The organism is Levilactobacillus lanxiensis (assembly GCF_016861655.1).
Lineage (GTDB): Bacteria > Bacillota > Bacilli > Lactobacillales > Lactobacillaceae > Levilactobacillus > Levilactobacillus lanxiensis.
This window is the reverse complement of the sequence record NZ_BOLN01000004.1, coordinates 1-56194: the sequence shown is the minus strand read 5'-3', so window position 1 is coordinate 56194 and position 56194 is coordinate 1. Positions and strand designations below refer to the sequence as shown.

Below are 56194 nucleotides of genomic sequence, written 5' to 3'. Positions count from 1 at the left end.
TGTCCGCAACTTTAAAGTTACTGCCTCGCTCATATAATACTTCACCTTCAGATAGATTAAAAGCACCTAAATTACGACCACTAGTTGCGTGCTTAATGACAATTTGCACCTTTGCGTTGCCATTATAAAGACTCGATGCCTTTGTAAAAGCCAGATACTCTGACGGAACATAATTGGATCCCGGTTCAAATTTCCATAAATAATTTGAAAGCTCCTTGCCGCTTAGTTCTACTGAACGCCACAATTCACCCTCAAACTTTGGCAATTTCGCTAGACCTGTATCTAATTCATCCATCGTCGTCTTCAACAATCCTGTTGGCTTCTGACTGCTGTACAGAGCCGAATTCAATTTATACGAGTCACCGCTCACCCAACGCAATAATCCGGCCTGTTCTTCAGCTGTTAAGCCTAGGGTTTTGGCTGCTAGTTGTCGTTTATCCATAACGGAAAGATGCGGCATTTTTATACATCGGCAATTAGGATGCGTGTCTCTAGGAATTAATGGTGCCTCATCAAGACTATATGGACTATCACCGGCAATTGCTTGGCACTTAATACATGCTCCAGGTTCCGTAATCCAATCAACCTCTTTAACGCCATTCATCTGATACGTAGTCATGTTCACTTCATCGATTAGCCGCGCCGATTCTGTCCGAACAATTCTACGTGTATTAAATTCCATTTGCTTGATTCGATCTGCTACCGATTGACTAGGCTTGAATTGGCTCATATTTGCGTGTTCATCAAGGATACTCGTCAAATCATTAAGCGACATTCCGTGTTTAAGGTGTCGATTGACTAAAAACTGTACATCCCCAGCAAGCTTATCGCTGTCCACCCATAGATTTCGGCTCCAAATCTTTCGAGTCTCTGGCTGGGTAATGATACTTGTCACACGTTTCTTTTGTTTACTGGTAAGCTTGAACGCCTGAAGCATTCTCTTAACCTCATACTTGCCATCAGTATTTACCCTACTTGCGATATGCCGTTGTTGCCTAACTGTTAGGGCAATTATACCTAAAATTAAAATAGCTCCTAATAAGTGGCCTTTATCGATTCCTGCAGCGTAGGTCTGTTCCTTAACTCGGTTAACAGCTTCCTGAGGCCAACTGCTAATATCTCCTAATCCGCTGAGTGCTTGCTTCCACTCGGCCAAATCCCACTTAGATATTCGAGTAGCCGCTTGGCTCAGAGTTAATCCATTTTCGTCAGCATATTTTTGGTAAAAGGCTGTTAAATGTTCTCTAACGTAGGCCAAATATTCGCTATAATACGCGCTACCGTCCTGATCACTTTGATTATCAAGCTCAATTAGTTGCTGAATTCTTTGCCGTTCCTGCTGAATTGTCAGTGGCATCCCCTACACCGCCCTTCTTCTGCTGGTCGGTTAGGTATTGTTGTGTGAGTTGAGCAACCTGTTGTTGCCCTTCGGCAGCTTCCTTCTTAATTTGTTCTTGTTCCTTGTCGGGATCATCGATGAATGGCATCTGCTTAAATAGCGTATTGTTGCTAAGCTTGCCATAAAAGTTATCGAACGCTTGCGATAACTCCAGCAAATTTTGTGGCACTGACTGAGTGAACCTAAACTGCAGGTCTTGCCAAGCAGCATCATCAATTCCCTGCACAACAGAGAAAACACATTTAAAGACGTCTCGCAGCGAACGCTTAAACTTGATTGCTTTAACATCAGCCATATCCTTCATTGGTTGATACTTCAGCTTGAGCGTAACGCCCGATGGATTGCCCGAGAAAGCCTCATCGTTCATGTTAGTAACGTTGGCAATCTGGTAAATGTAATCAACCAACCGATTTACTAAGTTCTCTTGAGTAGTGTCAGCGTTAGGCTTTTGCATAAACTCAACTTGGGTTTCACCTTCATCCGATTTTCCACCATTAACAACTATCGAACGCTCATCTCGTAGATGCTGCTGAAATTTTTCAACCTCGTCATCATCAAAGTACGCATTAATTATTTTTAAGTAGGCATCAGCGAAGTAGTCCACATCATTGGCCTTTTCACTCATCGCCTTATCTAGCGCATCAATCAATGAAACAATGTCATGGCAAAGCGAAAGCCTTTCTTCATTCTCTACGGCCTCAATAATTGGAACAATTGGGTATGGCAAAGCATATATAGCAACCTGGTCCATGTAGCTTCCTGACAACCCATTTACGATAAATTCACGCTGTCGGCCAACGCTCAGCAACGAAACAACTAATTGTCCCTGCGTATTATAGCGGTAGTGAACGCCATATTTGACCTTTCTAGCCAGCGTGTCATCATAGACAATGAACGTATCAATTGGACTTGCAGGAACTACACATGGAACACCTGACTCGTCTTGGTAGACGTAGTAATAGGAGCGTCCATACATAGACGTCTCTTTGGCAACTTCTGCATTAACGTCCTCAAAACTATTCGCATTGGACCACTTTGTAATAAATTCATCAGCATCTTTGTCCTTGCTGTCAATCTTAACTGGTGTCCCAATAAAGAAACCGTTAAATGATGTAATAGCTTTTCGTGGAAAATTAATGACCAGCCGATTGTCAGGCTTGTAGTTTGGCTTAGGATAGCGGTAATTGATATCATGATCACCCTCGTAGTACTTACGGTCTCTTAGATAATTAGGCCGAATGTGCAGACGATGGTAATCAACTAGTGCAAGTAGGTCTCCCATGCTAATCTCTTCATCCGCCGGGAAAAGGAACATGTTATTGTGCGTAATCTGGACATGATCTAAAATCTTATTCTCCAAATCGGGTGCTTCAACTTCTAATGGCAATCTATCACCTCCTACAAACGAAAAGTTTGAATTCTTGGTCGTTCACCAAAGGTATCCATTACGAAATACCGCATAGCATCTAACGCGTGGTCATGCTGCTTAACTACCTTGTCTTCGCCGTGTTCTGCGGCCTTATCATCCCAAACATAACTGGAGAACTCTTTAAACAAGTTATCCAATCCTGGTGCAAATTTAATTTCCCCTGTATTCATAACAGTCTGTGTTAGCCTGATGCCATCAAGAACATCGTTATTGGCCTTAATCACTCGACGTCCTTGTTGACGCCGTTCAGTAATAAATGAAGCAGCAGACGGATCAACAATTTCAGCTGGTCGAATACTTCCCTCAAAAGCATCAAGGTCATTCGAATACTCTTTATCAGTCTTCTGACGGCTATGGTGACGACCATCATAGTAATACTCTTTCATCGCGTACCACGTTCCATTAAAAAGGCCCCACAGCAAGAATGCCGTAGGGTTCTTAGTCCCGTAATCACACGATACCTTATACTTTGACGCAACTGTGCTCGGTGGCTCCTCAACCATCTGACTCTTACTAAAATTGTCATACACGATACCATCGCTAAGAACCCACAGTCCTAAGATGTAGCGCTCATAGAAAACTCCGGAGTACATCCGTTCATAACGGTCTATCGTCTCTACAGACAAAGAAGGATTATCATTCATCGTAAAGTGAATGTGAATCGCTTTGTGCTTATCAAGCTGATCCAGCCACTCTAACTTAAACCAGTGATACGGCCCGCTGGGATTACAATTGAACCAAAATTTCGCACCGTCAACTGAACCCCGAGCCGTAGCCTGATTCACAAAAGATTGCGGCATCAACGCAACTTCATCAAAAAAGAAGCCGGCAACCGTAATCCCTTGGACTAGGTCTTGGCTCCCTTCATCCTTTCCACCAAACAGAAAGAAATAATTAGTATTGCTCCCATAAGTGATGGTTAGCAAATTTTCTGAACGTGAATCCTTAACGCGATATTGTCGTGCCTCTAGCATCCGTTTAAGCGGTCGCACAACGTTTCTCCGAAGGGAACCTATAGTTTTACCTGCAATGCCAAACTGTTGTCCCTGGTAGTTAGTCATGGCCCACAGGACATACGACATCGACATGATCATCGTCTTACCAGCACGAACGGACCCATCGCAGATAATTGCTTCCTTGTCACGACGGTTTAGCCACTCAGGATGCTCATCCATTGTTTCCTGCGGATTATCAGCGTCCTTTATATGAGGGTCAATCCACCAGTCCAGCACATCTAGCTGCTTGTCTGAAAACGGTGCGTATTCAACTTGAGTTGTCTGCATTAGTAGTCACCACACTTTAGGGGTTATTTCTAGGTAATAGACCCTTTAAAACGTTGAAATATCAGCATCGGTGTTTTATAATCGTTATATAAGGGGTATTAAGTTAGAAATATATATAAATAGCCCCTAAAAAGAGGCGTAACCATGGAAAATAATGTATTGCCAATCAAAGATACCAACGTACTAAAAAACGTCCAAGATACCCTACTCAACAATTTTAAGGTTGGCCGCCGCAATTACACCATCTTCCAAGTCGGGAAAGCAACGCTATTAAGAATCAGCGATGTTATGCGGCTGAAGTATGATGATGTGTTTGACGATAGCGGCAACGTTAAGGCAAATGCCTTCATTCACGATAAAAAGACCGGCAAGCCGAACACATTGTACTTGCGGCCAGTGTCTAAAGACTTGGTAACTTACCGTGAATGGTTTGAGAACAAAGGTTACCCTAAGCAATGGCTCTTCCCGTCGGATAGAAATCCAAACCGACACATCACCGAAAAACAGTTTTATAAAGTGATGGCCAAGGCTGGCGACCTTCTGGGAATTGGTTATCTTGGTACACACACCATGCGTAAGACCGGCGCCTACCGCGTCTACGTTCAGAGTAACTACAATATCGGGTTGGTCATGAAACTGTTAAACCATTCGACAGAGGCTATGACGCTTGAATATCTTGGATTAGAACAAGCGAGCCGCGAAAACATTCTAGATACAATTGACTTTGGGTAGCTACGGCTACTCTTTTTTCTTGCCGTCAGCCTCATCACTTTTTTTCGAACGGTTAACAATTGCTCCTAAGAATCCATCACGAACACCGTCACCATGTTTAGCTTCAGGCAGCCGATCAATTAATTCACGCATGGCCTTCTGCTTATCGTAAAGCTTAACAACGAGTCCCTCACGTCCGCGATGAATCTCCTGAACTAGTGACCAGTCAATCTCTTCACTTGGCTTCAAGTAAATGTCTGCAATATGACGGCTAATCGGATTGTCATCTGTATCAAGCTCAACGTTACCCTCGTTGTCGGTAACGAGCTCTTTCTGAACGTTATAATCCAGTACGTCTCCCATGCTGGAGAACGCCTGCTTGGCATAACCGGCAAGAATATCATCGGCCGTTAAATACAGGTCAACCTGTTGTCGCTTCTTCAGTTCCGCCAAAACTTTTTTAACGTTAGTGTTAGTGAGTAAGCGACTTCCGTTAGTGCGCGCCGTATCATAGTCACAACCATAAACTTTCTGATATGCCCAACTAGCGTTGTATCTCTGCAGATAGTAAAGACAAAATAGCTTTTGTCTATCATTCAAGTCACTAGACTCAACCATATCAGCAGCTGCAACGGCATTGCGTTGCAGTGCAACACTTTCGTTGCGAGTTGCAACGTTGCGCTTCTTTTTCGCTGCGGGAGGTGAATCCCCTGAACGCTGCCAATGTTCGCGACTCTTACGGCTACGTAAGGTAGTTACCTTAACGCCATACTTTTCGGCAAGCTCCTTCGGCGTTGCAACGGACGTCTCGAAGTCCTCTCTGATTTTATCCCATAACTCCATTACATATCACGCACCAAACTAGTCTTGAGCGTAGGGGGCTTCAATCTCGATTCCCGCCATCTTGCAAGCCATGAAGAACGATTGATTATCATTGAATCCTGCCTTTAAGCTTTGATCAAGCGTATATCTCATAACCGTAACTGCGTTGTTCACCGTCGCATCCATGGTTCCATCCTTGATTTCCTGCTCAAGCGTTGCGGCCCGAACAGAATCCTGATTAGCTACTTCTTTAATCTTGTCGTCAAACAAGGCTAAAAATTTCTCTTTATCCATATTGGCATCTCCTTCTTAAAAACAAGTTCTCCTTCACATCACCATAAAAACAATGTCACCATACTGCGTGTTTTTACTGATATACACAGTTGGAGCATTCTTTTGAAAAACGCCATGTTCCCTTGCATAGGCATTACACTCATCACGCAGGTTAAGATAGTCCATTGATGCCTTAACAAAAATGCTATACCACTGATTATCTGAAGAAACCGTAAGCTTAGTCGGTGTTCCATCCTGACATTGACAACAAATATCACTAATCGCTTCTCTGTACTGCTCTCGGAATTCGTCCTTCATTTCTTTCGTGCTTGGGTACCACATCATGACCACCAGACCTCCCCTCACGCTTTACCTCACTCAACCAATGTTCTAGGTCTCTAAAACACTTATCCTCAGCTGGGCTTACATAGCCATACTCTGTGTGCTTCATGGTAATAGCCCAATTAGAACAACTGTCAGGACCATCAAAAACAATAGCGCACAATTGCCATATTCATACTTCTTCATTGCAATCATTCCATTTCTGACTGCTTAACGTGTTCCTTTGGTACTTTGTTCATTGCATAATAATCGATAACGTATCGTCCAAAGTAAGCCGCCTGTTTTTAGCTCCGACTTGGACCAACACTTAATTCTTAAATGTATTTTACCGGTCGATAAGCTCAAGTGTATGTTTCCCCAGCTTCCACCATAAATGACACCGTCCACAACAGTTGGATAAATCATATGATGCATGTCCATCCCTCCTGTGCCCGCTTAATTCTCATAAACACCTCTGAGCGCCTTAGTTATACAAAAATAGACCCGGAATCATCCGAGCCTAGAATCAGCGTTAAGCAATAGTATTTTATTTTTCCTGATTCTACATGACTGGAAGGACTCGAACCTTCAACATACTGACTACTCTTTTAAGTAGCTAGTTGCCCTACCAATTGGACTGCAGTCACACTAACAATCTAAGCCTTAATTCTCGTCGTCACGGTATTTCTGGTTCATAGGGCGTCCCCAGACCTTCTCAACTTGAATTGCTAATACCGCCTATGGGAATCGAACCCACAACCAAGCACCAGCGACGGTAGCCAGAAAGGAAGAATACAGATCAGAATCAAGTTTGCTGACTACAGCAACATTACGGGTAAGGATTTGCACCTTACATACTCTATCCGAAGAAAAGTTACATGGTGACTCAGGTGAGTCAATAGAGCAACTCCGCCATAGTCTGCTTTACTTCAGTACGTCTACCTATTCCGCCACCGTAATATAGATAATAACCTATGACTGTTTTAACAATTCCATTCGCAATGCTAGTGAGTATACATAGATTAGCATCGCAGTACGTTGGAGCTTCATCGCTTCAAGCTGTGGCTTTTTAATCTCATCACCATGCTTGTCGATAAATTCATCTAATCGGTTGTACTTATCATTCACGTTTTTCTTCTCAGACTCCAACTCACTAATCAAAACACTTTCGTCTCGCATTGTAGCCTCCCATAACGCAAATTAATGGATTCTGCTGGAATTGAACCAGCGACTCCCTGATTAAAAGTCAGGTGCTCTACCCTACTGAGCTAAGAATCCAACATAAACATTCCGCATTGGTTTGCGTAGATCACTTTAGTTTCAGACATTTTGTGCAACCGAACGAGCGTTAACGCCTACGTGTAGGAGCGACCCACACGCTGTCAACGCTTTTAATGGTCCGAGCCGGAATGATACCGGCAACTTTCAGGGAATATAGGCATTTTCAAATAGTCTGCATATTTTGTAACGTAGATTACCCCTACTTGTACTTGACTGAATTCTTATACCCGGTGTTGCCAGTTCAACTACCAATGCTCTTATTAGTTCTTCTCCGTGGTTCCAATAGTTACTACACTATCGTTGACTGAAGATGAGGTATTGTGAGCACGAATCCGTCAATGCATTTGTCTTCCAACTTGTTACCTACGTGACATGCGAAGCCCTTTCTTTCAGGCCAGCCACTGGGGCTTAACAATCCACCAGGTATCCCTAGCAGACGGCTTATCGTCCATCTTACAGCCACGCAACTGGGCGGGAGTATCAGTCCCTTATACACCAGCTTAAATGTTTAATTGCGGAGAGTGGAATTGAACCACTACTATCTAGGATATGACCCTAGCAAGCGACCACCGCTTTGCCCCGCCATAAAACGCACACCGCTAGAGCATGCGCAATTGAAAGGAGACACTTATGGAAATGCAAGAATTATCCTCTTGACCACACTACTAGAATACACCGTTTTGACTGTAAAAAAGTACGGTAAAAGTATGGTCATTCATACCGTTTACAAATAACTGCTAAATTTCAAATCATGAATCGTAATTCCACGACTACTCAACTGACCAACAAACGCATAGTAAAATTCCTCTAGTGCTGCGTTCTTTCGTTCGATGTATCTTGCATGCTGGTAATGGATTTGTCTCCGTACCTGACCTTCCAACTCATGCTGGACCAGTGAATGCCAAATAATATAACAGCTAACACCAGTGATCATTCGAAGGGCCTTCAAGGTGCAATCAAAGATAACCTGCTGATCAGCTTGTTCAGATATATCATCGTCAAAATTCTTCGTAACTCCTGGTGCCTTAGGCATGCCGTCATACTGCGGTGATTGTAAGGCTGAAATCTGTGTTCCCGATAGAAGGGCTAATCGCTCAAAGTCCTGACTAAAGTACCGCTTGACTGACTTTCTGATTTCCTTTCGATGAATCTTCTCACTGACTGACAATTGTTCCTCCACGAATTCATCCCCTCCTATCACAATATCACTACTTATCTGTGAAACTACTAATCAAAGTTACGATTGGGTTTAGTGCTGAGTACAAGCTGTCTCCTGCCGCTGCCATAGCCAACACCGTAGCTGCAGTAACCAGTCCTCCGGCAAAAGCAAACCCTGGCATATCCCAAATGCTTGGCTTGCCGAAATTATCATAGCCTCGGTGCTGCCATTTCACAACATTTTCAGTATAAGTGACAAATCCTTTTTTAATCACAGCAAATGCAACCATCGCTAATCCAACACCAACCAATAGCCAAATTGCAGCCAATACATAATGACTCACAATCCATTGATGCAAAACTTCCTTCGCCAGCCGTGGCAAGGTGCTAACTTGACCATTCAACGTGTCAATTAATTGTGAAATTGCTTTATCCATTCGATCACCTTCCCTTTTTATTTTTTACTAGGAGCCCCAACAGCCGTAATAAAGCAGCATTCAATCCATCATCCCTCAATACGTCGTACTGCCTGAATAATGGTTCATCGCGGTAAGTGGTGACCCGGAAGCCAAGCCCCTGATATCCAAATTTCAGCAAATTCAACATTGTCTTTTGGCTGTTTAGTCCCATTGGGAGCCCTAAATACTCATGACTAACCGTAAGCCATTCCTTCTCGTAACTGAACTCAGTCACCGATACCATCCACGCTCTAATTGGTGGATGGTCAAGCGACCTTGTGAATACCCCAACTGGGACCTCTTGCAATCCAATATCAAGCATGTTTATGCCCCCAGGGTAACAATTCTCTGACGCGTTTCGCCCAACGCCGAATCTTCCCCATTGCCGGATGTTCTTCAAATTCATAACACTCCTTATTGACTTCATCTTGTCTCGCTAGTGCCTCGCCTAGCTTAACCATATTTGCTGAAATACTTTGATTCTTATTCGCTGCTTCTGGCAACTGATCAATTAGCACCTGTGTCCGTTTACTGAGATTCCCAGCGTACTCTTGACGCCGCTTACTATGCTCGTGATACTGTTGTTGCGTTTTCAAACGCGCCACCCGTCGCCATCGATTATTCATTTCTGCCCCTCCTTCACTTCGCCAATCATCCAAGTAACCGTAACTTCAACATGGCTATGTGGATACTTAATATTGTCGTTTGAGGGAAAAACATCACTTTCTGTATAACTGATTTTAATCTTACGTTTGATTAACTCAGGAAATTCCACTAGCATTTGTCTGACTATAAGACCTGCCACTTGTGCAACACTATCAACAAAGAGATACAAGGATCCATCATAATCAAAACCTTTGCTTAATCCTATTTCAGAGCCTTCCTGAATAGCATCAAGAATCCGTTCATGTTGTCCCATTATTTACCTTCCTCAACTTGATATCCGTCTAGCCACGCACGAGCAAATATCTCAGAATGAAATTCAATCCATTCACCACACCACTTACTACAATCAGCATAAGGTGAAAAAACAAAGGTTGACCGCAAGTCATGTGGATTATTATGCTTTCGCTTCTCAATCCAATCAGCGACTGACTTAGGAATCGTTGGCAGTTCGGCATATGTCTTTTTGAAAATATCATCAGCAATGGGCCAGTGCTCACCATCAACGCCAGTGGCAATCCAATCACCATAATGGGCAACCACTGTTCCCTCCAGTGTGTCAATCATGCCCGATTCAGTGGCCCGCGGCATCATCCGAATACCATACTTCTTTGCAAGCTCTCGGCTACCGTCTAACTGCTCAGCTTGAATGGTCGCCGTCTTGTGATACATCTTAATCACTTGGCCTCGCCTCCTGCCAAGATATTGCCAAACTTGTCAAAATCGATTTTTACCAACAATTTTTCTCCATTTATGGAAACCATTGACCATCCGGGATTATTCTCGGATACGTAATCAATCATCTTGAGGTTTATCCAAACGTGATTACCGTTACTATCGTCTACCATGACCCAACTGGGCTCACTGCTGTAGCTGTACATTACCTTTTGCCCCTTTCGTTCGTTCCACTATCTGATCATTTACTTACTGATTAGGAGTCATCGAGCTGATTCCACTGAGTCTCTCGTATTTCGTTGTACTGTTCAATATGGTCACTAATCCAACGACTAGCCTCAGACTTGCTAAGATGCATTGGCTCGTAAACTCTGAGTTCCAGCGCAATCGTACGAATAAACGACTCTTGTTCCTCCGTTGCCGATGCCAACTCGGTTCATCTCCAATCCATGTGTGCATCCAGCTCCGCATCCGATATCAGCGGCCTAATTGGCTTAGTTTCGTCAATAATCACTAATGCATAGGGCATTTCCACCCTAGGATGAAGCCTAATCCAGCGTGCGTTCTGTAATCGCCAGCGACGATAATGCTGAAGTCGCCAACGATTACACTCCGCTCGGTTTTTGCCTTTGAAGACCACAGCACCAGTCTTCTCATTGAGTAACAGCATCCAACCCTCTCCTCTATTCTTCTGTCGAAATAATTTCTTCGCCACGTTCCGAACGCCAATTGCCTAGTCGTAACATCTCGGCAATCTCTTGCGTTACCCGGACACCTTTCAACTGATTCTGTTGCATAAACGTTGCAATACCGATGCGGTGTTGTTCCTGATGGTGTTCTCTACACAACGCCATAACGTTGTTGCCGACATGACTAATCTTGTTACGGTTACGGCCGATGCCCACCGCGTGAACGTGGGCAATGTCTGCATGCCGGCCACAAATCATGCAACGGTGATACTTGAGGCATTGCAGGTCCCAGCCGTATTGCTCCCGAATAACATCAACCGTCTTACTAGCAAACGGCACATCGTTAGCAAAGCAAAAGGCCAATAAGTACTCAATGAAACGACTAGCCATTGTAATGCTGCAATCACTAAGAGAGAAATCTTCGTACAGACCCTTGTCAACGGCATACATTCGCTTCATCTGCGACTTTGTTAGGTCTGGGATATAGTTACCACACCAGCTGTCAATCTCCCCCAGCATCGCGTAGATCTTACGACGTTGGTCCCTTGTGATATGCCGACCATCATCAAAGCGGACTTCTACCAATTGGTTGGCGTTTTCCTCAATTAACCGCCGATCTGGCGGATCGACGTCATTTAAATCAATAATCAGGTAGTGATTAAACAGCTTACGAATATTTCCAAAGATTTGCATTAGCCCAATACCACGAAGATATCGTCTTCAATATCCAGATTCTCAACAAAATAATCCTTGATGTTGGAGATTGCTTTATTCTTCCAAGCACCGCCATCAGCTTCAAACAAGGCGCTAGTCATATGGTCCCTCATCCGGAAAATGAATTGGCTTTCTGGTTGCTCAACTTCAGCAAATGTCCGATATGGTGCCAGCAGCACGGGGTTAGGAACCTTGACGTTGCCAACACTAGCTGCACCAGTACGAACCGAAGCAACTTGGGTAACACCATCATCAGTTGCAACTTGCTCAGTCGACTCCTTGTAGTTCCCAATAAACTTCAGTAGCGTAGCCTGGTCAGCATTAGAAACGAACTGCGATTGCAGAGCAATATTCATTTGTTCCCGGTCAGTCCAACGTCCAAATTCAAACGGATCGTTTGAAACCCGAGCTACCATTAATTGCTTTCGACGACCATATTTATCGAGTGCTGACTCTAATACAACCCGACTAGGACTAACGACTTCCACTAACAGTTGCGTGTTCTTGCCTACTGCTGCATCGGCCGCTTCCGTCATGAAATCAACGACACTGCTTAAAGTGCTGACCTTTAACGTTTCTGGTTGGTCATCAGGGATAAATTCACGAACCTCTCCACCGATTGTAAATGTGTGTCCTTCTTTATCAGTTGCCACGCTCTTCCCTGCTGCAACGGTTGCTTGATTTGCTAGAAATTCAAATGCATCTTTTTCCATGATTAGTTAGCCTCTTTCTGTTGTTTTTGTAAGTCGATAATCTTTGAAGACGTCTTAGCCTCAACCTTGTCAATCTCTTGGCCTTTGTCGTCCTTAAGCTTGGCATCATCAGGATCAAAGTAGGTTTGCCCTTTGGCGCCGCTCTTAAGTTCATTAGCCTCAACAGCACCATCACCATTCACTCCAACCAACAGAGTAGCTGTAGCTGAGTTCTCTGGTGTCAGTGTTGCCTTAACTTGGGCGTCCACTGTGACGGTATCCCGATTCTCACTCGGCGTCATCGTCAAGTTGATGGTCACCTTACGTTTCTTCTTTGCCTCGGTGTTGGGATTCATCACGTTTTCTAGAACCTCTTCCATGACATGATCAAGCTTTTCTTGAACTGCCCCTTCAGCCAGTTCTTTCAAATCGACATTGATTAACTTTTTAGACATGGTCTTATCTCCCTTTATCTTATTTTGATGTGAGCATCAACTTTGACTTCATCGTCGTGCCCCCATTCGTATAACTCAGCTAGTGTGTCTCTCCTAACCTCTACTTCACTGGTCTGAATGTTTAATAACGCATACTTGTTGAAAATCTTTATCACCAGATACCATTCGGGATAGTTGCTCGGGTATAGCAGCACATCCCCAAGTTGATACTTATCGGGTCCCTGAATTTCCAATGGTTTGGCCCCCATTCAGTAGGAGCTGCTTAAACTCTTCATGCCGCTTCTCCTTCAAAGCTTCATTGCAGTTAGGGCAGGGTTCCGCCACAACAACCCCTGGCATTACGGCCGTATGAATAATGTGAGTTCCATGACATAAATTACACATTTACGAATCCCCCTTGATGACTAATTCTGCATAAACAGCGACTTCATTCTTGTGATCCGTGGCGTCAAAAAGTTCTTCTAGAGAGCTATACAAATCTGTCTCTGCCAATCCAGTTGACAAATCAATCAGTGCATATTTGTCATCAATTCTACTGCCCATCACCATGTAGTAAGTCCCACATTCATCTATCACGTCACCAATCTCATAGATGTGAGCCTTCTTTTTGTTTATGATTTTCATTTGTCATTAGTCTCCCTTACTAGAACTCGATTCCACGCCGATCAGGGGTCTTATCAGTAAACTTGATGATATGGTCCTTGATTCCTTTGTAGATTCGAGAAATAAGTTTCGGATTGTAGATAGCTGACAACTCAACGCTATTGAGGTTTGTTGTGACGATAGTTCGGTTACGGTGATTCAAAATACCGAACAGAACGTTCTGAACGAACTCGCTGGCCTCGCGATTTTCTCGCTTAAACGAGGACTCTGAGCCTAGGTCATCCAGCACTAGCAAATCCACATTACCAAGCAAATCAATCATATTTTTCTCGCTATATCGACTGTCACCGCTGTAATTGAAGCTGTCTTTAATCAGTCTCATCAGCTCATTGACACTAACGAACAGACATGACATCGGTTGCTTGGCATTTTCATTAACAGCCTTCAGCATCGACAAAGCTAGGTGTGACTTGCCACGGCCCGGAAGCCCCGTGAACAGTGTGTTAAAATGAGTATCAGCTTCCAAATATTGGTAAGCTATTTCGCGTGCTGCATTCCAGTTATCTTTGGCCTCCTGCCCGGGTGCCTCAAAGTTCTGGAATGTAGCTTTTTTCAAATCAGAATCATCAAAGATTGAATCCCGGTTTAAAACATCAGTAGTCTTTCGCTTCTGCCAATACAATTCCGCATCTAGAACGGTCTTTTTCTCCCGCTCAGCAATTTTCTGCTTCTGGCACTCAGTACAGAAAGCCGGTTGACCAGGCATTCTGATTTTAGGAATCCCATGGATGGGACAGATATCTGTCGTCTTCTGGACTCGCTTTAGAAGTTCAAACTTATCGTTAGAAGTCAATGCCTCCATATGACACACCTCCTTGAACTGAGTCAGCTGGAATCGAGTAATCATCTTCGAAACGTCCATTGAACCAGGTGGACCCGTTCATTGGATGCTTCCAGGAATTAGCCGCTAAGTCCGCCTTGTACAGACGTAGACGCTCTAGCAAATACCCATTGATATGCTTGACGCTCTTCTTACGCCAAGCTTTGTAATGATTGAACGCCTGTTTTTTCCCTTGCTTATTGGGGTACTCTTTCCAGACCACATCAAACTCATCTTCGAATGACACGGACGGTTCGGCGACAGCCGGACTATGTTCTGTACCTTCAGTACTTAGTTCAGGTAAGTCCTTAGTACCGTTAGTACTTAGTAGTGTCGGATTTGCCGGCGCCGGGTTTTCCGTAGCCGGTTTTCCCGGCGCCGGATAATCCGTTCCTGGTGAAAACGTTGGTGTATCAACAAGTAGCAGGTCTTGCGAGTCAAATTGGCCAGATTCACTACGTTTTTTTTGCCGTTTAAGATAGCCGCAATCTTCGAGCTCTTTCAGACCAACTCGAACTGAGTCGCGTCCATCCTTATCACTATGCTTAACCAATTCTCTGGTATAGAACTTCCAGTCATCAGGCATTGACAGCATGTAAGCCATCAATCCTCGTGCCTTAAAAGATAGCCGCTGATCACGCAGCCCATCGTTCAAGAGGACTGTGTAATTCTTTTCTCGTCGGCTTCTGATAATTGCCATCTAGCTCACCTCCTAAAAAGGTAAATCCTTATCAGAAATTTGAATGCCACCGGTTCCGTTATCAGTGTTGCTGTATCCCTGATTTTGTTGGCCGTATTGTCCTTGCTGTGGTGGTTGAGGTTGCTGATAATTTTGCGGACGGCCTTGCTGTCCCTGAGTCCGTGGCTGGTATCCGTTCTGTTGCTGATTGTTACGGTTCATTGGTTCCAAGAACGAGAAATCCTCAACGACTACTTCAGTGACGTAGACACGTTGGCCCTGCTGATTTTCGTAGTTCCGTGTCTGGATACGCCCTTCGATTCCAACTAGGGAACCCTTGTGGAAATAGTTTGCAAAGGTTTCCGCTGACTTACGCCAGATTACACAGCTAACGAAGTCTGCTTCACGCTCGCCGGTTTGCCCCTTATAACGTCGGTCTACAGCTAGGTTAAAGGTAGCCGCTGCCACCCCACTTTGCGTATACCGTAAGTCTGGGTCCTTAGTGAGTCGGCCCGTTAGTACCACTCGATTGATCATTCGTATTTCCTCCCATGTTTGTCAGCTTCCCAATTACCCGCTCAGTCAATTGACTAGCTTCGGTATGATTAAGCTGTTTTAGATTGTTGATTTGCAATTGATTAAAGTAGCCATTCTGAACTGTTGGAAGGTCCTTGCCGCTAACTTTTGCGATTGCTTGAAACAATGAAACTAATGTTGCAATTTGCTTGTCTGTAATTGCTTCATTTCCCTGTTGACTCTGGTTACTGCCATATTGATTTGGCCGGCCTTGTCGCGGGTCACCTTGCTGTTGCTGTCCTCTATTCTGCTGGTTACCTTGATATTGGTTGTTCTGGCCATTTTGCGGTTGCGGTTGAACGCCGTCATCATCGTTATCGCTAACAATCCCAAAGATAGCCGATAACTGATATCGTTTAGCATAGGTGATGGTGGAACCACCCTCCTGCGCTGCAGACATCCGCTTATTTTTGTCTACGTTGATCATGTAAGGCCCATAGTCAATGAACTCACCACTGATGTGCATGAGCAGCGTGCCACAACCAATTTGTCCACCACTCGACACCGGGTACTGTGTTACTGCAATCCCGTTCTTACTGGTCACCGGAAGTAACGCCTTGTTGATAGAATCAAGGTTTGCATACTTGCTATGAGTAATCGGATTGGTAATATCTTTTGGTACAGCTGGTAGCTCTTTCTGAACTTGAGCAATGGCCGCCGCAATTTCCTTAATGGATTCGCTCATGTTCATAGCAGGCTCTCCTTTGTTGACTTGATTGTTAGTGACTCTGTCGCTTCCTTAGGCGACGCGCCAAGCAATACTTGACCATCATCGTTGACATACCGGTTACCGACAAAGTGGAACTGCTTGGTAATTTCTTTTTTCTCCGGTTCCTTCTTAACCCGAATCAAATCAGTAAGTCCTTGGTCTTCGAGGCTTTTGACAACCGCCTCATCCGACCAAATGACCCCGGATTGGCTCTTTCTAGTGGATACTGTCCCATACGGCGTCTTGATGCGGGCCTTAGGATCATCAACTCGCAGCTTAGCGAGATAATCAGCCAGCTTTTCTTCGAAGAAGGCCTTGCTATCTGCATTAGCCTGTAGCTGATCATCAAGCCATTTTTGAATGGCATCGATTTGTTCTTTGGCAACTTGTTTCAGTTCGCCATCATTAGCTTCGAGCGCCCGATACTTACGCATTACCCAGGTTGCTGAACTTAAGTCGTTAACCTCAAACTTTGGTTTCTCAACCTCACTGCTATTTTCTAAATCGAACTTTTCCAGTGCGTCCATTACAGTTCCCCCAATTCTTTTAGTTTTGCCTTAGTTCTAAGCAACTGTAGGTAATCACGTTCTAGTTGCTTAGGACTAGCCTGTGGGGCTTGCATTCGGTGGCGTAAGTGAACAGCCATTGTCTTGTAGGCCGCTACCAGTGCACTATGCTTAACTGAATCTAGATACGCGTCCCCAAAAGGATCCTTAATGTTTGCAGTCTGTTGCCGACCGAACAGCCGGTCATACTCTGCTGATGTTCCACCTAGACTCATTGCAACCACCACCGTTTCGGGGTAGAATTAGTGTCAACGATATGCATAAGGAAGTTAAGTCTTCCACCCTTCAGCTCCGGCGGCCAGGCCAGAGCTGTTTTTTTATGCCAGAATTTCAATGTAACCATCCTTTCTATTCAAACCATTCATCAGGATTATCCTTGATGGTCTTAGCCAACCAGCCAATTCCAAATCCAATTAGCCAAAAGAGAATCCAACCAACGACGTTCCAAAACTCAAGCCAATTCATATGCATTTTCCTTTCATTCAACCTTCAACTACTACATCGCCCTCGCACGGGATTTAGATTTCACTGTCTAAGTAGTAGTCGTCAATTGCTTTCTTAGAAATACGTTCAATTCCACCTTTGATGGATACTCGTAATCCATCTTTGATGAACTTCTTCAGGGTGTTGGGAGACACATTGGCATATTCTGCCGCCTCGCTCTTTTTCATCCAGAAGGGTAACGCTTCTCTCTTGGATGCAAGCTCATACGCTTGTGTAGCACTCTGCAGCATTTTCTTGTATACCTGATTCATCACTTCCTCTGGGAGCTCAAACTGAATCATTTTGATTTCCCTCCTTTTACGGGATTACGGTATAATTTAAGTAATCCAACTAATCGAGGTGAATTATTATGAACATGGCCCAAATGGAAGCTTTTCAATGGATTTTAAACGATATTAAGGCCACAACTGAGTTCGAACCCATTGAAACCCTTGATTACCAATTAGTATTTTCCTACCAGAAAAAGTTACTTGTCGGTAATTTCTATAAGCTCCTACCTAACTCGCCCATGGTTTCATTTTTAAAGGAAACCATTAATGATCAAGGTTTTCATTCATTCAAGGAAACTCCTGTTCGTGAAAAACATCTTCTTTATAAATTTGAAAATGAAGAAGAACTGTCTGACTTTCACAACAAGTTTCTGGGTGTTGCCAATATGCAACGACCGGAATTAATATTTCAATTAATTAGCGGCTTTGTTTCGGATCTGAACACGGGTATTGCTACGTCACCCTTTATTTACGATGTAAGGAACCTAGATAGTGGAACTACACTACCATTCATCGAGACTTCAGCTGATGAACCAATCACACCGGTGTCACTGATAACTAGATCTTCAAAAAGTTAGACTCAAACTTTAGAAGGTTATAAGCATATTGAAGACTTGCGTACGCCTCATCGTATGACAAGTCTTCTTTTTTCATGATGTTGACCAAATTCTCTCCAACTTTCTTCGATAATTGTGGGAATCCCATTCTCTCAGGGTTATTCTCACGCCTGAAATTATTTAGATACATTTGTTTATCCGTATCCTCATGACTGATATTGCCACTCATATTGCCACTTCCTTATCACTATTTTTGTTAGAACACAGCTTGCTATTTTCTGATTCTCCCGAAGTTAAGCTCTGGTACAATTGGGTAGAAAGGAGGGAGATATATGCTTCCTGAAACCACTCGCAGTGAGCGTAAAGAATTAAGAAGTTTAATGCACCTCTGCCAACATGATCCCAATAATCAATTAAAGATTAAAAATTCATCTGATATGGAAAACAACTATTATTGGAAAAAGTTGTACTCTGATGGGTTGATTACAGCTTACGCATACGCCAACGAATACGATGGTATGGGTGAACCAGTTGCATACGGTATTGCAATAACCGATGAAGGCCATCACTTTTTTGAGGAATATCATGAGCAACAAATACACTGGCTGTTCAAAAGTGCTTTAATTCCTCTCATAGTTTCGATATTAGCCAACACACCAAATTGGTGGCCAATGATACTAAGACTACTAAGAATATTGAAATAGTCTTTTCGTGGTGTCGACAAAACATTTCAATCCTATCTGATTTGCTCGGACCACTATTTTTACTGTGATTTTTTTGAATTCCTTTTATAATCATCACCCTCTTTCTTCTGAACACTTAAGGTATAATTAGGTAATTCAACTAATCGAGGTGATACACGATGACCGGGAAGAATCAATGGGTGACGCCACACGATGACAAGTGGGCCGTTAAAGGCGCTGGCAATTCGAAAGCAACTAAGCTTTTTAGCAAAAAGTCGGAAGCTATGGACTTTGGTAAACAAATTGCTAAAAACCAACATTCTGAATTAATTGGCCAAGATAAGCATGGACGAATTAATTTGAAGAACAGCTACGGTAATGATCCGTTCCCTCCAAAGGACAAGGATTAATCATCGTATTTAGGTGTCAATCTCACCCGAAAGCCCTTAGCAACATCGAAATTATTTGCAGTAATTTCGGCAACTACTTTCGGGTGTTTTTCTGTAGTTTCAACAACTACTTTCGTCCATTCCCGCATATCTAGTGGGTGTCCATTTTTATCACTTGCCATTCCCAATCCCCCTTAACTCAATTTTTAAAAACTCAACTGTTCAACCATTGGAAGAATGTCATGCTGCTTTAAGAAATCGTACAAGAACTTGACCCCACGTTGAGTCCACTTCATGACATTTCTAATCTGCTTCCGCGAGCTTCCATACTGGTAGCCATAAACTTCAATATGCGTATATCCTTTATTTTGATACTGGGAATATAACAACCAGGTTTGGCCTTGCTTATACTGGATACCAAGTTCATGTAGCAATCGATTAAAGCTGACAGCTGAGTACCCATAATTTTTAGCAATCATGGATGTCGTTTCCAATCCTGGATTGGCGAGCATTGTATCTGTGTAGTCTGCTTTAGGCTTCATCTTCTGATTCAAGTCATGTAGTCGCTGATTTTCTTTGATCTCTCGTTTGTAACGTTGAAGAACGTCAATCATTACATCCGGATTATTAAGCCAATCACTAGCTGTCTGTGCGGTTAAATATGCGCCGTCTTTACGAATCGATGGCAGAACTTCATGAGTTACCCAGCGATTAAATCGTTTAGCCTCTGGCTTACGGCTTGCACCAATGAGCTTGTAAAGCCCGGGCTCACTGATAAAATTAGTATTTCCTGATAAGCCCCCTAAGTTAAACTTAGTCACCTCATCATCATCCAATGCTCTAACTGAAACAGTTGAATTAGAGAGGTTCAGTGATTTGGATACGTCCGGCATTGCGAACCAGATGTCTCCCTCGTTATTAATCGTTCGTACCGCATTCCCATCAAAATTAAATGGCGTAATCGTGTTCATCGGTTAGTCCTCCTATTCCACACCTACATAGCTAAGAATCTTTTTAAGATGTTCTCGCCCACTGGGTCCCAATTTGTTTCCTCGTAGTAAATCCCCAATATATGTCGGTGACTTTTCCATATATTGGGCAAGATCTCGCTGACTTGCAGGTTTAATACCAGCACGCCGGTTACGGCCCAATTGAATCGTTACACGTTCCAGTGTTGTTAAAGTGTCTGACATAACTATTCTCCTTTCCAATAATTATGGCTAATTTCATTGACACTAAATAGTTTTTAGACTATTATAAAGGCATAGTTTAAAGCCTACACGTAAACCCCTATCCCCTCGCAAAGGATATATTAAAGGCCTTTATTCTAGGCTTGTATAAACAAGTTGCTGATAACCTTGTGTTTATGAATTAGCTTACAAGAACACTATAATAGCCATTTGGCTATTTGTCAATAGTCTTTAGACTATTCTTTCTTGTTAATGCTGGAAAGAGGACAACATGAATCTTTATACTCAAATAAAACAACTCGCTGATGAGAACCACATCACTATTGCCGAGCTGGAAAGAGCTACGGGTATATCAAATGGGCAAATCAGAAAATGGAATTCTCGTTCGCCTAAAGTTGAAAACCTACAAAAAATTGCCGACTACTTTAATGTTTCGGTAGACTTTTTACTGGGACGTACTAAAACTAGATCCTTTACAGCAGCTGACGAACTAGACATTCAGGCTACTGTGAAGAACATGATTGCTGGATTATCAAATAAGGGTGCACTGGCATTTATGAAAAACGGTGGTGAAGAAATGGATGAAACTGAAGCCGAACTACTTAGGTCCTCACTCGAAGTTGTTGCCAGAGAATCTCTGATTCTATCTAGACAACGTGCTGAAAAAAATAACGAGTGAGCCGGTGACCTTTTGAAAAGAGAATTAATTAGAAAAACAGCATGGTCGCTAGTTAAAAAATTCAATACTAACGATCCGATAAAACTATGTAAATACCTTGATATTCCCGTTTACTATCACGAACTGGGTGACAATATTTTAGGTTTTAGGACAAACCTTTATGGTGTCTCATCTATTGTTCTAAACTCTGCAAGCGATAGTCAAACTCAGCGCATTACTTGTGGTCATGAACTTGGTCACGACCGCTGTAACCACGATGACAACACTGATTTTCTTCAGCGATCATCCCTATATACTCGTGTTTATGGTACGGAATATGAGGCAAACTGCTTTATGGTTGAGTTAATGCTCGCCAGAAATGACATCGATGAATCCGTAGATACTCAAGAAGGCATCCTGCGCTCTGTATCAATTCCCACTTGGGCTGCCAACTATGTAGATTGGCCCTATGTAAAAAAGCTGCTAGTCAATCAGACCAGCAGCAATATTTAGGCATGAAAAAGAACATACATTCTGTTGAAAGGACGCAATTACTATGTTTGACCAAATTGGGAAGGATTCCGACTTCATGACCTACCAAGAATTCATTGAACGTTTACGCGTAGACTTAAATGATCCTGATATGACCATTTACGATGGCGCAGCCCCACAGAACGAAGATGAGTATCAGGTCATGCTTGGACTGTTAGGAGGAACTCTAAAGTGAAAGACTCACGCGACAGCGACTACATGACTTTTTATGAATACTTGAACCGATTGCGCAAGGATTTGAACGCCCCTGATTTTTCAGCTATGGAGGGAAAGGCTCCTGATTCTGAAGAGGAATATCTGAATAACTTAAAAATTCTTAAACAGATATTTAAGGAAAACGAATAGTTGCCTCCGGTTGGACATATACTTTTAGCCACTATTAGCAGTATTCTATTATTGGATGAATTATTTATCAAATAGAAGAATACATACTGGAGGAACTTCAAATGTCTACTTTCTTTATCATTATTTTTGAAATATTGGTCAGATTATTAATATTAGCTCTATGCCTTGTAGGAGCCTACTATCTCTTTAGAGGTATGAAAAGCTCCCATCCAATTCTTGGAACGTTAATTGGTATCTTGGCAATTGCTGTGACTGTTAATATATTTATTCCTTCCAGTTATACGCCGGCCAGCCGATTAACCTTCAAGCATCATTTAACTGCCGACCAAAAAGCTGCAGCACACAGCCATAGCACAGAAAAGGCAAAAGAAGCTGAAACGAAATCTCTTGAAGAAGCCCGTGAGTCATCACGTCAAGCACATCAGCGAAAACAAGAACTAAAGAAACAAAAGACCGGCCTATACGGTTTGAAGTACCAGGTCAACAAGGCCATGAAGGGTAATGCCATCTTGACGTACAAAGTAAAAGTTATGGGTGTCGATTCCAGTAAGCCTTACACAGCAAATATCTTTCTGCAGGATAAAGATGCCGCTGGTTTTAAGTATGGCTACGCAAAGTCAGATGCTGTGACCATTATGAAGGGTATTAAAAAAGCTAACTATCAGGATTTCTCTAAAATTGGAATAATCTTCACTGGAGATACTGTTGATAAAACGGGGAACAAAAATTCGAATACGCCACTCGTAAAGTATCGTTTTACAAGTAAACGCATCAGCGAAATCAATCCTGATAATATGCAGAGCTTAACTTCAGTTGCAAATTACTACTGGAAAAGCGATATTTCAGAATAGAATTAATGCAAGAAAATATTGAACAATAGCAAATGGCGTTGTAACCAATTAAGCTTTCAAGCGTTAAATATTTCAAAATGAGGCGAGAATATGAGCGATAACGATTCCATTCAAATAACTGATATCAATGACATTATTACGGCACTGCCAAACGTAGACGAAAATGCCACCTTTTGGATGATTAGAACAAACCAAGGAGATTATTACACAGATTTCATCACCGGACAATACGTTGGTATTGGTTATGATGAAATTTCACTGAAAGAAACTCAAGAGAAAACAAATGACCAACTTTCAGCCTTGTTTCATGATAGTAAACCAGAAGACAAGGACCATCGTAAAATTCCCGATGCAACCTACACAACATGGGTTGGACAACTAAAACGATTTGGAAACGAAATCAAAGCTGGCGATTATGTCTTAATACCAGGAACCTCTTCAAACCGCTTTTCCTTAGGTGTTGTTTTGGGACTTCCATATGAACTATCAGCCAAAGAACTCGAAGAAATAAATTCGGAAAAGATTGAAGGCCGAACCAGATCTCCGTACAAGAAGCGCCTTAAGGTACAGTTTTTAAAGAGCTTTAATCGTTCTGAAGCAGACCCTGCGCTATACAAAATGATTTATACGCAAACGACAGTTAGTAAGATAGATAAGTATGCTCCCTACATTCTGCGGGCTGTGTTTGACGCCTATATCTCTGGAAACAAGATGTACTTGACTTTCCCTGTAACAGAAAAAAAGGATATTAAGGCGTTACCATACACCTCTTTCACGTATCACCTTGCGGAATCATATGCTGCAATCGATGAAAATTCGGAAGCAATCATCAAGAGTAACGTACAGTCGGCAGGAATAGTACAGTTAATATTAACCGTATCAGTTGCTGCAGGAATGTTTGGATTGGCCTGGGTATTGTTTAAGTCCAAGACAGGATTTCAAATTGATGTTAATCTTCTAAAGGGTAAATTCAAATTAAAGAAAGAGGACGAACGAATCGTAGTTCAAAGGATCAAGGATGCTCAGAGTGCTCGAGACCTTAAAGAGCAATCTGCACAATTAGACATGGATATAAAGAAACAAGAGGCTAATGATGCTCATCTTAAAAGGATGGCAAAGATGGCTGAAATCATAAGTGACTCTGGAGATTCCATGGAAAAAATTAAGGCAGAGGTTCCTTCAGAACTAAGAGAGGCCATAAAAAAAGCTACTCTTCCCACTGATCATGATGACCAGGAAGAGTAACTCTACTCATAATGTATTTTGAATGTTTTACGAACCAATAAAATGTCAAGTATTGTGGAAAGTACCAACAGCTCAATTGAACCTGGGTGTAACTGGACAAAGGCACTAAATCCTGCTAACAGATAGTAAAGCGGAGCAAGTAGCAAAAGCGTAATACTAATATACGCCACTACAACATCTATCCTCTTACGCATGTACACCACCCCTTCCTATTCATCTGTTAGTCTAACACAACTTGCGAATAAACTTCATGAGAAAAGCGTATCCCCTCACCGACCAAAGTAAAGTGGGATACGCTAACCGCTCAAAGGGATAACTCTACCCCTTTTTACATAGACCATTATAAATGAAAGGTGGTGGTGCCACAACCTCTAACAAAAATCGTCCTCGCACGGGTTGAATTTGTTAGGAGGAATTATCAATGAAGATTACATCTAGAAAAACTAAAGGAAAGACTGTTTTTGACCTGGTCGGTTACCTTGGAACCTATACCGATGTTTACGGTCAAGAACAAAGTAAGACATTTCACCGTCGTGGCTTCGAGAGTCGTAAGGAGGCCTTACTCGCCTTCTCCCATGCCCAATCCGCGTTCGATAGAGACAAGAAGAAGGGCATTCAGGTTAAGGAACGGCCTAAGTTTACCGACGTCTACACTATGTGGTTCGAAACGTACCGCTTAGGCGTCAAGGAGAGTACTTTGAATCGAGTCGAAGGTATCTTTAAGCACCATATCCTACCATCGCTCGGGAACAAGTATATGGACGAAATCACGTGGCAAATGTGCCAGAAGGCAGTACTTGATTGGCGAAACGTCGTTAAACAGTTCAATAAGCTAGCCCAGTACGCTGCTCTCGTTTTTCGAACAGCCCAAAAGATGGGCGTCATTGTGTCTAATCCAATGAAACTGGTCGATGTTCCTGAACCAGTTAATTCTCTTGCCAATGACGATGAACCTCTTAATTATTGGAGTTCAAGTGAGCTAGCCACTTTTCTACGCAAAGTGGACCGTAACGATCAGAAAGAAGCTCGTTTTGATAGAGGTGCGCTCTTCTACCTTATCGCCACTACTGGTATGCGTAAGGGTGAGGCTCTGGCCCTTACATGGGGTGATTTGAATCTAAGAGAAGGCTTCGTAACTATCGATAAGACGACCACTCGAACTGAACATGGTACTCAAACCATTGGCACGCCTAAGACACGCAATGCCTACAGAACTCTTGCTCTCGACCCGGTTACTATCAATCACCTCAAGAAGTACCGTAGCAGCTTAGCAGTCATTCCCTTAGCCAGTCACCGAATTTTTCTGAGCAGCCGCACTGGAAAAGCTATGTCGCTAATGACACCCAATCACTGGATGGACCGAATCATCGAACAAATCAACAGTGAACGGTCTAAGACGCATGAGACGCCACTAAGACGAATCACTGTCCATGGTCTCCGCCATACTTTCGCATCCATTCAGGTTCAGCATCAAATCAATGTCAAAGCACTCCAGCTGCAGCTCGGTCATAGCGACATTAAGATCACCCTCAACATTTACGCTCACATGTCAGCGCATAAAATTGCAGAAAATGTATACCGGATTTCCGATATCATTTAGTAAGTGGTTAGAAAGTGGTTAGAAATATATGACGTTCTATGACACTCAATGACAATTAGGAAAAACAAAAAGGCCGTCATATCAAGGCTTTTGCCCATCAATGACGACCGATGATAACTCAATATGCGGCCAAGAAGATTCGAACTTCCACCCGGATTACCCGGACAAGATCCTTAATCTTGCGCGTCTGCCAATTCCGCCATGGCCGCATTAACTCACAAGAAATAGTATAACAAATGATTCCGCACCTGACAATATTTTTTGCAAGTTAATTCAAAAAAAATTTATTTATGCATCGGTTAAGACGGTCGCACCGTCCTGATCAAGGTCGATAATCCGCAAGCTACCGGCCATATCGAGCTTTGCCAGCTTCGCCCGCAAAATTGTTAATTGTGGTGAAGTTCCGAAGGTCACAACGGTTGGACCGGCCCCACTGAGGTAGGTCCCGGTAATATTTAACTCATGAGCGGCTTCCCGAATCTGATTAAGCTCCGGCACCAGTTGGGAACGTGCTTGTTCGTGGAACTCATCACGTTCAATCATGGTTGAGGCCAGGTTCCAGTCGCCCTTGAGTAAGGCGGCAACCAACACATTGGCCACACTGCTGGCATGAACCGCCGTCTGCAGGGGCAACTTTTCCGGTAAGACCGCGCGACTCTTGCGGGCCAACAGCTTTTGTCCTGGAATGAAGACCAGCACCTGCAAGTCAGGCAATGGCAGCTTAATGGCGTGGGCCTCATCGCCCTCCGCCGTGGCAACCGTGGCTTGGCCCATCAAAGCGGGTGCCACGTTATCCAGTGTCCCACCTAATTTGACGGCCCAGTTCAACTGTTGGGGAATCGTCAATTTCATATCGCCCAATTCATTGGCAATCTTAATCCCGGCGATAATGGCACTGGTCGAGCTCCCCAACCCCCGTGAGACGGGAATATCGGACATCACCGTTAACTGGTGCGCTGGCAAATCCGGGTTGACCTTCAAGGCCGTTTCCACCATCAGGTTGTGCTCATCACGGGGAATCTCGGTGCCCAACGCATGGTTGACCCGCCAAGCTTCCGTTTTTTCTTCAATGATAACCGTTAAATATAAATGTAATGCCGCCCCAATCGAATCGATTCCGGGGCCCAGGTTAGCCGCCGTAGCGGGAACCCGAATAATGGTTTTACCCATCAGTGATGACCTCCTTACGTTATTGTGGTCGCTCCTCGGCAATCACGGTCTTTTGCCAACGCAAATGCCCATGACACCGTCCGCAAACCATCTTGGAAACATCAATACGTCGTGCCCGGTAATACCGCTGGTGACACTGAACACATTCATACAGCATCCAGCGGCGCATCCGGGGTTGGCGGTGTAGCGGTGCCGGCGCGAACCGGAGACCACCCACCTGTTGTAATAATTTTTTAAATGCCACGGTCCGGTGCTGCCCGGATTGGCCCGCCAAGTGCAAGTGATAGTGACACAACTCATGCTTGATCACGCCAATCAGAACGGCCTCGCCGTGTTCCGTCAACATTTTGGGGTTGATTTCAATATCATGATCCGTCAGTCGGTAGCGCCCCCCTGTCGTCCGTAGCCGCGCGTTAAACGTGGCGTGGTGCCGAAAGGGTTTGCCGAAACTGGCCAGCGAAATCTGTTCAACCAACCGTTGCAAGTCGTCATTAGTCATGATTGTCAGCTCGCATCGTCAGTTGAATCCGTTGCCGGTTCTCATCGACGCTCAGCACCCAGACCGTGACCACATCCCCAATCGTCACGACCGTGCTGGGATCACTCACGTAATGGTCGGCCAACTGGGAAATGTGGACCAACCCATCCTGCTTGACCCCAATATCTACGAACGCCCCGAAGTCGACCACGTTGCGGACGGTGCCTTGCAGCTCCATCCCCGGTTTCAAATCTGCCATGGTCAACACATCTTGGCGTAGCAGTGGCGCTGGCATACTATCCCGCAGGTCCCGACCAGGTTTCCGTAGGCTGGCAACGATGTCACTCAGGGTTGCCGCGCCAACGTCTAACTTGTCTGCCCACTGGGTTTGATTGAGTTGGGCCAACTGTTGTTGCAACTTCGGCTGACCAATGGCTTGGTCCGTGCCCATTTCCTGTAACAATTGTCGGGCCACTGGATAACTTTCCGGGTGAATATCCGTGTTGTCCAGTGGTTCGCGACCATCAATGATTCGCAGGAAGCCAACCGCCTGTTGGTAGGCTTTCGGCCCTAGCCGTGGGACCTTCTTCAACTCTTGTCGGGCCGCAAAGCTCCCGTTGTCATTGCGATAGGTCACAATGTTTTGCGCGGTGGTCGCCGTCAGCCCAGAAATATGGGTCAACAACTCCGGACTCGCCGTATTCACGTTGACCCCGACCTGGTTGACCGCCGTTTCGACGACCCGGTCCAGTTGTTCATCCAAGGACTTCTCGGGCACATCGTGTTGGTACTGGCCAACCCCGACTGCCTTGGGGTCAATTTTGATCAATTCGGCCAGAGGGTCCTGCAGGCGCCGGCCAATGCTGACGGCCGACCGTTCCTCGACGTGAAAGTCCGCAAACTCTGCGCGGGCATTGGCACTGGCCGAGTAGACCGATGCACCGGCCTCGTTGACCAGCACATAGTAGACCGGATGATCCAGCGTCTTTAAGATGCCACTCACAAACTCTTCGGATTCCCGGCTGGCAGTCCCATTCCCGATGGCAATCATTTCAACGTGATAGTCCTCGAGCAATTTCTTAAACGCGGGACCCGCGGCTGCCCGGTCCTTGGCCTTCGCTGGCTTGTGCGGATAAATCACTTGCTTGGCGAGAAAACGCCCGTTGGGATCCATGATGGCCAGCTTGCAGCCCGTCCGGTACGCGGGATCAAAGCCCATGACGACCTTCCCCTTCAGTGGGGCCTGCATCAACAAGTGATACAGGTTATTGCCAAAGACCTGAATGGCATGTTCATCCGCCTTGTCCGTCAATTGCCGGCGGAGTTCCCGCTCAATGGCCGGACCCAAGAATCGCTTGTAGGCGTCCGCAAAGGCGTCCTTAACCTTGGCCACGGCTGGACCCTGGTGCTGGCCAACCAGGCGAAAATGCCCGTACTGCAAGATGGACGCTGGGTCGATTGAGATGCCAACGGACAAGATTTTCTCCCGTTCGCCCCGGTTGATGGCCAAAACCCGGTATGGTGGCAATTGCTTCAAGCTCTGACTGAAGTCATAGTAGGTGGCGTAAACCTGCTGTTCATCGTCGTCAGCCGCGCCCCGCTTGAGCTTGCTGGTCAATTCACCATGTTGCCAAGTATACTTGCGAATCCATTCCCGAAACGCCGCCTGCTCACTAAACGTTTCGGCCAATATTTCGTGAACCCCGGCCCAAACGGCTGCGACATCCGGCAATTCCTTGGTGGGCGCCACAAACTGTTGGGCCTTAGCGGTTAAGCCAGACGCCGGAAAGGTCAATAGCCATTGTGCTAACGGCGCCAACCCGGCCTCCCGGGCAACCGTGGCCTTGGTCCGACGCTTCTGCTTGTAAGGCAGGTAAAGATCCTCAACCTGTTGCAGAACCGTGGCGTGGGCCAGATTTTGTTTCAGTGCAGGCGTCAATTTTCCTTGCTCAGCAATAATCTTTAAAACTTCTTGCCGCCGCTGATTCAACTTCAGCAGGCGGTGTGCTTCGTCTTCAATGTCGCGAATGGCCACTTCATCCAGTGAGCCCGTCCGTTCCTTCCGATACCGCGCAATGAAGGGCACCGTATTGCCCTCGTCTAACAGTGTCAACACGGCTTGAATCTGTTGGACCCGGTACTGGCTCAGTTGTTGCTGAACCGGCTTAGCCAGGTCGCTTAACACTGTTTCGTGGGTAGTTGCCATGCAACCCCTCCGTTCTAATTTTTTGTACGTGTCTCTAAGTTATTTTGTATTCAGTTTTGTAAGTTCCTAGAAAAGTGGTGTTTCCAGATAAAACAGCTAATACCAAACCATAGGAATCCGACGATGCCGCGGCTAAACCAGCGTTAGCCACAGGGATGGTGAAAATGAGCTCAGCCGTGGGAATGACCTTAGTGGTGAAACCACTAAGGTCATTGCTATCTTTGAGATGCGTTTCTCAGCGGCTCAAAGTAAGCCTGGAGACCGCCCTTTGGCTCCAGGCGGGCGCCCACAGCGAACCGGTCTCATTTTCACCATCCCGGAGGCACTGTCAACGATGGCTTAACCCGGCTGGAGCCGTTCCCCACAGCGGGACACCTTGAATCCGCCGTCGGGAACGACATTGTCTTGCACCATTATACCATGCTAGCCAGCGGCCACGATGAATTACCGCAAGCAAAAAGGTCACCCCACAAGCTGTGAAGCGACCCTTTCATTTAATGCCATTACATGGGACTCGTCATGATCCGTTGTGTTGCGGCCGTGACTTTTTCCATGGCATTTTCTTGCGTGGACTCTGCCGCGTTGAAGGCGTCAGCATTGACTGCTTGGTGTTCCACGTCAATGCTGTCCGTCATGGATTGGCAAGCGTCCGTGTAGGTCCGGTAAGCGGCCACCAAGGACTTGTGCTTGCCCAAAACGCGAACGGGCACACTGGCCTGTTCAAGCTTGTTCAAGTTGTCTTCGTAGGCGTCGGTTCCCCGTTGGAAATTATCGGCAACCTTTTGCAGGTCGACTTGGCTTAACTCACCGACCGTGTCGTTGTCGATGGCGTTGCGCATTTTTTCAAAATCATCATTCATGGTGCCAGCACCCTCTTCGGTCGTTTGTAACACGCCCGAGAGAATCTTGATGTAGCCGTTCATATTATTTTTTTGCATAGTCTTGGTGCCTCCAAATTAGTCTTGCCAGAATGTATCGTAAACGTTGACCGGTAAGTGGCGCTTGTGCGCGGTCTTCCGGTACCAGTTCTCGATGCGTTCTGCCGCAGTGTCACTGACGGTCCGGCCTTCCAGGTAGTCGTCAATGTCTTCGTAACGCACGCCCAGCGCTGCCTCATCGGGCAAGGCTGGCCGGTCTTCTTCCAAATCAGCCGTTGGAATCTTCTTGTACAGGTGTTCCGGCGCACCAAGGTAGGTCAACATGGCCGCCCCCTGACGCTTATCCAGCCGCCAAATTGGGCAAATATCCGTGGCGCCATCCCCATATTTGGTGTAGAACCCTGTCACGGCTTCCGCGGCGTGATCCGTCCCGACAACAGCACCGGAGCGGACCCCGGCAATCGCGTACTGGGCAATCATCCGTTGCCGCGCCTTGATGTTGCCTTTGTTAAAGTCACTCACGTTTTCGTGGTTGGCTGAAACGGCCGCCACCATCGCGTCGGTAGCCGGTTGAATGTTTACCCGTTCCACCTCGTCGGCACCCATGAAGTCGATGGCCATCATGGCATCATCCTCATCGGCCTGTTCGCCGTAAGGCAACCGCACCGCAATGAAGCGGTAGTCGCTGTCGCCGGTCTCTTGGCGTAGCTCCGTGACCGCCTGTTCACACAGGATGCCGGCCAAGGTTGAATCCTGGCCGCCAGAAATCCCTAACACTAAGGTCTTCATAAAATCATAGTGTTGGAGGTAGCTCTTTAAAAAGTCCACGCTCCGCCGAACTTCAGTCGCCGGATCAATGGTGGGCTGTACCTTCAACGCCGCAATAATTTCTTTTTGCATGGCACGCATAACTCTGCCCCCTAATTTATTTGCTCGGGCTTACTCGGGCATGGTTTGAACGTAACTGTGAATGTCTTTGATGATGGCCATCTTGTGGTCCCAGCAATCTTGCGACAGGTCCACGGGATACTTTTGTGGATTCAGGTCCCGCTTGTACTCTGGCCACAGGTTCGCTAAGGCACCACGACACCGGTCCCGCACCGCCGACAAGGTCGGCAACTTGTAAACCAGTTCACCCTGATCAAAGATATCTTGCAAAATGGGTCGCGCATTAAAGTCGTTCACGGTCTTGTTAATGTAGGTAAAGCTGGGATGGAACATGAACAGCGAGTCTTCATTCCGCGGATCTTCGTTGACCAAGGCCACGTAATCCCCTTCGGTCTTGCCATCCGCCTTCTTGGTGATTCGCCAAACCTGCTTCTTGCCCGGCGTCGTAACCTTTTCAGCGTTGTTCGACAGCTTGATGGTTCCCTTCATCTTGCCAGTCTCGTCTTCGATGGCAACCATCTTGTAAACGGCACCCAGAGCGGGTTGGTCAAAGGCCGTGATCAGCTTGGTCCCAATCCCCCAGACGTCAATCTTGGCGTCCTGCATCTTGAGACTTTGAATCGTCTTTTCATCCAGATCGTTGGATGCGTAAATCTTAGCGTTCGGGAAGCCCGCTTCATCCAGTTTTTGCCGAACCCGTTTGGACAGGTAGGCCATATCCCCGGAATCGATGCGGACCCCTTGGAAATTGATCTGGTCGCCGAGTTCCTTGGCCACCTTAATGGCGTTGGGCACCCCACTGCGTAACGTATCGTAGGTATCGACCAGGAAGACACAGTCGCGGTGGGTCTTGGCGTAGGCCATGAAGGCATCGTAATCGTTGCCGTAGGTCTGGACCAGGGCGTGCGCGTGGGTCCCGCTAATCGGGATACCAAAAATCTTGCCAGCACGGACGTTAGACGTGGCATCGAAACCACCGATAAAGGCCGCCCGGGTACCCCAGATAGCGGCATCAAATTCCTGAGCCCGCCGCGTCCCAAATTCCATCAGGGCGTCATCGCCGGCCACGGAACGAATCCGCGCGGCCTTGGTGGCAATCAGCGTTTGATAATTGATGATGTTCAAAATGGCCGTTTCAACCAATTGGCAATCAGCTAATGGCCCTTCGACCTGTAACAAGGGTTCGTGGGCATAAACCAGTTCCCCTTCAACGGCCGAACGAATCGAGCCACGGAATTTAAAATTGGCGAGATAGTTTAGAAAATCTTCGGAATAATCTTCAGCTTCCCGTAAGTAATCAATATCTGTTTGGGAAAAATGTAGATTTTGGATATAATGAACAATGTGTTCCAAGCCAGCAAATACCGCGTAACCGTTTTTAAACGGCATGTCTCGGAAAAAGACTTCAAAGACGGCGCGCTTGTCAGCGATGCCTTGTTCGTAATAAGTCTGAATCATATTGATCTGATAGGCATCCGTATGCAGAGTCATACTGTCGTCAGGATACAAATTCGTCATAATAGCTACTCCTTAGCTGGTTTTCGAACTGAATTATCACGTTTCATTTTTAATTTCAATACGTTTATTTTAGCATGAAACAAACAGAGCGTCATACTATTTAATATGAGTTAGGCAGAATCCCCTTGCTTTCAAACAAGAGATGAATGCTACTATTCCTTTCGCTGATTAGCAATATAGTTTTCCATGGTCGTCTTGCTCATATCACCCAGGGTACTCATGAAGTAACTAGGTGACCAGAGATGCCCACCCCAGGACTTTTGAGCTTTTAGCTCTGGATGCAATTCAAAGAATAAGCGAGCCGAACCGCCCTTGAAGGCTTTGACAACATTGGTTGGCGCGTACTTGGGCTTAAAGCTTAGTAGTAAGTGGATATAATCAGGCATTACCTCCATCTGCTCAATGGTCACTTCGTTCAGTCGGGCTATCTTCGTTAGAATGTCGGTCATTTCAGCGACCAGCTTAGGTGTTGTAAATGCTTCATGCCGATACTTGGTAACCCAGACCAGGTGAAAATGAAAGTTGTAAACATAGCCTCGTTCGTGGATTTCTCCGCCATTACTTTTACTCATACGTTACCTCCATAAATATTATTATAAGACAACTTACTATGGATACAGTATACTCATATGATATGCTTACTATCAAGCAAAAGGAGGTGGCAGTTTATGACAAAAACGATGGCACAATTACCTTATCATTATGGGGTTAAGGTCCGTGTTTTTCCTTCAACCGAACAGAAGCGTCTGATCAAACGTAACAGCGATGCGAGTCGCTTCATTTATAACGAAATGAACGGGATGAACAACGATTTATTCTGGCTGAAAAAAGTTAAAACGCCAATCACGCTTGTTTTGAAGCGAATTGCTGATTTGACTGAGCGTCTGAAGAAGCCATCAACTGCTATCTCCAATATTCATGGATGGCTCAATCACCCAGACTTTGACAGTTTGATGAAAGCCAACGCTATCAAGAATTACAAAACTGCTTGGAAACTATTCCGCCAGGTTCATCAGGCGGGGACGCCTAAGTTTCATAAGCGTGGTTATACGCAGACTTATCAAACGTCCTGCCTCTATGGGGCCAAGGTATTGGAACCAACTATGAGTAATGGAAGCGTCAGATTAACTGATACCCACCATCTGTGGTTACCCAAGCTGGGACGTCTCCGTTTCAGAGGACTTCCATCGAAGATTTTAAACCGAGCTAATGACATTAGAATCGGGACGACAACGGTTTCAATGGACGCTGTGGGTCATTATTTTGTGTCCATGCAGATTGGCTCGGAACATCCATTTGTTGCTAAGCAGCCTGAGATTGAATCTAAAGTCGGCATTGATTTGAATCTTGATAATTTCCTGACAGATTCCAATGGACAGGTGATTGATAATCCGCGCTATTACCGGATGATTAAAGGAAAGCTGGCTAAAGCTCAGCGGAAACTGTCACGACGGGCCAGACGAGCTAAAAAGAGCCAACGACGGTTATCGGAATCAAAGAATTATCAAAAGCAACGGCTACAAATAGCCAAGCTACAACTTAAAGTTGCCAATCAACGTAAAAACTTTCTACACCACGTCTCTACGACCTTGATCAAAAACCACGATTTAGTCGTAGCTGAAGAACTGCGAAGTAAAAATATGTTGCGGAATCACGCCTTGGCGATGAGTATCTCAGACGTTGGTTGGCGAACTTTACTGAGTATGTTGGCTTATAAAGCTGACTTATATGGCAGAAAATTCTTGACTATCAATCCCCGTAATACGACACAAACTTGTAGCCATTGTGGACATGTCATGGTCGGCAAGAATAAGTTGACGTTAGCTGACCGCGAATGGACGTGTCCTAGTTGTGGGACGTTTCATGTGCGTGACCATAACGCGGCTAAAAATATTCTAGCCAAGGGGTTAGCAACCCTATAAGAAACAAGTCCGTCTGGCAACCTGCGGACCTAAAAGGCTTTGGTAATTAGCGGATAAGTCCTATTCGTAGGCTAGCGCTGTATCTAAGCAAATTGTGGTCGCCATACCATGGGGTGTGGTTCTCACAAGCGTCCGTTTTTAAACGGGCGTGGTTGACTGCGGTAACGGGGGCTTAATTCGCTCTCGTACCAATCTTGAGAGGAGTCCCCCTATGCAAACCACATTTCCCACCGTCACCGTGCTTGACTTACCCTTCGTCAAGACCACTGCGGCGGACTTACTACCCGTCTTACAGCAGCGCATCACCCAGCAGCAAAATACCTTCGTGGTGACCGCCAATCCGGAAATTGCGATGTACGCCCATGAACACGCGGCTTACCGCGACCTGATCTTAGGCGCAGACTTCATCACACCGGACGGGGTCGGCATCCTGGACGGGGCTAAAATTTTAAAGCAGCCCCTTCCCGAACGCATCACTGGGTTCGATACCTTACAGGATCTGCTCACCTGGGGCAGTGACCAGCACCGCTCCGCCTATTTCCTAGGCGCCAAGCCCGAGGTCATCGCCCAGCTCAAACCGATTCTGGCGCGGGACTACCCGGGCTTAGAGGTTGCCGGCATTCACGATGGCTACTTCCAGGACGAAGCCCCCATCGTCGCCGACATCACGGCCAAACAACCGGACATGGTCTTCGCTGCGTTGGGTTTTCCCAAGCAAGAACAGTTCATTCACCAGTACCGGCACACGACCAAGGGCCTCTGGATGGGGGTCGGCGGTAGTTTTGACGTTCTGGCCGGCGCCGTGATTCGGGCACCCAAGTTCTGGCAAGACCACCATTTGGAATGGTTCTACCGGACCCTGAAGGAACCCAAGCGTCTCAAGCGGATCGCGGTCATTCCCCGCTACCTGCACCTCGTGCGGCAGCAGGCCAAACGTACGCTACCTCGCGGATAGGCCCCTGGGTCTTCACGCGGGCCGTGGCCACGAAGCCACAGCGCTGGTAAAACTGACGCGCCGGCTCATTAGTCACCAGCACCCACAGGACGAGGCGGTCAAACGCTTGCGCCTGCAGGGCGGTCATGGCTCGCTGCATCAATTGGCGGCCAAGCCCCTGGTGCTGCACCGTTGGCAACAGATAGATGGAATTGATCTCGCCCCACCCAGCAAACTGGGCATCGCGGGCCGGACCAAAGGCACAGGTCCCCACTAACTGGTGTTGGTCATCAAACGCTAGTAACTGACGACGCCAGTGCCGTTCGGGATGCCAAGTCGCCGGTGTTAGCTCGGCCAAGAATTCTGCCGGCAACAGACCACGATAGGTGTCCTGCCAAACGGTCCAGTAAAGTTGGGCGACCGCCTGAAAATCATCATCGGCTCGGGCCAATCGAATTGTGACCATCACATCACCCCGCTTACAACAAGTGCCTCACAAACGCGTTAGCATTCCAGCTAACCTTTGTGAGGCACTTTTCGCATTCCTAGCTTATTTTTCCAAATAAAATTCAAAGCGTTCGCCGACGTATTGCGTCCGAACATATTCAAACGGTGTGCCATCCTGCAGATAGGTCACCTGACGCAACCGTAAAATAGCGTCGCCCCGCTTGATATTCAGGTATTCCGCAATCCGTTCTGAGGCGGACATGGCCGAGACGGTCTGTTGGGCCTTACCTGGATTCAACTTTTTCTTATCTTCCAAGGCCCGGTACAGTGAGCTCGTGACTTCCTTCTTGTTCAAGCCGTCGACCAATTTTTCTGGTACGGTGGCCACTTCAAAACAAATTGGGACATCGTCGCCGTAGCGAATCCGTTCCATCCGCAGCACCTGATCATCCTCGTTGAGCTTCAGCTTTTCGGCCTCACTCAAGGATGGATTCATCACGTGATACGAAATGGTCTTGCTGGTGGGTTGCTTGCCCTGGGTCAACATTAGATCGGTAAAACTGGTCACCCCGGACATCTTTTCTTGAACCTTTTGATTGGCCACGTAAGTTCCAGAACCCACTTGGCGTTCCAAGATTCCTTCATCCACCAGTGTTTGAATGGCCTGACGGAGCGTCATCCGACTCACATCAAAATCACGAGACAGCTCCCGTTCGGACGGAATTCGATCGCCTACCGCCCATTTTCCGGCTTCAATTGCACGTTTAATGTCATTATGAATTTGAATATAAATCGGTGAACTCACAGCACCCAACGTCCCTTCTCAAAATAACTACATTTTTATTTAACTAATTCCTGCATATTCCGGCCCAAACTGAAGGTCGTGTCCACGTGCAGGTCACGAGTCAACAGGTTTAAGTCGGCATCGCGGCCTACTTCCAGTTTACCCTTCTGTGTCAAGCCGAACTCTTCGGCCTGGTTCACAGCACTCATTTGCACGGCTTCGTTGACGTCACAGCCGGTGAAGGCAATGACGTTGCGGAAGGCTTCATCGTAACGGAGCACGGAGCCAGCCAGGTTACCGCTCTCGAGCCGCGCTTGACGGTCCTTGACGATCACCTTTTGGCCACCCAGTTCACTGACGCCTTCTGGCATACCCTTGGCCCGCATGGAATCGGTCACTAGTTCCAACCGGTGTTGGCCCTTTTGCTCGTAAGCCAACTTGATCATGTCGGGCACGATGTGGAACCCATCACAAATAATTTCACAGAACAGGCTGTCTTCCAGCATGGCGTGACCGGTAACCCCGGGTTCACGGTGCCGCAAGCCCCGTTGTGCGTTGTACAAGTGGGTCACATGGGTGGCCCGGCTTTCCAATAATTGTTCCCGCGTGGCGTTAGAATGCCCCACAGATGGCACGATGCCGTTGGCTAAGCAGTAGGTTTCAAACTTCTTGGCCCCGTCGTCTTCTGGCGCGTAGGTAATCAGTTTGACCCGACCACCGGACAGCTTGTTCCAGCGGTCTAACAGCGCAACGTCGGGATCCTTGATGTACTTTTCTGGCTGAGCTCCTTTGAAAATGGCCGCAATAAATGGCCCTTCCAAATGGACGCCTTGAATCAACGGATTCCGTTCAGCGGCTACCGCAATCCCTTGCATGGCGTGGTCAATGGCTTCGTTAGACTGGGTCATCGTGGTTGGGAAGATGGACGTGATTCCTTCTAAGGACATCAAGTTAACCATCTTATCAATTTGGTCGGGGTCCCCATCCATACTATCATATCCGTAGCCCCCATGGCTATGAACGTCAATAAATCCGGGAACAATCGTCTTGCCAGTCACCACGTGGATTTCATCGGCAGGCAATGGTCGAAAATCAGCCACGGGACCAACCGCTTCAATTTCACGATCAAAACGAATAAACCCGTCTGGAATAACCTCGTCACCGGTGTAAATCTTCGCGTGCTTTAAAACAATACTCATGAGTCTCCTCCTCATCAATTATACCTTCAGTCAACACTGTTATTATAATCGGTATAGACCAAAAAGGCAACTCACCAGACTGCAAAACGCGATATTTATTCTGTTATGGTTTTGGCTGGGGTTCTCCGCCTGCGACCGCCAAAACGTGACCCGCTATGGGGACCGCCTTCGGCCTGAGGAGCGGTCCTACGGCTCGACTTGAAGCCGCAAAAACCAGCGTCTCCAAGCTCGTCCCGTGCTGTAAGGCCGGGAAAAGTCCCCCGGTCTAACACCACTGACACAGCGGGTCCCATTTTGTCTGTCTCCGGCTCCGAACCCCAGCCAAACTAACCGACTAACATCGTGTATTGCCGTCGTCTGGGTCCTTGGTGGCATGCATGATTCTTACCACAAACTAACGGCGCTATCTGATAGTGACTAAGAACACTTGCAGCTAATTCATCTATCAACGTTGTTGATTCACTCAAAACACACCAGCTAATCGGCCACGCACAAAGCACCAAACCCGTCTAAGTGACCAGAGGCGGGCCAAGGTGCCCAGCTGTGTCGATGGTCTTAGCTGAGGTTTCTCACTCAGCTTAGAGCATAGGACGACCTTTGAGACCGCTTCTCAGGCTCAAAGTCGAGGTGGAAGCCCGCCCTTCAGGCTGGAACCGGCCCCACAGCAGGGCGCCTTGAGCCCGCCGCCGGGAACGAACGACCAACACAACACGCAAAGGTGCTTTAAGCTGGACCGCCGGCGTCGCGCTTGATGGTGGCGTCGATTCCCTTGACCACCGCCGTCATCAGCCCAGCCTCTTCCATCGCCAGTAACCCGGCCACCGTACTGCCACCTGGTGAGGCGACTTGGTCGATCAGGGCAAATGGAATTTTGTCGCTTTCCAAAACCATTTTAGCGGAGCCTAAAGTCGCTTGAGCCGCAATCTTTGTGGCCTGGTCCTTGCTTAAGCCATACTTGACTCCGGCGCGGCTCAGGCTGTCGATGAAGAAGTCGATGTAGGCTGGTGAACTCCCGGCCAGCGCGCTGAAGACGCCGAATTGGTCTTCGGCTAACGTCGTCGTGGAGCCAATCGTGTTGAACACGCGTAACGCTGCGGCCAGGTCATCCCCGGTCAAATGCGCGTTGGCGGCCACCGCGGTCATCCCCGCACCCACCTCAACGTTCACATTGGGCAGCGTCCGTAAAATTGGCACGTTCTCGCCCACTACGTTGGCCATATTCGCCAGGGATAGCCCGGCAACGATGGAGATCAACGTCTTTTGGCCGTCAACCAGTTGTGCTTCGATTTCCTGGAGCACGTCGCTGGCCACGTTGGGAGTTACGGCTAAGACGACCAGGTCGCTAGCCGCCGCAACATCCGCGTTGCTGGCCGCTGTTTGGAGGCCGTGGGCTTTTGCATAAGGGCCATAGCTTTCAAGCCGATGACTGTGCACGATGATGTCGCTAGGGGCAAACGTTTTCGCCTTGAGCAGTCCGCCGATAATGGCTTGGGCCATGCCGCCGACGCCGATAAATCCAATTTTCATAACTTAACCTTCCTCCTTAGCTGGTAAGTGGTCTTGGAACCACTGATTGATGCGATTCAACCGTTCGATCCGCAGGTTGGGCAGACCAGAACGGGATAGTTCGTGATTAGATTTCGGGAACAGGACCAATTGTGTTTCCACCCCGGCTTCCTTTAGGCCGACGAAGAACTCCTCACCTTGCGTGGTCGGACAACGCAGGTCTTCCTCGCCGTGGAGCACCAGAATAGGTGTCGTGGCGTCTTGCACGTAGGCCAGTGGCGAGAATTTCCAGAGCACGTCGATGTTGTGCATGTCCTGCTTGAGCTCCCATGGCGTGAAAAAGTAGCCGATATCGCTGGTGCCGTAGAAACTGATCCAATTGGAAATGGAGCGTTGCGTAACGGCCGCGGCGAAGCGGTTGGTGTGGGTCTCAATCCAGTTGGTCATGAAGCCACCGTAAGACCCACCGGTGACGCACAGTTGCTTGGGGTCAATCGTCGGGTCTAATTTCAGCGCCGCGTCGGTCCCCAGCATCAGGTCCTCGAAGTCGCCCTCGCCATAATGGCCGATGACGGCCGTCTCAAAGTCCTGGCCGTAACTGTTGCCACCACGCGGATTGATGGTGATGACGCCATACCCTTGGCCCGCGAGAAATTGTAGCTCATGGTAGAAGCCGTAGCCGAAGTCGACTTGCGGTCCCCCATGAACGTAGAGCACGGCGGGATGTTGGGGCGCTGGCGTAACGGGTGGGAAATACCAGCCCTCGATGTCCCAGTCGGCCGCCCCCTTGAAGGTGAAGCGTTGACCGGCCACCAGAGCGTGTTTGGCCTCGTAGACGGCATTGGGGTTAATCAGCTCCCGTTCCTCGCCTGTGGCGACGTTAAGGGCCTTTAACCGGCTCACACTGGTCATGGTCGACTCGGTGAAGACGATGGTCTGCGGGTCGACCACGCTAAAGTCCGTGATAGCCCGGTCGCCACCCAACAACGTCCGCGGTTGCGCATCGCCGTCAAGGCTTTGACTGACCAGGCTTAACCGCCCGTGTTCATTTTCCAAAGTTAAAAAGGTGTTGTGCGTCAGCCAAGCCACAAACTGGCCGGATTGTCGCTGTTGGCTGTCGATGGCCAGCATGTCACCGACCTCCACGTCGCGCGGTGCAGTCAGGTCGGTCAATTCGCCGGTCGTGAGGTTGCCCAGCCACGCGTGAAATTGCGAGACGTTGGGGATGTGATTGTCCTGGCCCCACATCAACACGTGTTGGCCGTCTTCATCTAGCTGTCCCTGGCCGAAAGACCCCGCGGGCAGCTTTTCATTTAAGAGCCGGTCGGCCGTCCCATCGAAGGGATGCCAGTAAACGCCCTCGCTGAAATCGTGTTCGTCTTCGGGCAGGCGTTCCGTTGAGAATAAGAGGCCCTGGTCGTTGGCTGCGGTCACGGTAAAGGGGTCCGTGCGTTCGAGCACGACGGATTGGTCGCGGCTGGCACACTGGTAGCGAATACATTGATACGTCAGGCCTTGTGGTAAGAGGCCGCGGCCGTTCATTTTGTATTGTAATTTGTCGACGACCTGGACGCTAGGGAGCGCATCCTTTGCCGGTTGCTTGGCGCCGGTCGTCGTTTGAAAGTAGAGCACGTCGGTGTTGGCTTCCCAGGTCAGCTGGCTGATGTCGGCATCCCCGCGCGTGATCTGTTCCGGCGCCCCACCGTTGAGCGGGACCAGGAACAATTGGGCGTGCTCATTGACCACGCCACTGAAGGATAAATAGCGGTGACTCGGACTTAGTGCCAGTTCGTTGACGCTCACATCGGCCGGACTCCACCGCCGGCGATCACTGCCATCCGCCAGTTGGACGGAATAAATGGCGGCTTGACTGGCATTCTTCTGCTGGTCTAGTTGACTCTCCACGTAGTACACCCGCTGCCCATCACTCACTGGTTGAGCCAGCGGACGCAAGGCGAACAGGTCTTCCGGTTTCACGATTGTTGCCATCATAAGACCCCACTTTCTCTATCAAATACACAAATGGTCTGGAGCAATTATTAGTTTGACTTTAGCGAAGTTAGGGGTGAATGTCAATTTTTTCGGGTGATTCCAGAGATATTGCTGGGGTGAACCGTTTGACTGCCAAATGATCGCTCATTCAGGTTGGTTAGCTAAGTAATTACTGGTACACGAAATAGGACTGCAACGAGAATCACAGTCCTATTTGAATTGCGTATTTAGTTATGTCTCCGCCGTAACCCGAACCAGCTGAGACCAGATAAGAGGGCTAGGCCGACCAGTTGCCAGCCGGTAGCGGGTTGTTCCCGAGTTTGCGGCAACGTCGCCGAGGTGGCTCGCGATAGCGTGCCAGCGGACCGCACCCAGATACCTTGAGCTTGGCTGTAGTGCCAGCCGGTTGTGGGGGTCGAAGTCCCGTTTGCACGCGTCGTTGTGAGCTGATGCCAGCTCAGCGATTGTGGCCGCCGAGTGGTTGCGGTTACCTGGTGTCCTTGCGCCTGGGCAGGATACTGCGTGGCTGTTCGCCGCGTTGGCTTCCCTACAGGCTGCTTGGACGTTGTTTTGTTGGACTTGGTCTTTGGGTGCTTCGTCTTTGGCGACTTGGATTTAGACTTCTTGTTCTTGGGCGTCGTGGACGTCGTTGGCGTCGATGTGCCTGGGGTTACCGGAGTTTCAGAATCTGTTGGGGTCGTTGGTGTATCTGGCGTGGTGGTGCTGGTACCAGAGCCGCTGGATTGTGGCGTCCAGGTTAATGTCAGATTCTCCACGCCATAATTTCCAGAATGATCCGTACTAGTTCCTGTTTGCCCAGAAGTAAGGGTCAATTCAATACTTGATTCTGTGTATTTTTGCGGCAATGTTAATGTACTTGATTCTGTGGGCAATGTTAATGTGTCCGTAAGAAAATCATACGTCACTGGTTTATTGTTAAACGTAAAACTCATGAGCTTAAGCAACTTGATATACTGATCAGGATTAGAATTTTCAGAATTCAATTGACTTTCAATAGCTGCTCTGATTCCAATTAACTTGTTACCATTGACTTCAACAGCGATGGGGCCCAGATGTTGTTGCTGCGCAAAAGCATTGTCCCCTAACGATTTTTTAGTCAACTCACCGGCTGTTACGATTGTTTGCAAATCATTCCCAGAGAACGCCCAATCACCAATGCTATTTTCGTCAACACCTTGACCGACCCCTGAGCCTAACTCTAGGTTAGTTAGGTCATTGTCTGCAAAGGCACTTTCACCTATTGTAGTGACACTATCAGGAATTGAAAGCGTATCAGCCAATCCGACACCCTTAAATGCCGAAACTCCAATAGTTTTCACTGACTTGCCTAATTTCACTTTAGGTATTTGTTCCTTAGGATTGTTGTCATTACTACGACTAAATGCATATGCTCCAATGTTAGTTACACTATCGGGGATAATCAAGGCATTCTCATTATCATCCGTTACATTAAATGGATTATCGGCAAATGCATAGTCTCCGATTGAAGTAATCCTACTACCAAATTTCACATCAGTTATTTGGTTTCCTTGGAAAGACGACTCACCAATTGCCTGCAACGAGTCCGGAAGCTCTAACTTATTGCTAATATAATCGTTACTAAAAGCTCTATCACCAATGCTTATAACACCAGTACCTATAGTTAAGTTTGTTAAGGTCGGGTTATCAGCAAAGGCCGACGTTTTAATAGCTAGTCCCTTAGGGTTATCACTGAATAAATTTAAGTTTGTCAATGATTCTTTTGCAAAAGCATTTTCCCCAATAGTCGTAAGCTGGGTATCAAATGAAACGTCAGCTATCTTATTACCAATAAATGCCCCTTGACCAATCGTTGTAATTGACTCAGGTAACTTTATACTCGTTAACCAGTTATCAGCAAAAGCCTCGTCACTAATATCCCAAGCAGTAGTATTTTCCCCAAATGTAATGCTCTTTAACATGTTACGCTCAAATGCTTGTTTTCCTAGCACACCTAATTTGTCAGGCAAAGTAACACTAGTGAGACTGTTGTCTTGAAACGCACCATTACCAATTGAGGTAATATGCGCACCAAAAGTCACACTCGTTAATCCTTTACCGGCAAAAGCATTATCACCAATCGCCGTCACCCATGTCCATCCACTACCAAAAGTATCTGGAATGGTAACCTCTGAACTACTTCCTGTATAACCGATAATAGTATACGAATCACCATTTGCGGCTTTCTGATAAACTAATCCATTATCATCCGTCTCAGTAGTCGGCGTCTCACTCGGTGTATCGACTGTATCAGCCATCAGACTCGCAGCCATAGGTACATTCATGCGTGACAAAAACAACCGCGAACTAAACAATTGGCTGTCAGCCACTACAAACTTCCGCTGGTCAGTCTTCTCATCCGTCGTTTCTACGGGTGGTACCGTCTGCTTTTTATCGTTATCTGCCGTCTTCACCTGGTACGGTTGAGTGGGCTTGACCACCTCAGACTGGTCGGGCTGTTCCGAAATTTTCTCACCACTCCCGGTCGTCTTCTCATCATCGTTTAGTTCAGATGACGATGACCCCTGATTCTGTGGCGCTACAGGTTCAGCCGGCGTCTTTTCTTTCCCATCGGTCTGTGATTCCGTATCCACCTGCACTTTGTCATCAGACTGTTCATCAGTCCCCGTCGACTGGTCCTTTTCGGCGTCTTCATCCCCCACTGACTGCTTCTCGGTGGTCTTGGTGTCGTCCGTTTCTGTTGCTGTAGATTCCTTAGTCTTATCCGCTGTGTCAGCGGTCGTCGGCTCACTAGAGGTAACCGCGGTCACCGAACTGCTGCTGGCGGCCGTTGTCGGTTGGTCTGCCGCCTGTGCCTTGAGGATGTTGGCATTCAACGCCAACCCTGCACTTAAACTGATCACCGTTAGACCGGTTGACAACCATTTCTTCTGTCCAGCCGTCAACGGCCGGTTTTCCGTCATTAATTTTGTCGTTGGAACCCCATCCTCTCCTGAAAAAAATGGGTCAAATTCGTTGGAATCTGTCCCATTTCAGCGTTGCTATTAATCATCTTGTTTTTTCTTCGTGAATCCCAGCCAGCTGGCAGCCAGCAATCCAATGGCCCCTAGCCAGTGCCACTGACTGGTTTGCTCGTTCGTTTGAGGCAGTGATGTTGCCGTCATGACCATCTTAGCTTGCCCCATGTGTTGGGTCGATGCCGGTTCAGTCATTGAGCCGTTGCCAACAACTGAGTCAGCCGGTACCCCTGCCTGGCGACTTGTCCAATCTGGGTGTTGTATCTTCGGTTGAACAGAAATATAAGCGGCATGTGTCCGCTTGCCCGGTTGTCCCACCGGTGCGTTTGCTAACCGATATTGAACTTGCACCCACGCTTTTTGTGCCTGTACTTGTTTTTCCTGCTCCTGGTTAATTTGATAATTGGCTGATTCACCTAACGTGTTAGTTGTTCCATCAGTCACTGTTTTGTCGGATAACTTATCTGGCGTATTGCCAGTTGTATTCGACGTTGTCGTTTCAGCCTCGCCCCCCGGGTGCGGCGTTACAGTCTCGCCCGTTTCAGGGTCAACCGGTTCCGTTTCCTTTGTGGATGTCGTCTCCCCTGAATTGTTGTCATCAGGTGCAACTTGCAAATACTCGATTGTATCTCGCGTCGTTACCTTGTCGGGACCAAAGATGGCGGTAAAAGTGGTTATGTCCTGCTGCGTATCCGGATTAAGAATCCGATAGCCAGCCATCACTGGCGCATCAACCAATTGCGTTGAGCCTACCTGACCGCTAATCACAGCAGACCAAATACTCTTAAAGATGTACTTGCTATTAATATTTTTGATAGCAACTGGTATGTCAACCTGGCCCGAAAAAGTCCATACCCGTAGATCCAGCGTCAGGGCCTGAAAGCCCAGCTGACCAGTAAATGCCGCGTTCGTTGTGAGCGTAACCGTCAAATTACCATCATGACTGGTGTCAAACCCTTGGGGCAGCAACAAACTATCAGTCGTTTCATCATATTTCAAACTAGTTCCGTCACTCAGGGTAAACGTTAACTCCCCAATATCACTAGGCTTCATGTTAAGTTGTTTAACTAAAAGTGCCTTAACATTGTGGGCTGACGTTGTTGACATTGGCACATTTGCTAGTGTTAATGCTTTCTGATTACTGAAGGCATTAACTGCGTTTGACCAGGTCATGTCCGCTGAATTAATTTTTTCCAACGCATTTTGGGCAAAGGCATTCGCACCGATAGAGGCCTCTTTATTGACTACCTGTAGTCCCGTCAATAAATTGTTTTCGAAAGCTGATTCGCCCACTAGACTAACCTTTTCAGGCAAGATAAGCGTACCACCCAACTGATTATTCGCAAAGGCAAAATCACCAATCGAGGTAATCTGACTACCTAACTTCAGCCCGGTCAACTGATTACCAATGAAAGCACGATTGCCAATTTTCTCAACCGCATCAGGAACACTAAGCGTCCCCGTTAACTGATTGTCCGCAAACGCAGAATTTCCAATTGTGCTGACATTTTTCCCCAGCTTGAGCGTCTGTAGCTGATTACCGCTGAACGCCTCATCCCCAACACTAACTTTATCTGTCGTATCAGGAATTTCTAAGTTTGTCAGTGCATTATCAGTGAACGCCCGATTCCCAATGTACTGGACGCCGGTTCCCAAATGGAGCGCGGTCAAGCCAGCCCCCTGCTTTTTGTCGTTGCTAAAAGCACTATCCCCAATCCGAACAATATTGTCTGGAATGGTTAATAGTCCGGTTAACTGATTATTGGCAAAAGTTCCCGTGTTCAAATCAGTTAACACCTGATTAAGGGTCACTGACGTTAAGCGATTATCCGCAAATGCATACTCGCCTAACGTCGTTAATTTTGCTGGTAAAATCAGCGCCCCAGCAATTTTGTTATTGGCAAAGGCTGAAGTCCCAATACTTTCCAGTGCTGCACTCAACGTCAATTCAGTCAGCTGGTTATTTTCAAATGCTGATGCGCCGATAGCGTTCACCGTATCTGGCAAGACTAACGTCGTCAACTGGTTTCCCTTAAACGCGTCCTGTTCAATTTGAACGGCACCGTTCAATTCAACGTTAGTCAATTCATTATTTTTAAAGGCACCTGCCTTGATGTTGATCCAGGTGGCTCCCTGCAACGTCAAAGATGTTAACGCATTGTTGGCAAAGGCATTCTGACCAATGTAATTTAAGTTCTTCCCCAGGGTCACCTTGGTCAATGCAGGAACAATCGTTAGGTGATCATTAGCCGAGCCATCATTGTTAAACGCATTATCTGCAATACCAGAAACATACTTACCCTCATACATATCTGGAATCGTAATCTCGGTACTATAACCTGAAACTGGTGCTGATCCATCAGCCTGTTGCTGTGCCGCACCCGTATACCCGGTCACTTCAACTGTGTTCTCACTAGTTTGGTGAAAGGTAAAATCAGATTTTTCGGTTTGCTCATTCGTTGGAGCGGGTGTCACCGTTTCATCAGGCGTATCTGCTGGACTGACAGGTTCTGCAGTCTCATCTTCGGTCTCATCCTCAGACTTTTCTTCATCCTCATCAATCGTGTCTTCACCGTTACTTTCTTCATTGTCTAACTGGTTGGAACTAGTCTCATCTTTTTCAACATCTAACTGATTATCCGAACCAGCGTCAGAACTTTCACCTTTCGCTGTATCGGCAACTTCTACTTTTGGTGTCTTCACAGCTGAATCAACATCATTCTGAGCCGATTCCTCACTAATTTGGGAAGTCGCGGGTTCTGTATCAGCGTTAGCCGTCTCACTGCCAATTGCGATTCCTGTACTTAGTGCCGCAATCGTCAGACTAACGAACAGCCACTTACTGTGTGTAGGAGTAAGTTGTTCTCCCCTATCCTTATTGTTCCGCATACTATCTTCCCTTCGCTGGTGTCCTTGAGTGATTAGTTTATAGACCGTTCCGTTTCGCATTAGTTGCTTATGCAAAATATTCTATGATATTCATACTATCACGACTTAACCAAAACACCAGTGTGACTTAATTGCCAAGGGGGATAACGATTACCGCTATATGCAGATATTTATTATCAAAACAATTTTTCCCCACACCTACCACAATTAGTGACTTTGCTTATTTACTTGAGCACAACCGAATCACTTCAGAGCAATCTCGTGACACAACCAGAGAAGTGTGGTGAAAAAACTTTTTTCTGAAAATTAAAAAAATTCACAAAAAAGTACGGTCAACACACAGAAAGCGTGTCAATCGTACTGGTATAACGTTAAATTTAATTGTGATTTCGCTTGTGAGCTAACCCTAACCAACTCAATCCGACCAGCAACATCGTCCCTAGCCACTGCCAACCGGTTGCGTGTTCATTGGTTTGTGGCAACGCCTGTTGGTTATCAGCTGACGCCGACGTCCGTGCTGGATTTGTGGCTTGCAAGTCAGCTGAAGACTGCTGCTCTGTCCGGGTAACCTGGTCAACCTCAAACTGCGAGTTAACCCGATACCCTGGCGTAGCGACTGTTGTCCGCATGGTGCCCCGTTGCCGGATAGCGGTTGTCGTCAAGCGTTGCGGCACGACGCGTTTCAGTTGCCAGTTTGGCCCGTCAATGGCCAACTTCGGTGAAACGACACCAGTCTGATGTGTGTCCGAACCCTTCTTTGTCTGCGATTTTCCACCGTCAAAGTTATGTGGATAAGGAATGGCCTTATCGCCACCCGTTGTCGGCGTGATAACGGGCGTCGTTGGCGTCACGGCCGAATCACCACCGGGCGTATTTCCCGGGTTAACTGGCGTTACAGGGGTGGTTGGCTTGTCAGTGCCGCCTGGCGTACTTGGCTGATTACCGGTTGTCGGCTCACTATCCTTACCGGATCCGCTTTTCTGGTTGGTATAGATAACGGATTCCAGTGGACTAATTGTCCCATCAACATTAGCAATTGCGCGAATCGTCTGTTTGTCAGCGGTATAATCCGGGATATTAGGCACCTTAACCTGAATCTCCTGTCCACCAATCTCCGCCGTCTGATCAGCCACTTTATCTGCGTGATAGTAGACTACCAGGTCTCTCATGCCTTCATCCTTCAGGTTACTAGGAATGTCGACGGCCGCCGTCACCCACCGGTCCAGGCTCAGCATGAGGTTTTCGACCCCGTAGCTACCAGTATCTACACTCTCAGTGGTCAGACTCAACACAATATTTCCGCTCTGCATCCAGTCTGGTACCTCGCTTGTATCTGCCTTATCTGGAACGATTGGCAGGGTCAGCGTATCTGTCCCTACATCGTACACTAATTTTTGTTGATTATCGGTGAAAATAAACGTGAGCCCCGCGATATCAAGGTTGGCCATCCCCAATTCGTCCCGGATAGCCTTTTTTACGCCAGAAACAACCGTTGTCATCTGACCAGCTTGATTCATAACCGTAGCCTCAGTGACTCCCGCCTTCAACAGTTTCTGACCAGCAAAGGCATAGTCGCCAATCGTCCCAATCTGACGGCTAGCATTGATTTTCTGCAAGCTATTATAAGCAAACGAATAATTTTCCAGACTGTTCATGTCCGACCCCATTTCGAGGTCAGCCAGCTTGTTATAAGCAAACGCATATTTCCCAACATCATGAACGTTATCGCCCAGCGTCAGGGTCCCACTTAGTTGATTATGTTCAAACGCTTCATCATCAACGGTCACCAAGCCGGTTCCAAAGGTCAAACCGGTCAATTGGTTATTCACGAATGCATCAGCTCCGATGTTGGTCAGCGTATCTGGAAAATTCAGAACACCCGTTAAGTTATTATTGGCAAACGCATTGGTTTCAATCGTTGACAACGGGGCCGTCCCCAGCTCAAGGCGCGTCAATTGGTTCCCACCGGCAAAGGCAGACTCGGCAATACTCGTCAGCTCATCCGACAACGTCAGTGTCCCAGTCAATTTATTCCCATAGAAGGCATACTTTTCAATCGTTTTTAGCTTGGTCCCACCGGTCAAACCGGTCAGTTGGTTCCCGCCGGCAAAGGCAGACTCGCCAATACTCGTTAGCTCATCCGATAACGCCAGCGTCCTGGTCAATTTATTCCCATAGAAGGCATACTTTTCAATCGTTTTTAGCTTGGTCCCACCGGTCAAACCGGTCAGTTGGTTCCCGCCGGCAAAGGCAGACTCGCCAATACTCGTTAGCTCATCCGATAACGCCAGCGTCCTGGTCAATTTATTCCCATAGAAGGCATACTTTTCAATCGTTTTTAGCTTGGTCCCACCGGTCAAACCGGTCAGTTGGTTCCCACCGGCAAAGGCAGACTCGGCAATACTCGTTAGCTCATCCGATAACGCCAGCGTCCCGGTCAATTTATTCCCATAAAAAGCATATTTTTCAATCGTGTTTAGCTTGGTCCCACCGGTCAAACCGGTCAGTTGGTTATTGGCAAAGGCCGCCGTCCCCACGTTTAAGATGCTGTCGGGGAGATTCAGGGTACCCGTCAGCTGATTATCGGCAAACGTTTGTGGCCCAATCTCCGTCAATTTGTCATTCAACGTCACGCTACCCAGCTGATTATCCCAGAAGGCTTGGTCCCCCAGGTACGTCAGGCTGGCTGGTAAGTTAAGTGACCCAGCTATTCGATTATGGGCAAACGCGGCCGTCCCAATCGACGTCACGCTGTCATCCAGCTTCAATCCAGTCAGTTGATTCATATCGAAGGCGTCATCCCCAATACTGGTGATGGTCGCGGGAATCGTTAACGTACCGGTCAGTTGGTTATTGGCAAAAACGCCGGTGTTCAATAGGTTCAGACCGGCGTCTAAGGTCAGCCCAGTCAGTTGATTATTGGCAAAGGCTTGAACCCCCAGCGCGGTCAGCGTCTCAGGTAACACCAGGTGTCCCTGAATCTGGTTATTCGCAAATGCCGCCGTCCCAATCGAGACGACCTTTTGACTCAATGTCAAAGACTGAATCGTATTATTTTCAAAGGCATCATCCGCAATACTAGTCACCGAATCGGGAAGAACTAACTGCTGAAGCTGATTACTCTGAAAGGCGCCAGTGTTGATCTGCTGCAGGTTCCCCAGATCAACCGTCACCAAGTCGTTATTGGCAAACGCTCCGGCCCCCACGGACCAGATGCCACTCGTAAATTTAATCGTTTTTAATTGGTTATTCGCAAATGCATGGTCCCAAATGACCTGTAGGTTCTGCCCCAACGTCACATCCGTCAGTCCGGCCCCATTAAAGGCATTCGCAGCAATCTCTGTGACCGGCAAGTTTAAATAGGTATCCGGAATCGTAATCTGCGTGCCGTGCGTCTGATTGGCAAAGCCCGTCACCACATAGCCGTCCTTGCCGTCATTTAACGTGTAGGCCAAGGCAGACTGCGTGTCGGCGTCAGAAGTCGTGGTCACCGCTGCCGTTGTGGCTGGCGCTGTCGGCACATCGCCCGCAGGTGTGCTATTGGGTGTCGTGGTCGCTGAATCTTCAGTCGCCGGCTCGTCTTGCCCCGTTGGTTGCGCCGCGCCTCTCGCTAGTAAATAACGAGCCGCTCGAAACGATGGCTTGATTGCCGTGGTTGTTTTCTCAGTCGAAACTGTTAGCTTGGAGGTCACCGTCGTCCGCGTCGGCGTATCAGTTGTCGCGGGCGTCTCTGGTATCGTCCCAGTCGTTGGTGCCGTTTTCGTTGTCGGTTCAGGACTCGGTGTCACGGGTTTAGCCGGATCTTCCGGTGTCGCCTTCTCGTCTGACGTCCCAGTGCCTTTCTGAGTGGAACCAGTACTAGTACCGGTCTCCAGTTGTCCAGACTGCGACACATCAGCCGGCGTGACCGAACTCGTTGTTTGGGTGGACATCACGTTCTCCGTTTGGGGCGTGCCATCGCCGGTAGCCGTCTCACGAGTATCCGCAAAGACCGGCGTCGTGACAAGCATGACCCCTGCCCCTAGGCTCACTAGGGTGACACCGGCATAGATCCACCGACAACTAGGCCGCTGAACTTGACTACGATGTTGCCATTTTTCCTTAAACATCAACTGCCACCCCTTTCACGAGCACCGACTGCCCCTTTTAAGATTATCCTAACACCCCACGAACTATTTGTCAGCGCTGATAAATTGAAAACTGGGGTAACGATTGTCCCTATAATTTGCTGGTGCCATGTTCTATACCCAGTTGGCGCCGCCAGAACCCGGATTAGTGCACCGGTTTTCTCACGTTTTTGTCTAGCCACTGATTCATTTACAGGACGACCGCCCAAAAATGTCCAATTTTAAAATATTTTCGCGGGATACACAAAAAGGCGCTCGAGAAATTCCTCGGGCGCCCTAATCTAGAATTATAAATGAAGGTATAAAAAAAACAGTCACACACCGTGACTGTTCCTTAGTTGGGCTAGCTGGGTTCGAACCAGCGCATGACAGGATCAAAACCTGTTGCCTTACCACTTGGCTATAGCCCAATAATAAAAATGGTGGGGAGTGGATTCGAACCACCGAACCCGAAGGAGCGGATTTACAGTCCGCCGCGTTTAGCCAGACTTCGCTACCCCACCAAAACGTGAATCGTCGTAACGAATCAACTACACTATCATACAAAAAACTGCATAAATCGTCAAGACTTTTTTGCAGTTTTTTTTATTTTAAATTCAAAATCCTTAATTGACGCTGCCATTCGACAAAAAAATCGGGCTGGGACCACTCGTTGAGTCGCCGATTGTGGTACCCCACCGCTTGATTGTAATACGTGGTGGGCCCAAAGGTTGCGGGGGCGAAGCGGCTGTGGACGTGACCGAATAAAGTATCAGCCACTGAATATTTTTCCAAAACGGCCCCAATCCGCGGACTCCCTAGCATGGCGTTGGCCATGTTCCAGAAACGATTGTCATCCGTATACCGGATATAGTCCTGGCGCGGGACAAAGTGGGTCATAAACAGGACCCGTTTGCCGGCGACCTGTGCCTGTATCAATTGCTCGGTCATCTGTTCCACGACCTGATTCAGCCGTTCCGGGTCACTTTGAGGCTGCACAATGGTACTGTCGATCCAAAAGGCTCGCTTCCAGCTCAAGAAATTCCGTCCGACCAAGTTATTAGCAAATTGATAATCATACCAGCCATTATTGCCGATTACCCGCCAGTTAGTCCCCGGAAGGTCTAAAGACCCACGATGGAAGTAAACGGGCGTCTGCGACGATTCTAAGCCCGCGTACGTGATGTCGTGTAACATGTCATGGTTCCCCGCAATAAATCGCACCTTGGCTGGCGCCAACAACGCCTGTAGCCGGGTGACGAAGGCTAGCGACTGGCTAAAGTAATTGGTCACGTCACCGGCGATTAAATACAGTCCCACGTTCCGTTGGGTCAGGTACGCCGCCTGCTGTTGGGCAACGGCCTCTGCGTCCTGCTGGTTGATGTCTAAATGTAAGTCACTGATCATGGCCACCTTAACCACGTCGTCGCCCCCTTTCAAATATAGCCGCACAAAAAATGCCACTCCATCATAGAGTAGCACTTTTTCGCCAGAAACAAATTATTTAATTCCGGCCATTAAGTTCTTAATTGGTTTAACCAGGGCAAACATAATCAGCCCAGCGACGATGGCCACGATGGCCACGCCCATGAAGTAAGCTGCTTCGTTTTCTGGCGTGTATAACTTAACGATTTGCGCGTTAACGGCTTGTCCAGCAGCATCGGCTAAGAACCACATACTCATCATTTGAGATTGGAACGCCTTTGGTGCTAACTTGGTCGTCACGGACAATCCGATTGGTGAAATCAACAGTTCGGCAATTTCAACAACTGCCCAGCTACCAACTAACCAAAGCGGACTGACCCGGGCGTCCGTCCCGAACATGACAACGGGAATCACCATGATCAGGTAAGAAGCCCCAGCGAACAGCATCCCAGTTGCAAACTTGGCTGGTGAGCTAGGTTGTTTCTTACCCCAACGGTTCCACATTGCAGCGAAGAATGGCGTGTAGATCAAGATGAACAATGGGTTTAACATTTGGTACCAAGATGGCAAAATGTGGATGCCTAAGAAATGGTTGTTCGTCTGGTTGGCAGCGAATAAGGCCAACACAGATGACCCTTGTTCTTCAATTGCCCAGAAGATCATGGCAGCGATGAACAGGCCTAAGTAAGCCCACACGTGCTTCCGTTCAGTGCTGGTAACTTTTTTACTCGTTAAGAAAATAGTGAAGTAAACGACTGGTGCAGCAATCGCGATAACGGATAATAAGAGCACGAAGTTGTTTAAGTTCAGTGAACCTAAGAGGTACATCAAGATGATGACCAATGCGAAAGCAACCAAACCAATGGTCCCACGAACGGTCAGCTTCTTCATGTCACCGGGTTCCAGTGGGTCGGTTGGGTAAAGGCTATCCTTACTCAAGTACTTCTTCCCACCGATCCAGTATTGAACCAGACCCAAGAACATCCCAATAGCGGCCAAGGAGAACCCTAAATGGAAGTTGTATTTCAGGCCTAACCACCCAACTAAGAGCGGTGCGACCAAGGACCCCAGGTTAATCCCGAAGACGAAGATGGTGAACCCAGCATCACGCCGCGTATCGCCCTCATCGTAAAGTCCCCCAACCATTTCGGAAACGTTAGGCTTCAACAGCCCAGTCCCCAAGACAATCAAGAGGATTGAGATGAAGAGCGCCATGGAACCGGCCGGCACAGACAAGGCAATGTGCCCGAACATAATCAGGACACCACCGATGAAGACGGTCTTCCGACTTCCCCAGACACGGTCACTCATGTAGCCCCCAAGAACTGAGGACAAGTAAACCATGGATCCGTAAATAGACATCACGGACGCAGCGGTTGCTTGGCTAAAGCCTAACCCACCCTTAGTCACTGAGTAGTACATGTAGTAGATCAGGATAGCCCGCATACCGTAGTAACTGAACCGTTCCCACATTTCAGTGAAGAACAGCGTTGATAACCCACGCGGTTGACCGAAGAATGTTCGGTCGGTAGTGGTGCTTGGTTCTGGTTTGTTATTCAAAACGATAATACCTCCATTGCATTTCTGAAAATGAATAATTTTATTTTCCGCAATGCACATCGTAAAAACTGATGGCGACGGTGTCTCATAGACCTCTAATAAAACATAGTAGTAATTATACTGCACGAACTCCCGTTACGCAACGGTTTTCCGAATAAAAACGTCTTCATTCCTTTGGCGTCCGACAAAAAACAATGATGAAATTATTAGTCGTCTCATGCAATCTTCTTATTTTTTATTCATTTCCGCCTCATTCAAAATATTAAGAAATTTATGTATAAAATTCGTTTTAATTACCCTCTGTGCCCCTAATAAGGTGTTCAGTCGACATAAAAAAAGACGCCCTGCAGATTCACAAGGCGTCCCACGCGGAATTCTAATTTAGATGGCAGCAGCTGGTACTAAGTTTAATTTGCCACAAGCAAACTTAACCAAGGCCTGACCGTTTAACCAGCCATAGATGTCGTTAGGAATATCAACGGTTGGGACCTGGGTATTCATGGCCGCCGTATCAGCAGCGTTAGCCGTTTGTGGGGCTAACAGGATCAAGTCTTGCTCTGCCAACAGTTCAGGAGTCAAGTCAGCCATCACAGCCGCCTTAAAGCACAACGGTGCTTGCCGAGTTTCTGCAGTTCGTTTGGCTTCACCTAAAAATAAATGACTTGAATTTTCATTTCCGGATAATAATAAGACGTTTTTCATGATGACCTCTCCCTTTTTCGTATCTCTATTCGATAAATATAGGATAGCACTTTCATGAGTAGACCACAATAGGTTTATCAAATAAATCAATATTTAATTTATTATCCTAATCAGCTTCAAACCGGCATTCTTAGTTCTATACCAATTATTTTCAGATGACTATACCAATTGTGTAATACAGGTTAATGACATTTTGGCTTTCAATTGGCTATTCATTTTATGAAAGCACAAAAAAAGCCGCTGGTCTACGACCAACGACTACTTTGATGCCGGCTGAGGAATTCGAATCCCCGACCCTCGGTTTACGATACCGATGCTCTACCAGCTGAGCTAAGCCGGCATATCAACTGGCTAACCAGGTTAACCCGACTCCGGCAGGCGGGCTCGAACCGTCGACAACCTGATTAACAGTCAGGTGCTCTACCAACTGAGCTATGCCGGAATAATCGCGTAGCAACGTCCTATCCTCGCAGGGGGCGATCCCCCAACTACTATCGGCGTGCTGAAGCTTAACTTCCGTGTTCGGCATGGGAACGGGTGTATCCTTCAGGCTATCGCCACTACACTATAAGAGAACTTATTCCCTCAAAACTAGATATCATCAAATTATTTTCTATAGAGAACACCACGTTTTTCAACTTGGTTAAGTCCTCGACCGATTAGTACTGGTCCGCTTCACGTCTCACAACGCTGC

General features: G+C 47.0%; 59 protein-coding genes, 7 tRNA genes and 1 rRNA gene (1 of these 67 cut by a window edge). 13 read left to right on the top strand and 54 right to left on the bottom strand.

Going from position 1 to position 56194, the window contains the following annotated elements; all coding sequences use genetic code 11:
• The 3 genes in view from JUF22_RS05925 to JUF22_RS05915 are tightly spaced (at most 11 nt apart) and all read right to left on the bottom strand, a layout consistent with a single transcriptional unit that may run on beyond the window.
• Positions 1–1357, bottom strand: partial view of a structural protein gene (locus JUF22_RS05925; RefSeq protein ID WP_203644496.1) — the 5' portion only. 50 nt of this gene lie to the left of the window's left edge; the window shows 1357 of its 1407 coding nt (coding positions 1–1357); it begins with the start codon at positions 1355–1357; its stop codon lies off the left edge, out of view.
• Complete coding sequence (locus JUF22_RS05920) at positions 1308–2786, bottom strand: phage portal protein (protein ID WP_203644495.1); 1479 nt, start codon at positions 2784–2786, stop codon at positions 1308–1310. Before JUF22_RS05920 ends, JUF22_RS05925 begins: the two co-directional genes overlap by 50 nt.
• A gap of 11 nt (positions 2787–2797) precedes the next feature.
• Positions 2798–4111 (bottom strand): PBSX family phage terminase large subunit, encoded by a 1314-nt coding sequence (locus JUF22_RS05915; protein WP_203644493.1) that lies wholly within the window; start codon positions 4109–4111, stop codon positions 2798–2800.
• 144 nt (positions 4112–4255) lie between these two features.
• Here JUF22_RS05915 and JUF22_RS05910 point away from each other — a divergent pair, with 144 nt between their 5' ends.
• Positions 4256–4843, top strand: a complete 588-nt coding sequence (locus tag JUF22_RS05910; protein ID WP_203644491.1) for a site-specific integrase — start codon at positions 4256–4258, stop codon at positions 4841–4843.
• Positions 4844–4849: 6 nt separating this feature from the next.
• On the opposite strand, the gene JUF22_RS05905 is transcribed toward JUF22_RS05910, so the two are convergent.
• The 24 genes from JUF22_RS05905 to JUF22_RS05790 all read right to left on the bottom strand — a co-directional run bounded on the left by JUF22_RS05905 (position 4850) and on the right by JUF22_RS05790 (position 17821).
• A complete protein-coding gene (locus tag JUF22_RS05905; RefSeq protein WP_203644490.1) occupies positions 4850–5665 on the bottom strand; it encodes a terminase small subunit in 816 nt (271 codons plus the stop codon).
• An 18-nt stretch (positions 5666–5683) separates the two neighbouring features.
• A complete protein-coding gene (locus JUF22_RS05900) occupies positions 5684–5938 on the bottom strand; it encodes a hypothetical protein (protein ID WP_203644482.1) in 255 nt (84 codons plus the stop codon).
• A gap of 33 nt (positions 5939–5971) precedes the next feature.
• The gene (locus JUF22_RS05895) at positions 5972–6262 is read right to left on the bottom strand and encodes a hypothetical protein (RefSeq protein WP_203644480.1); all 291 of its coding nucleotides are present in this window, start codon (positions 6260–6262) and stop codon (positions 5972–5974) included.
• Between the two features lie 541 nt (positions 6263–6803).
• Positions 6804–6885, bottom strand: a tRNA-OTHER gene (locus JUF22_RS05890).
• A gap of 325 nt (positions 6886–7210) precedes the next feature.
• Positions 7211–7417, bottom strand: coding sequence for a crAss001_48 related protein (locus JUF22_RS05885; protein ID WP_203644478.1), 207 nt, complete (start codon positions 7415–7417; stop codon positions 7211–7213).
• A 25-nt stretch (positions 7418–7442) separates the two neighbouring features.
• Positions 7443–7516: transfer RNA gene (locus JUF22_RS05880), tRNA-Lys, on the bottom strand.
• A gap of 727 nt (positions 7517–8243) precedes the next feature.
• Entirely contained in the window at positions 8244–8699 is a 456-nt protein-coding gene (locus tag JUF22_RS05875; RefSeq protein ID WP_203644476.1) for a hypothetical protein, read from the bottom strand.
• A 28-nt stretch (positions 8700–8727) separates the two neighbouring features.
• Entirely contained in the window at positions 8728–9114 is a 387-nt protein-coding gene (locus JUF22_RS05870; RefSeq protein ID WP_203644474.1) for a hypothetical protein, read from the bottom strand.
• 4 nt (positions 9115–9118) lie between these two features.
• The gene (locus JUF22_RS05865) at positions 9119–9457 is read right to left on the bottom strand and encodes a hypothetical protein (protein ID WP_203644472.1); all 339 of its coding nucleotides are present in this window, start codon (positions 9455–9457) and stop codon (positions 9119–9121) included.
• Positions 9450–9761: a hypothetical protein gene (locus tag JUF22_RS05860; protein ID WP_203644470.1), complete on the bottom strand. Its 312-nt coding sequence runs from the start codon at positions 9759–9761 to the stop codon at positions 9450–9452. Before JUF22_RS05860 ends, JUF22_RS05865 begins: the two co-directional genes overlap by 8 nt.
• Positions 9758–10054: a hypothetical protein gene (locus tag JUF22_RS05855; protein WP_203644468.1), complete on the bottom strand. Its 297-nt coding sequence runs from the start codon at positions 10052–10054 to the stop codon at positions 9758–9760. Before JUF22_RS05855 ends, JUF22_RS05860 begins: the two co-directional genes overlap by 4 nt.
• Positions 10054–10470, bottom strand: a complete 417-nt coding sequence (locus JUF22_RS05850; RefSeq protein WP_203644929.1) for a DUF1642 domain-containing protein — start codon at positions 10468–10470, stop codon at positions 10054–10056. Before JUF22_RS05850 ends, JUF22_RS05855 begins: the two co-directional genes overlap by 1 nt.
• A gap of 259 nt (positions 10471–10729) precedes the next feature.
• On the bottom strand, positions 10730–10903 hold the full coding sequence (locus tag JUF22_RS05845; RefSeq protein ID WP_203644466.1) for a hypothetical protein: 174 nt from the start codon (positions 10901–10903) through the stop codon (positions 10730–10732).
• A gap of 253 nt (positions 10904–11156) precedes the next feature.
• Complete coding sequence (locus tag JUF22_RS05840; protein WP_203644458.1) at positions 11157–11855, bottom strand: putative HNHc nuclease; 699 nt, start codon at positions 11853–11855, stop codon at positions 11157–11159.
• Positions 11855–12589, bottom strand: a complete 735-nt coding sequence (locus JUF22_RS05835; protein ID WP_203644456.1) for a hypothetical protein — start codon at positions 12587–12589, stop codon at positions 11855–11857. The genes JUF22_RS05840 and JUF22_RS05835 overlap by 1 nt, the downstream gene beginning before the upstream one ends.
• A 2-nt stretch (positions 12590–12591) precedes the next feature.
• Positions 12592–13023 (bottom strand): YfdP family phage-associated protein, encoded by a 432-nt coding sequence (locus tag JUF22_RS05830; protein WP_203644454.1) that lies wholly within the window; start codon positions 13021–13023, stop codon positions 12592–12594.
• Between the two features lie 384 nt (positions 13024–13407).
• Positions 13408–13647 (bottom strand): hypothetical protein, encoded by a 240-nt coding sequence (locus JUF22_RS05825; RefSeq protein ID WP_203644452.1) that lies wholly within the window; start codon positions 13645–13647, stop codon positions 13408–13410.
• A 19-nt stretch (positions 13648–13666) separates the two neighbouring features.
• On the bottom strand, positions 13667–14488 hold the full coding sequence (locus JUF22_RS05820; protein ID WP_203644450.1) for an ATP-binding protein: 822 nt from the start codon (positions 14486–14488) through the stop codon (positions 13667–13669).
• Positions 14469–15206, bottom strand: coding sequence for a helix-turn-helix domain-containing protein (locus tag JUF22_RS05815; RefSeq protein ID WP_203644448.1), 738 nt, complete (start codon positions 15204–15206; stop codon positions 14469–14471). Before JUF22_RS05815 ends, JUF22_RS05820 begins: the two co-directional genes overlap by 20 nt.
• Positions 15207–15218: 12 nt before the next feature.
• Positions 15219–15722 carry a single-stranded DNA-binding protein gene (ssb, locus tag JUF22_RS05810; RefSeq protein WP_203644446.1) on the bottom strand — a complete coding sequence of 168 codons (504 nt, stop codon included), beginning with the start codon at positions 15720–15722 and terminating at the stop codon, positions 15219–15221.
• The gene (locus JUF22_RS05805; RefSeq protein ID WP_203644444.1) at positions 15685–16452 is read right to left on the bottom strand and encodes an ERF family protein; all 768 of its coding nucleotides are present in this window, start codon (positions 16450–16452) and stop codon (positions 15685–15687) included. Before JUF22_RS05805 ends, ssb begins: the two co-directional genes overlap by 38 nt.
• A complete protein-coding gene (locus JUF22_RS05800; RefSeq protein WP_203644442.1) occupies positions 16449–16997 on the bottom strand; it encodes a host-nuclease inhibitor Gam family protein in 549 nt (182 codons plus the stop codon). Before JUF22_RS05800 ends, JUF22_RS05805 begins: the two co-directional genes overlap by 4 nt.
• Complete coding sequence (locus JUF22_RS05795) at positions 16997–17251, bottom strand: hypothetical protein (protein ID WP_203644440.1); 255 nt, start codon at positions 17249–17251, stop codon at positions 16997–16999. Before JUF22_RS05795 ends, JUF22_RS05800 begins: the two co-directional genes overlap by 1 nt.
• A 303-nt stretch (positions 17252–17554) precedes the next feature.
• The gene (locus JUF22_RS05790) at positions 17555–17821 is read right to left on the bottom strand and encodes a helix-turn-helix domain-containing protein (RefSeq protein WP_203644437.1); all 267 of its coding nucleotides are present in this window, start codon (positions 17819–17821) and stop codon (positions 17555–17557) included.
• 74 nt (positions 17822–17895) lie between these two features.
• Here JUF22_RS05790 and JUF22_RS05785 point away from each other — a divergent pair, with 74 nt between their 5' ends.
• The 3 genes from JUF22_RS05785 to JUF22_RS05775 all read left to right on the top strand — a co-directional run bounded on the left by JUF22_RS05785 (position 17896) and on the right by JUF22_RS05775 (position 19459).
• Positions 17896–18387, top strand: a complete 492-nt coding sequence (locus tag JUF22_RS05785) for a hypothetical protein (RefSeq protein WP_203644435.1) — start codon at positions 17896–17898, stop codon at positions 18385–18387.
• 311 nt (positions 18388–18698) lie between these two features.
• A complete protein-coding gene (locus JUF22_RS05780) occupies positions 18699–19070 on the top strand; it encodes a hypothetical protein (RefSeq protein ID WP_203644434.1) in 372 nt (123 codons plus the stop codon).
• Positions 19071–19228: 158 nt separating this feature from the next.
• A complete protein-coding gene (locus JUF22_RS05775) occupies positions 19229–19459 on the top strand; it encodes a DUF2188 domain-containing protein (RefSeq protein WP_203644432.1) in 231 nt (76 codons plus the stop codon).
• Here the strand turns inward: JUF22_RS05775 and JUF22_RS05770 are convergent.
• The 3 genes from JUF22_RS05770 to JUF22_RS05760 are packed head-to-tail and all read right to left on the bottom strand — an operon-like array spanning position 19456 to position 20631.
• Positions 19456–19620 carry a hypothetical protein gene (locus JUF22_RS05770; RefSeq protein WP_203644430.1) on the bottom strand — a complete coding sequence of 55 codons (165 nt, stop codon included), beginning with the start codon at positions 19618–19620 and terminating at the stop codon, positions 19456–19458. The genes JUF22_RS05775 and JUF22_RS05770 overlap by 4 nt on opposite strands.
• Before the next feature lie 24 nt (positions 19621–19644).
• Entirely contained in the window at positions 19645–20409 is a 765-nt protein-coding gene (locus JUF22_RS05765; protein ID WP_203644428.1) for a phage antirepressor, read from the bottom strand.
• A gap of 12 nt (positions 20410–20421) precedes the next feature.
• Complete coding sequence (locus tag JUF22_RS05760) at positions 20422–20631, bottom strand: XRE family transcriptional regulator (protein WP_203644420.1); 210 nt, start codon at positions 20629–20631, stop codon at positions 20422–20424.
• 268 nt (positions 20632–20899) lie between these two features.
• Between JUF22_RS05760 and JUF22_RS05755 the strand changes: the two genes are divergently transcribed.
• The 7 genes from JUF22_RS05755 (at position 20900) to JUF22_RS05725 (ending at position 25879) form a co-directional block, all read left to right on the top strand.
• Positions 20900–21307 (top strand): helix-turn-helix domain-containing protein, encoded by a 408-nt coding sequence (locus JUF22_RS05755; protein WP_203644418.1) that lies wholly within the window; start codon positions 20900–20902, stop codon positions 21305–21307.
• Between the two features lie 12 nt (positions 21308–21319).
• Positions 21320–21799 carry an ImmA/IrrE family metallo-endopeptidase gene (locus JUF22_RS05750; protein WP_203644416.1) on the top strand — a complete coding sequence of 160 codons (480 nt, stop codon included), beginning with the start codon at positions 21320–21322 and terminating at the stop codon, positions 21797–21799.
• A 43-nt stretch (positions 21800–21842) separates the two neighbouring features.
• Positions 21843–22013 carry a hypothetical protein gene (locus JUF22_RS05745; RefSeq protein WP_203644414.1) on the top strand — a complete coding sequence of 57 codons (171 nt, stop codon included), beginning with the start codon at positions 21843–21845 and terminating at the stop codon, positions 22011–22013.
• Positions 22010–22183 carry a hypothetical protein gene (locus JUF22_RS05740; protein ID WP_203644412.1) on the top strand — a complete coding sequence of 58 codons (174 nt, stop codon included), beginning with the start codon at positions 22010–22012 and terminating at the stop codon, positions 22181–22183. The genes JUF22_RS05745 and JUF22_RS05740 overlap by 4 nt, the downstream gene beginning before the upstream one ends.
• Positions 22184–22284: 101 nt before the next feature.
• Positions 22285–23034 (top strand): hypothetical protein, encoded by a 750-nt coding sequence (locus JUF22_RS05735; protein ID WP_203644410.1) that lies wholly within the window; start codon positions 22285–22287, stop codon positions 23032–23034.
• Positions 23035–23124: 90 nt separating this feature from the next.
• The gene (locus JUF22_RS05730) at positions 23125–24279 is read left to right on the top strand and encodes a DUF8426 domain-containing protein (protein WP_203644408.1); all 1155 of its coding nucleotides are present in this window, start codon (positions 23125–23127) and stop codon (positions 24277–24279) included.
• Positions 24280–24700: 421 nt separating this feature from the next.
• Positions 24701–25879, top strand: a complete 1179-nt coding sequence (locus JUF22_RS05725; protein WP_203644406.1) for a tyrosine-type recombinase/integrase — start codon at positions 24701–24703, stop codon at positions 25877–25879.
• A 124-nt stretch (positions 25880–26003) separates the two neighbouring features.
• Here JUF22_RS05725 and JUF22_RS05720 read toward each other — a convergent pair.
• The 8 genes from JUF22_RS05720 to tnpA all read right to left on the bottom strand — a co-directional run bounded on the left by JUF22_RS05720 (position 26004) and on the right by tnpA (position 33589).
• Positions 26004–26088 (bottom strand) — tRNA-Leu (locus JUF22_RS05720).
• A 79-nt stretch (positions 26089–26167) separates the two neighbouring features.
• Positions 26168–27049: a homoserine kinase gene (gene thrB / locus JUF22_RS05715; protein WP_203644404.1), complete on the bottom strand. Its 882-nt coding sequence runs from the start codon at positions 27047–27049 to the stop codon at positions 26168–26170.
• 19 nt (positions 27050–27068) lie between these two features.
• On the bottom strand, positions 27069–27548 hold the full coding sequence (locus JUF22_RS05710; protein WP_203644402.1) for a SprT family protein: 480 nt from the start codon (positions 27546–27548) through the stop codon (positions 27069–27071).
• Positions 27541–29733, bottom strand: coding sequence for a Tex family protein (locus tag JUF22_RS05705; protein WP_203644400.1), 2193 nt, complete (start codon positions 29731–29733; stop codon positions 27541–27543). Before JUF22_RS05705 ends, JUF22_RS05710 begins: the two co-directional genes overlap by 8 nt.
• Before the next feature lie 503 nt (positions 29734–30236).
• Complete coding sequence (locus tag JUF22_RS05700; protein WP_203644398.1) at positions 30237–30671, bottom strand: hypothetical protein; 435 nt, start codon at positions 30669–30671, stop codon at positions 30237–30239.
• Between the two features lie 18 nt (positions 30672–30689).
• On the bottom strand, positions 30690–31520 hold the full coding sequence (gene nadE / locus JUF22_RS05695) for an NAD(+) synthase (RefSeq protein ID WP_203644396.1): 831 nt from the start codon (positions 31518–31520) through the stop codon (positions 30690–30692).
• A 30-nt stretch (positions 31521–31550) separates the two neighbouring features.
• Entirely contained in the window at positions 31551–33017 is a 1467-nt protein-coding gene (locus JUF22_RS05690) for a nicotinate phosphoribosyltransferase (protein ID WP_203644389.1), read from the bottom strand.
• A gap of 152 nt (positions 33018–33169) precedes the next feature.
• On the bottom strand, positions 33170–33589 hold the full coding sequence (gene tnpA / locus JUF22_RS05685; protein WP_203644387.1) for an IS200/IS605 family transposase: 420 nt from the start codon (positions 33587–33589) through the stop codon (positions 33170–33172).
• Between the two features lie 96 nt (positions 33590–33685).
• On the opposite strand from tnpA, the gene JUF22_RS05680 reads away from it, so the two are divergent.
• On the top strand, positions 33686–34939 hold the full coding sequence (locus JUF22_RS05680) for an RNA-guided endonuclease InsQ/TnpB family protein (RefSeq protein ID WP_203644378.1): 1254 nt from the start codon (positions 33686–33688) through the stop codon (positions 34937–34939).
• Positions 34940–35150: 211 nt separating this feature from the next.
• Complete coding sequence (locus JUF22_RS05675; RefSeq protein ID WP_203644376.1) at positions 35151–35894, top strand: WecB/TagA/CpsF family glycosyltransferase; 744 nt, start codon at positions 35151–35153, stop codon at positions 35892–35894.
• Here the strand turns inward: JUF22_RS05675 and JUF22_RS05670 are convergent.
• The 16 genes from JUF22_RS05670 to rrf form a co-directional block, all read right to left on the bottom strand.
• The gene (locus JUF22_RS05670) at positions 35833–36339 is read right to left on the bottom strand and encodes a GNAT family N-acetyltransferase (protein ID WP_203644374.1); all 507 of its coding nucleotides are present in this window, start codon (positions 36337–36339) and stop codon (positions 35833–35835) included. The genes JUF22_RS05675 and JUF22_RS05670 overlap by 62 nt on opposite strands.
• An 84-nt stretch (positions 36340–36423) precedes the next feature.
• Entirely contained in the window at positions 36424–37125 is a 702-nt protein-coding gene (locus JUF22_RS05665; RefSeq protein WP_125765636.1) for a GntR family transcriptional regulator, read from the bottom strand.
• A gap of 35 nt (positions 37126–37160) precedes the next feature.
• Positions 37161–38303, bottom strand: a complete 1143-nt coding sequence (gene nagA, locus JUF22_RS05660) for an N-acetylglucosamine-6-phosphate deacetylase (protein WP_203644371.1) — start codon at positions 38301–38303, stop codon at positions 37161–37163.
• A gap of 723 nt (positions 38304–39026) precedes the next feature.
• Positions 39027–39830: a pyrroline-5-carboxylate reductase gene (gene proC, locus JUF22_RS05655; RefSeq protein ID WP_203644364.1), complete on the bottom strand. Its 804-nt coding sequence runs from the start codon at positions 39828–39830 to the stop codon at positions 39027–39029.
• A 3-nt stretch (positions 39831–39833) separates the two neighbouring features.
• A complete protein-coding gene (locus JUF22_RS05650; protein WP_203644362.1) occupies positions 39834–41798 on the bottom strand; it encodes a S9 family peptidase in 1965 nt (654 codons plus the stop codon).
• Between the two features lie 230 nt (positions 41799–42028).
• Entirely contained in the window at positions 42029–44611 is a 2583-nt protein-coding gene (locus tag JUF22_RS05645; protein WP_203644360.1) for a leucine-rich repeat protein, read from the bottom strand.
• 234 nt (positions 44612–44845) lie between these two features.
• Positions 44846–47707: a leucine-rich repeat domain-containing protein gene (locus tag JUF22_RS05640; RefSeq protein ID WP_203644358.1), complete on the bottom strand. Its 2862-nt coding sequence runs from the start codon at positions 47705–47707 to the stop codon at positions 44846–44848.
• Between the two features lie 377 nt (positions 47708–48084).
• Positions 48085–51816, bottom strand: a complete 3732-nt coding sequence (locus JUF22_RS13835) for a leucine-rich repeat domain-containing protein (protein ID WP_203644353.1) — start codon at positions 51814–51816, stop codon at positions 48085–48087.
• A gap of 356 nt (positions 51817–52172) precedes the next feature.
• Positions 52173–52244, bottom strand: a tRNA-Gln gene (locus JUF22_RS05630).
• A gap of 10 nt (positions 52245–52254) precedes the next feature.
• Positions 52255–52337: transfer RNA gene (locus JUF22_RS05625), tRNA-Tyr, on the bottom strand.
• A gap of 82 nt (positions 52338–52419) precedes the next feature.
• On the bottom strand, positions 52420–53220 hold the full coding sequence (locus JUF22_RS05620) for a metallophosphoesterase (RefSeq protein ID WP_203644927.1): 801 nt from the start codon (positions 53218–53220) through the stop codon (positions 52420–52422).
• Positions 53221–53313: 93 nt separating this feature from the next.
• Positions 53314–54798 (bottom strand): peptide MFS transporter, encoded by a 1485-nt coding sequence (locus JUF22_RS05615; protein ID WP_203644351.1) that lies wholly within the window; start codon positions 54796–54798, stop codon positions 53314–53316.
• Between the two features lie 381 nt (positions 54799–55179).
• Positions 55180–55500 carry a PTS sugar transporter subunit IIB gene (locus tag JUF22_RS05610; RefSeq protein WP_203644349.1) on the bottom strand — a complete coding sequence of 107 codons (321 nt, stop codon included), beginning with the start codon at positions 55498–55500 and terminating at the stop codon, positions 55180–55182.
• A 267-nt stretch (positions 55501–55767) separates the two neighbouring features.
• Positions 55768–55840: transfer RNA gene (locus tag JUF22_RS05605), tRNA-Thr, on the bottom strand.
• A 29-nt stretch (positions 55841–55869) separates the two neighbouring features.
• Positions 55870–55942 (bottom strand) — tRNA-Asn (locus JUF22_RS05600).
• A 6-nt stretch (positions 55943–55948) separates the two neighbouring features.
• Positions 55949–56065 (bottom strand): 5S ribosomal RNA (rrf, locus tag JUF22_RS05595).
• Positions 56066–56194: the final 129 nt, after the last annotated feature.

What these genes read in the sequence shown, in the direction of transcription:
- JUF22_RS05870 (WP_203644474.1), bottom strand. Translation starts at nt 9,114, where the DNA reads ATGGATAAAGCAATTTCACAATTAATTGACACGTTGAATGGTCAAGTT.
- JUF22_RS05755 (WP_203644418.1), top strand. Translation starts at nt 20,900, where the DNA reads ATGAATCTTTATACTCAAATAAAACAACTCGCTGATGAGAACCACATC.
- JUF22_RS13835 (WP_203644353.1), bottom strand. Translation starts at nt 51,816, where the DNA reads ATGTTTAAGGAAAAATGGCAACATCGTAGTCAAGTTCAGCGGCCTAGT.
- JUF22_RS05725 (WP_203644406.1), top strand. Translation starts at nt 24,701, where the DNA reads ATGAAGATTACATCTAGAAAAACTAAAGGAAAGACTGTTTTTGACCTG.
- JUF22_RS05835 (WP_203644456.1), bottom strand. Translation starts at nt 12,589, where the DNA reads ATGGAAAAAGATGCATTTGAATTTCTAGCAAATCAAGCAACCGTTGCA.
- JUF22_RS05900 (WP_203644482.1), bottom strand. Translation starts at nt 5,938, where the DNA reads ATGGATAAAGAGAAATTTTTAGCCTTGTTTGACGACAAGATTAAAGAA.
- JUF22_RS05680 (WP_203644378.1), top strand. Translation starts at nt 33,686, where the DNA reads ATGACAAAAACGATGGCACAATTACCTTATCATTATGGGGTTAAGGTC.
- JUF22_RS05795 (WP_203644440.1), bottom strand. Translation starts at nt 17,251, where the DNA reads ATGAGTCTAGGTGGAACATCAGCAGAGTATGACCGGCTGTTCGGTCGG.
- JUF22_RS05785 (WP_203644435.1), top strand. Translation starts at nt 17,896, where the DNA reads ATGGCCCAAATGGAAGCTTTTCAATGGATTTTAAACGATATTAAGGCC.
- JUF22_RS05885 (WP_203644478.1), bottom strand. Translation starts at nt 7,417, where the DNA reads ATGCGAGACGAAAGTGTTTTGATTAGTGAGTTGGAGTCTGAGAAGAAA.
- JUF22_RS05855 (WP_203644468.1), bottom strand. Translation starts at nt 10,054, where the DNA reads ATGGGACAACATGAACGGATTCTTGATGCTATTCAGGAAGGCTCTGAA.
- JUF22_RS05760 (WP_203644420.1), bottom strand. Translation starts at nt 20,631, where the DNA reads ATGTCAGACACTTTAACAACACTGGAACGTGTAACGATTCAATTGGGC.
- JUF22_RS05915 (WP_203644493.1), bottom strand. Translation starts at nt 4,111, where the DNA reads ATGCAGACAACTCAAGTTGAATACGCACCGTTTTCAGACAAGCAGCTA.
- JUF22_RS05675 (WP_203644376.1), top strand. Translation starts at nt 35,151, where the DNA reads ATGCAAACCACATTTCCCACCGTCACCGTGCTTGACTTACCCTTCGTC.
- JUF22_RS05790 (WP_203644437.1), bottom strand. Translation starts at nt 17,821, where the DNA reads ATGATTCAGTTTGAGCTCCCAGAGGAAGTGATGAATCAGGTATACAAG.
- JUF22_RS05770 (WP_203644430.1), bottom strand. Translation starts at nt 19,620, where the DNA reads ATGGCAAGTGATAAAAATGGACACCCACTAGATATGCGGGAATGGACG.
- JUF22_RS05850 (WP_203644929.1), bottom strand. Translation starts at nt 10,470, where the DNA reads ATGTATCACAAGACGGCGACCATTCAAGCTGAGCAGTTAGACGGTAGC.
- thrB (WP_203644404.1), bottom strand. Translation starts at nt 27,049, where the DNA reads ATGGGTAAAACCATTATTCGGGTTCCCGCTACGGCGGCTAACCTGGGC.
- JUF22_RS05765 (WP_203644428.1), bottom strand. Translation starts at nt 20,409, where the DNA reads ATGAACACGATTACGCCATTTAATTTTGATGGGAATGCGGTACGAACG.
- JUF22_RS05710 (WP_203644402.1), bottom strand. Translation starts at nt 27,548, where the DNA reads ATGACTAATGACGACTTGCAACGGTTGGTTGAACAGATTTCGCTGGCC.
- JUF22_RS05820 (WP_203644450.1), bottom strand. Translation starts at nt 14,488, where the DNA reads ATGGAGGCATTGACTTCTAACGATAAGTTTGAACTTCTAAAGCGAGTC.
- ssb (WP_203644446.1), bottom strand. Translation starts at nt 15,722, where the DNA reads ATGATCAATCGAGTGGTACTAACGGGCCGACTCACTAAGGACCCAGAC.
- JUF22_RS05670 (WP_203644374.1), bottom strand. Translation starts at nt 36,339, where the DNA reads ATGGTCACAATTCGATTGGCCCGAGCCGATGATGATTTTCAGGCGGTC.
- JUF22_RS05705 (WP_203644400.1), bottom strand. Translation starts at nt 29,733, where the DNA reads ATGGCAACTACCCACGAAACAGTGTTAAGCGACCTGGCTAAGCCGGTT.
- JUF22_RS05800 (WP_203644442.1), bottom strand. Translation starts at nt 16,997, where the DNA reads ATGGACGCACTGGAAAAGTTCGATTTAGAAAATAGCAGTGAGGTTGAG.
- JUF22_RS05730 (WP_203644408.1), top strand. Translation starts at nt 23,125, where the DNA reads ATGAGCGATAACGATTCCATTCAAATAACTGATATCAATGACATTATT.
- JUF22_RS05620 (WP_203644927.1), bottom strand. Translation starts at nt 53,220, where the DNA reads ATGATCAGTGACTTACATTTAGACATCAACCAGCAGGACGCAGAGGCC.
- JUF22_RS05895 (WP_203644480.1), bottom strand. Translation starts at nt 6,262, where the DNA reads ATGATGTGGTACCCAAGCACGAAAGAAATGAAGGACGAATTCCGAGAG.
- JUF22_RS05745 (WP_203644414.1), top strand. Translation starts at nt 21,843, where the DNA reads ATGTTTGACCAAATTGGGAAGGATTCCGACTTCATGACCTACCAAGAA.
- JUF22_RS05700 (WP_203644398.1), bottom strand. Translation starts at nt 30,671, where the DNA reads ATGCAAAAAAATAATATGAACGGCTACATCAAGATTCTCTCGGGCGTG.
- JUF22_RS05780 (WP_203644434.1), top strand. Translation starts at nt 18,699, where the DNA reads ATGCTTCCTGAAACCACTCGCAGTGAGCGTAAAGAATTAAGAAGTTTA.
- JUF22_RS05825 (WP_203644452.1), bottom strand. Translation starts at nt 13,647, where the DNA reads ATGAAAATCATAAACAAAAAGAAGGCTCACATCTATGAGATTGGTGAC.
- nadE (WP_203644396.1), bottom strand. Translation starts at nt 31,520, where the DNA reads ATGCGTGCCATGCAAAAAGAAATTATTGCGGCGTTGAAGGTACAGCCC.
- JUF22_RS05650 (WP_203644362.1), bottom strand. Translation starts at nt 41,798, where the DNA reads ATGGCAACAATCGTGAAACCGGAAGACCTGTTCGCCTTGCGTCCGCTG.
- JUF22_RS05840 (WP_203644458.1), bottom strand. Translation starts at nt 11,855, where the DNA reads ATGCAAATCTTTGGAAATATTCGTAAGCTGTTTAATCACTACCTGATT.
- tnpA (WP_203644387.1), bottom strand. Translation starts at nt 33,589, where the DNA reads ATGAGTAAAAGTAATGGCGGAGAAATCCACGAACGAGGCTATGTTTAC.
- nagA (WP_203644371.1), bottom strand. Translation starts at nt 38,303, where the DNA reads ATGAGTATTGTTTTAAAGCACGCGAAGATTTACACCGGTGACGAGGTT.
- JUF22_RS05905 (WP_203644490.1), bottom strand. Translation starts at nt 5,665, where the DNA reads ATGGAGTTATGGGATAAAATCAGAGAGGACTTCGAGACGTCCGTTGCA.
- JUF22_RS05805 (WP_203644444.1), bottom strand. Translation starts at nt 16,452, where the DNA reads ATGAACATGAGCGAATCCATTAAGGAAATTGCGGCGGCCATTGCTCAA.
- proC (WP_203644364.1), bottom strand. Translation starts at nt 39,830, where the DNA reads ATGAAAATTGGATTTATCGGCGTCGGCGGCATGGCCCAAGCCATTATC.
- JUF22_RS05860 (WP_203644470.1), bottom strand. Translation starts at nt 9,761, where the DNA reads ATGAATAATCGATGGCGACGGGTGGCGCGTTTGAAAACGCAACAACAG.
- JUF22_RS05830 (WP_203644454.1), bottom strand. Translation starts at nt 13,023, where the DNA reads ATGTCTAAAAAGTTAATCAATGTCGATTTGAAAGAACTGGCTGAAGGG.
- JUF22_RS05775 (WP_203644432.1), top strand. Translation starts at nt 19,229, where the DNA reads ATGACCGGGAAGAATCAATGGGTGACGCCACACGATGACAAGTGGGCC.
- JUF22_RS05735 (WP_203644410.1), top strand. Translation starts at nt 22,285, where the DNA reads ATGTCTACTTTCTTTATCATTATTTTTGAAATATTGGTCAGATTATTA.
- JUF22_RS05610 (WP_203644349.1), bottom strand. Translation starts at nt 55,500, where the DNA reads ATGAAAAACGTCTTATTATTATCCGGAAATGAAAATTCAAGTCATTTA.
- JUF22_RS05910 (WP_203644491.1), top strand. Translation starts at nt 4,256, where the DNA reads ATGGAAAATAATGTATTGCCAATCAAAGATACCAACGTACTAAAAAAC.
- JUF22_RS05640 (WP_203644358.1), bottom strand. Translation starts at nt 47,707, where the DNA reads ATGCGGAACAATAAGGATAGGGGAGAACAACTTACTCCTACACACAGT.
- JUF22_RS05690 (WP_203644389.1), bottom strand. Translation starts at nt 33,017, where the DNA reads ATGACGAATTTGTATCCTGACGACAGTATGACTCTGCATACGGATGCC.
- JUF22_RS05865 (WP_203644472.1), bottom strand. Translation starts at nt 9,457, where the DNA reads ATGCTTGATATTGGATTGCAAGAGGTCCCAGTTGGGGTATTCACAAGG.
- JUF22_RS05815 (WP_203644448.1), bottom strand. Translation starts at nt 15,206, where the DNA reads ATGGCAATTATCAGAAGCCGACGAGAAAAGAATTACACAGTCCTCTTG.